The sequence below is a fragment of the Cedecea sp. AS113 genome, from assembly GCF_037152415.1.
Classification (GTDB): Bacteria; Pseudomonadota; Gammaproteobacteria; order Enterobacterales; family Enterobacteriaceae; genus Cedecea.
Genome location: NZ_JBBCMI010000003.1, coordinates 287,929 through 345,599, shown reverse-complemented (window position 1 = coordinate 345,599; position 57,671 = coordinate 287,929). Strand labels below are relative to the sequence as shown.

Annotated in this window: 53 protein-coding genes, 8 tRNA genes and 1 pseudogene (2 of these 62 only partly in view); 42 read left to right on the top strand and 20 right to left on the bottom strand. The window is 54.3% G+C overall.

Translation table 11 applies throughout. The features are described from left to right. From nagA to WFN87_RS05555, 11 genes are all read left to right on the top strand, one after another. Positions 1-554: the end of an N-acetylglucosamine-6-phosphate deacetylase gene (nagA, locus tag WFN87_RS05605; protein WP_336982232.1), read on the top strand. The gene continues 595 nt to the left of window position 1, outside the view; the window shows 554 of its 1,149 coding nt (coding positions 596-1,149); its start codon lies beyond the left edge, outside the window; its stop codon occupies positions 552-554. A 5-nt stretch (positions 555-559) separates the two neighbouring features. Continuing rightward, the gene (gene nagC, locus WFN87_RS05600) at positions 560-1,780 is read left to right on the top strand and encodes a DNA-binding transcriptional regulator NagC (RefSeq protein WP_008456092.1); all 1,221 of its coding nucleotides are present in this window, start codon (positions 560-562) and stop codon (positions 1,778-1,780) included. Positions 1,781-1,842: 62 nt separating this feature from the next. Then, the gene (locus WFN87_RS05595; protein WP_336982231.1) at positions 1,843-2,598 is read left to right on the top strand and encodes an HAD-IIA family hydrolase; all 756 of its coding nucleotides are present in this window, start codon (positions 1,843-1,845) and stop codon (positions 2,596-2,598) included. A 307-nt stretch (positions 2,599-2,905) separates the two neighbouring features. Next, complete coding sequence (asnB, locus tag WFN87_RS05590) at positions 2,906-4,567, top strand: asparagine synthase B (protein ID WP_166875832.1); 1,662 nt, start codon at positions 2,906-2,908, stop codon at positions 4,565-4,567. Positions 4,568-4,819: 252 nt separating this feature from the next. Then, a tRNA-Met gene (locus WFN87_RS05585) sits at positions 4,820-4,896 on the top strand. A 10-nt stretch (positions 4,897-4,906) separates the two neighbouring features. After that, positions 4,907-4,991: transfer RNA gene (locus WFN87_RS05580), tRNA-Leu, on the top strand. 22 nt (positions 4,992-5,013) lie between these two features. Next, positions 5,014-5,088: transfer RNA gene (locus WFN87_RS05575), tRNA-Gln, on the top strand. A gap of 37 nt (positions 5,089-5,125) precedes the next feature. Next, positions 5,126-5,200 (top strand) — tRNA-Gln (locus tag WFN87_RS05570). A gap of 21 nt (positions 5,201-5,221) precedes the next feature. Then, a tRNA-Met gene (locus tag WFN87_RS05565) sits at positions 5,222-5,298 on the top strand. A 45-nt stretch (positions 5,299-5,343) separates the two neighbouring features. Beyond that, positions 5,344-5,418: transfer RNA gene (locus tag WFN87_RS05560), tRNA-Gln, on the top strand. 36 nt (positions 5,419-5,454) lie between these two features. Next, positions 5,455-5,529: transfer RNA gene (locus WFN87_RS05555), tRNA-Gln, on the top strand. Positions 5,530-5,617: 88 nt separating this feature from the next. On the opposite strand, the gene ubiF is transcribed toward WFN87_RS05555, so the two are convergent. Then, complete coding sequence (gene ubiF / locus WFN87_RS05550; RefSeq protein WP_336982230.1) at positions 5,618-6,793, bottom strand: 3-demethoxyubiquinol 3-hydroxylase; 1,176 nt, start codon at positions 6,791-6,793, stop codon at positions 5,618-5,620. 123 nt (positions 6,794-6,916) lie between these two features. Between ubiF and miaB the strand changes: the two genes are divergently transcribed. The 5 genes from miaB to lnt all read left to right on the top strand — a co-directional run bounded on the left by miaB (position 6,917) and on the right by lnt (position 12,604). Then, a complete protein-coding gene (miaB, locus tag WFN87_RS05545) occupies positions 6,917-8,341 on the top strand; it encodes a tRNA (N6-isopentenyl adenosine(37)-C2)-methylthiotransferase MiaB (protein WP_008456083.1) in 1,425 nt (474 codons plus the stop codon). Positions 8,342-8,551: 210 nt separating this feature from the next. After that, entirely contained in the window at positions 8,552-9,613 is a 1,062-nt protein-coding gene (locus WFN87_RS05540; protein ID WP_336982229.1) for a PhoH family protein, read from the top strand. Next, positions 9,610-10,077 (top strand): rRNA maturation RNase YbeY, encoded by a 468-nt coding sequence (ybeY, locus tag WFN87_RS05535; RefSeq protein WP_336982228.1) that lies wholly within the window; start codon positions 9,610-9,612, stop codon positions 10,075-10,077. The genes WFN87_RS05540 and ybeY overlap by 4 nt, the downstream gene beginning before the upstream one ends. Positions 10,078-10,176: 99 nt before the next feature. Beyond that, positions 10,177-11,055: a CNNM family magnesium/cobalt transport protein CorC gene (corC, locus tag WFN87_RS05530; RefSeq protein ID WP_008456079.1), complete on the top strand. Its 879-nt coding sequence runs from the start codon at positions 10,177-10,179 to the stop codon at positions 11,053-11,055. A 7-nt stretch (positions 11,056-11,062) separates the two neighbouring features. Further along, complete coding sequence (lnt, locus tag WFN87_RS05525; protein ID WP_336982227.1) at positions 11,063-12,604, top strand: apolipoprotein N-acyltransferase; 1,542 nt, start codon at positions 11,063-11,065, stop codon at positions 12,602-12,604. 86 nt (positions 12,605-12,690) lie between these two features. Here lnt and WFN87_RS05520 read toward each other — a convergent pair whose 3' ends face one another. Next, positions 12,691-12,942 (bottom strand): hypothetical protein, encoded by a 252-nt coding sequence (locus WFN87_RS05520; RefSeq protein ID WP_336982226.1) that lies wholly within the window; start codon positions 12,940-12,942, stop codon positions 12,691-12,693. A gap of 46 nt (positions 12,943-12,988) precedes the next feature. Between WFN87_RS05520 and WFN87_RS05515 the strand changes: the two genes are divergently transcribed. The 4 genes from WFN87_RS05515 to WFN87_RS05500 all read left to right on the top strand — a co-directional run bounded on the left by WFN87_RS05515 (position 12,989) and on the right by WFN87_RS05500 (position 16,233). Beyond that, positions 12,989-13,894, top strand: coding sequence for an amino acid ABC transporter substrate-binding protein (locus WFN87_RS05515; RefSeq protein WP_008456075.1), 906 nt, complete (start codon positions 12,989-12,991; stop codon positions 13,892-13,894). A gap of 199 nt (positions 13,895-14,093) precedes the next feature. Continuing rightward, a complete protein-coding gene (locus tag WFN87_RS05510) occupies positions 14,094-14,834 on the top strand; it encodes an amino acid ABC transporter permease (protein WP_008456073.1) in 741 nt (246 codons plus the stop codon). Then, positions 14,834-15,508: a glutamate/aspartate ABC transporter permease GltK gene (gltK, locus tag WFN87_RS05505; protein WP_166994531.1), complete on the top strand. Its 675-nt coding sequence runs from the start codon at positions 14,834-14,836 to the stop codon at positions 15,506-15,508. Before WFN87_RS05510 ends, gltK begins: the two co-directional genes overlap by 1 nt. Continuing rightward, a complete protein-coding gene (locus WFN87_RS05500) occupies positions 15,508-16,233 on the top strand; it encodes an amino acid ABC transporter ATP-binding protein (RefSeq protein WP_008456069.1) in 726 nt (241 codons plus the stop codon). Before gltK ends, WFN87_RS05500 begins: the two co-directional genes overlap by 1 nt. A 208-nt stretch (positions 16,234-16,441) precedes the next feature. On the opposite strand, the gene WFN87_RS05495 is transcribed toward WFN87_RS05500, so the two are convergent. Then, complete coding sequence (locus WFN87_RS05495) at positions 16,442-16,924, bottom strand: zinc ribbon-containing protein (RefSeq protein ID WP_008456066.1); 483 nt, start codon at positions 16,922-16,924, stop codon at positions 16,442-16,444. Positions 16,925-17,188: 264 nt separating this feature from the next. Between WFN87_RS05495 and leuS the strand changes: the two genes are divergently transcribed. The 14 genes from leuS to lipA all read left to right on the top strand — a co-directional run bounded on the left by leuS (position 17,189) and on the right by lipA (position 32,313). Beyond that, positions 17,189-19,771 carry a leucine--tRNA ligase gene (leuS, locus tag WFN87_RS05490; RefSeq protein ID WP_336982225.1) on the top strand — a complete coding sequence of 861 codons (2,583 nt, stop codon included), beginning with the start codon at positions 17,189-17,191 and terminating at the stop codon, positions 19,769-19,771. Between the two features lie 14 nt (positions 19,772-19,785). After that, a complete protein-coding gene (gene lptE / locus WFN87_RS05485) occupies positions 19,786-20,397 on the top strand; it encodes an LPS assembly lipoprotein LptE (RefSeq protein WP_336982224.1) in 612 nt (203 codons plus the stop codon). Continuing rightward, positions 20,394-21,425: a DNA polymerase III subunit delta gene (gene holA / locus WFN87_RS05480; RefSeq protein ID WP_336982223.1), complete on the top strand. Its 1,032-nt coding sequence runs from the start codon at positions 20,394-20,396 to the stop codon at positions 21,423-21,425. Before lptE ends, holA begins: the two co-directional genes overlap by 4 nt. Then, positions 21,418-22,065, top strand: coding sequence for a nicotinate-nucleotide adenylyltransferase (gene nadD, locus WFN87_RS05475; RefSeq protein WP_166994529.1), 648 nt, complete (start codon positions 21,418-21,420; stop codon positions 22,063-22,065). Before holA ends, nadD begins: the two co-directional genes overlap by 8 nt. Before the next feature lie 312 nt (positions 22,066-22,377). Next, the gene (gene rsfS / locus WFN87_RS05470) at positions 22,378-22,695 is read left to right on the top strand and encodes a ribosome silencing factor (protein WP_008456058.1); all 318 of its coding nucleotides are present in this window, start codon (positions 22,378-22,380) and stop codon (positions 22,693-22,695) included. A gap of 3 nt (positions 22,696-22,698) precedes the next feature. Next, the gene (gene rlmH, locus WFN87_RS05465; RefSeq protein ID WP_008456055.1) at positions 22,699-23,169 is read left to right on the top strand and encodes a 23S rRNA (pseudouridine(1915)-N(3))-methyltransferase RlmH; all 471 of its coding nucleotides are present in this window, start codon (positions 22,699-22,701) and stop codon (positions 23,167-23,169) included. A 27-nt stretch (positions 23,170-23,196) separates the two neighbouring features. Then, positions 23,197-25,098, top strand: coding sequence for a peptidoglycan DD-transpeptidase MrdA (gene mrdA / locus WFN87_RS05460; RefSeq protein WP_008456052.1), 1,902 nt, complete (start codon positions 23,197-23,199; stop codon positions 25,096-25,098). A 2-nt stretch (positions 25,099-25,100) separates the two neighbouring features. Then, a complete protein-coding gene (gene mrdB, locus WFN87_RS05455; RefSeq protein WP_008456051.1) occupies positions 25,101-26,213 on the top strand; it encodes a peptidoglycan glycosyltransferase MrdB in 1,113 nt (370 codons plus the stop codon). Between the two features lie 16 nt (positions 26,214-26,229). Continuing rightward, positions 26,230-27,459, top strand: coding sequence for an endolytic peptidoglycan transglycosylase RlpA (gene rlpA / locus WFN87_RS05450; protein ID WP_336982222.1), 1,230 nt, complete (start codon positions 26,230-26,232; stop codon positions 27,457-27,459). 143 nt (positions 27,460-27,602) lie between these two features. After that, positions 27,603-28,814 (top strand): D-alanyl-D-alanine carboxypeptidase DacA, encoded by a 1,212-nt coding sequence (gene dacA / locus WFN87_RS05445; protein WP_008456045.1) that lies wholly within the window; start codon positions 27,603-27,605, stop codon positions 28,812-28,814. 109 nt (positions 28,815-28,923) lie between these two features. Then, positions 28,924-29,187 carry a DUF493 family protein YbeD gene (gene ybeD, locus WFN87_RS05440; RefSeq protein ID WP_008456041.1) on the top strand — a complete coding sequence of 88 codons (264 nt, stop codon included), beginning with the start codon at positions 28,924-28,926 and terminating at the stop codon, positions 29,185-29,187. Positions 29,188-29,261: 74 nt separating this feature from the next. Next, on the top strand, positions 29,262-29,906 hold the full coding sequence (lipB, locus tag WFN87_RS05435; RefSeq protein WP_008456039.1) for a lipoyl(octanoyl) transferase LipB: 645 nt from the start codon (positions 29,262-29,264) through the stop codon (positions 29,904-29,906). A gap of 245 nt (positions 29,907-30,151) precedes the next feature. Further along, positions 30,152-31,108: a YbeF family transcriptional regulator gene (locus tag WFN87_RS05430; protein ID WP_008456036.1), complete on the top strand. Its 957-nt coding sequence runs from the start codon at positions 30,152-30,154 to the stop codon at positions 31,106-31,108. Between the two features lie 239 nt (positions 31,109-31,347). Further along, entirely contained in the window at positions 31,348-32,313 is a 966-nt protein-coding gene (gene lipA / locus WFN87_RS05425; RefSeq protein WP_008456035.1) for a lipoyl synthase, read from the top strand. Between the two features lie 86 nt (positions 32,314-32,399). Here lipA and tatE read toward each other — a convergent pair whose 3' ends face one another. Both tatE and WFN87_RS05415 read right to left on the bottom strand, forming a co-directional pair. After that, entirely contained in the window at positions 32,400-32,606 is a 207-nt protein-coding gene (gene tatE, locus WFN87_RS05420) for a twin-arginine translocase subunit TatE (RefSeq protein ID WP_008456034.1), read from the bottom strand. A gap of 129 nt (positions 32,607-32,735) precedes the next feature. After that, positions 32,736-33,524, bottom strand: coding sequence for a deaminated glutathione amidase (locus WFN87_RS05415; RefSeq protein WP_008456033.1), 789 nt, complete (start codon positions 33,522-33,524; stop codon positions 32,736-32,738). Positions 33,525-33,627: 103 nt separating this feature from the next. On the opposite strand from WFN87_RS05415, the gene crcB reads away from it, so the two are divergent. Beyond that, positions 33,628-34,011 (top strand): fluoride efflux transporter CrcB, encoded by a 384-nt coding sequence (gene crcB, locus WFN87_RS05410; protein ID WP_166875870.1) that lies wholly within the window; start codon positions 33,628-33,630, stop codon positions 34,009-34,011. A gap of 215 nt (positions 34,012-34,226) precedes the next feature. On the opposite strand, the gene cspE is transcribed toward crcB, so the two are convergent. The 7 genes from cspE to WFN87_RS05375 form a co-directional block, all read right to left on the bottom strand. Next, complete coding sequence (gene cspE / locus WFN87_RS05405) at positions 34,227-34,436, bottom strand: transcription antiterminator/RNA stability regulator CspE (RefSeq protein ID WP_004100146.1); 210 nt, start codon at positions 34,434-34,436, stop codon at positions 34,227-34,229. Between the two features lie 195 nt (positions 34,437-34,631). Next, positions 34,632-35,201 carry a lipid IV(A) palmitoyltransferase PagP gene (pagP, locus tag WFN87_RS05400; protein WP_166994526.1) on the bottom strand — a complete coding sequence of 190 codons (570 nt, stop codon included), beginning with the start codon at positions 35,199-35,201 and terminating at the stop codon, positions 34,632-34,634. Positions 35,202-35,398: 197 nt separating this feature from the next. Continuing rightward, positions 35,399-38,518 (bottom strand): efflux RND transporter permease subunit, encoded by a 3,120-nt coding sequence (locus WFN87_RS05395; protein WP_336982221.1) that lies wholly within the window; start codon positions 38,516-38,518, stop codon positions 35,399-35,401. Next, positions 38,515-39,981: an efflux RND transporter periplasmic adaptor subunit gene (locus WFN87_RS05390; protein ID WP_336982220.1), complete on the bottom strand. Its 1,467-nt coding sequence runs from the start codon at positions 39,979-39,981 to the stop codon at positions 38,515-38,517. Before WFN87_RS05390 ends, WFN87_RS05395 begins: the two co-directional genes overlap by 4 nt. Continuing rightward, on the bottom strand, positions 39,978-41,234 hold the full coding sequence (locus WFN87_RS05385) for a TolC family protein (protein WP_008456017.1): 1,257 nt from the start codon (positions 41,232-41,234) through the stop codon (positions 39,978-39,980). Before WFN87_RS05385 ends, WFN87_RS05390 begins: the two co-directional genes overlap by 4 nt. A gap of 11 nt (positions 41,235-41,245) precedes the next feature. Next, positions 41,246-41,623: a copper-binding protein gene (locus WFN87_RS05380; protein WP_166994523.1), complete on the bottom strand. Its 378-nt coding sequence runs from the start codon at positions 41,621-41,623 to the stop codon at positions 41,246-41,248. A gap of 66 nt (positions 41,624-41,689) precedes the next feature. Continuing rightward, entirely contained in the window at positions 41,690-42,043 is a 354-nt protein-coding gene (locus tag WFN87_RS05375) for a hypothetical protein (RefSeq protein WP_336818632.1), read from the bottom strand. A 467-nt stretch (positions 42,044-42,510) separates the two neighbouring features. Here WFN87_RS05375 and dcuC point away from each other — a divergent pair, with 467 nt between their 5' ends. The 5 genes from dcuC to rnk all read left to right on the top strand — a co-directional run bounded on the left by dcuC (position 42,511) and on the right by rnk (position 47,261). After that, on the top strand, positions 42,511-43,887 hold the full coding sequence (gene dcuC, locus WFN87_RS05370) for an anaerobic C4-dicarboxylate transporter DcuC (RefSeq protein WP_008456010.1): 1,377 nt from the start codon (positions 42,511-42,513) through the stop codon (positions 43,885-43,887). Between the two features lie 87 nt (positions 43,888-43,974). Further along, entirely contained in the window at positions 43,975-44,781 is an 807-nt protein-coding gene (gene rna / locus WFN87_RS05365; RefSeq protein WP_336982219.1) for a ribonuclease I, read from the top strand. A gap of 91 nt (positions 44,782-44,872) precedes the next feature. Further along, entirely contained in the window at positions 44,873-45,031 is a 159-nt protein-coding gene (locus tag WFN87_RS05360; RefSeq protein ID WP_157141387.1) for a hypothetical protein, read from the top strand. A 281-nt stretch (positions 45,032-45,312) separates the two neighbouring features. Further along, on the top strand, positions 45,313-46,689 hold the full coding sequence (locus tag WFN87_RS05355) for a GntP family permease (RefSeq protein WP_008456007.1): 1,377 nt from the start codon (positions 45,313-45,315) through the stop codon (positions 46,687-46,689). A gap of 161 nt (positions 46,690-46,850) precedes the next feature. Further along, the gene (rnk, locus tag WFN87_RS05350) at positions 46,851-47,261 is read left to right on the top strand and encodes a nucleoside diphosphate kinase regulator (RefSeq protein WP_336708394.1); all 411 of its coding nucleotides are present in this window, start codon (positions 46,851-46,853) and stop codon (positions 47,259-47,261) included. 99 nt (positions 47,262-47,360) lie between these two features. Here the strand turns inward: rnk and WFN87_RS05345 are convergent, their stop codons facing one another. Further along, positions 47,361-48,197 carry an NlpC/P60 family protein gene (locus tag WFN87_RS05345; protein ID WP_166994522.1) on the bottom strand — a complete coding sequence of 279 codons (837 nt, stop codon included), beginning with the start codon at positions 48,195-48,197 and terminating at the stop codon, positions 47,361-47,363. Positions 48,198-48,214: 17 nt separating this feature from the next. Further along, a complete protein-coding gene (locus WFN87_RS05340; protein WP_336982216.1) occupies positions 48,215-49,018 on the bottom strand; it encodes an OmpA family protein in 804 nt (267 codons plus the stop codon). Between WFN87_RS05340 and WFN87_RS05335 the strand changes: the two are divergent. Continuing rightward, a pseudogene (locus WFN87_RS05335) lies at positions 49,017-50,726 on the top strand (flagellar biosynthesis protein FlhA); the annotation flags it as partial. The gene WFN87_RS05340 and the pseudogene WFN87_RS05335 sit on opposite strands and share 2 nt — an antisense overlap. A 91-nt stretch (positions 50,727-50,817) precedes the next feature. Here WFN87_RS05335 and WFN87_RS05330 read toward each other — a convergent pair. The 5 genes from WFN87_RS05330 to folD all read right to left on the bottom strand — a co-directional run bounded on the left by WFN87_RS05330 (position 50,818) and on the right by folD (position 55,959). Next, the gene (locus WFN87_RS05330) at positions 50,818-51,810 is read right to left on the bottom strand and encodes a hypothetical protein (RefSeq protein WP_166994521.1); all 993 of its coding nucleotides are present in this window, start codon (positions 51,808-51,810) and stop codon (positions 50,818-50,820) included. Between the two features lie 182 nt (positions 51,811-51,992). Beyond that, the gene (gene malI / locus WFN87_RS05325; RefSeq protein ID WP_039291003.1) at positions 51,993-53,009 is read right to left on the bottom strand and encodes a Mal regulon transcriptional regulator MalI; all 1,017 of its coding nucleotides are present in this window, start codon (positions 53,007-53,009) and stop codon (positions 51,993-51,995) included. 70 nt (positions 53,010-53,079) lie between these two features. After that, complete coding sequence (locus WFN87_RS05320; protein ID WP_008455993.1) at positions 53,080-54,579, bottom strand: PTS transporter subunit EIIC; 1,500 nt, start codon at positions 54,577-54,579, stop codon at positions 53,080-53,082. 298 nt (positions 54,580-54,877) lie between these two features. Beyond that, complete coding sequence (ybcJ, locus tag WFN87_RS05315; RefSeq protein WP_008455991.1) at positions 54,878-55,090, bottom strand: ribosome-associated protein YbcJ; 213 nt, start codon at positions 55,088-55,090, stop codon at positions 54,878-54,880. Positions 55,091-55,092: 2 nt separating this feature from the next. Further along, complete coding sequence (gene folD / locus WFN87_RS05310; RefSeq protein WP_008455989.1) at positions 55,093-55,959, bottom strand: bifunctional methylenetetrahydrofolate dehydrogenase/methenyltetrahydrofolate cyclohydrolase FolD; 867 nt, start codon at positions 55,957-55,959, stop codon at positions 55,093-55,095. Between the two features lie 196 nt (positions 55,960-56,155). Between folD and WFN87_RS05305 the strand changes: the two genes are divergently transcribed. Then, positions 56,156-56,232 (top strand) — tRNA-Arg (locus tag WFN87_RS05305). Between the two features lie 601 nt (positions 56,233-56,833). Here the strand turns inward: WFN87_RS05305 and WFN87_RS05300 are convergent. After that, a protein-coding gene (locus WFN87_RS05300; RefSeq protein WP_336982213.1) for an amino acid permease crosses the window boundary here: on the bottom strand, positions 56,834-57,671 show its 3' portion. The gene runs 596 nt beyond the window's last position; only the last 838 of its 1,434 coding nucleotides appear in the window; the start codon falls outside the window, past its right edge — the gene reads right to left on this strand; the stop codon is at positions 56,834-56,836.

Below are 57,671 nucleotides of genomic sequence, written 5' to 3'. Positions count from 1 at the left end.
CGATTAAAGAAGCCAAAATTGGCTTCCGCGCAGGGATCACCTTCGCAACCCACCTTTTCAACGCGATGCCTTATATTACCGGCCGTGAACCTGGCCTTGCGGGCGCAATTTTTGATGAAGCCGACGTTTACTGTGGCATCATTGCTGATGGTTTACATGTGGATTATGCGAACATCCGCACCGCAAAACGTGTGAAGGGCGATAAACTGTGCCTGGTTACCGACGCAACCGCGCCGGCAGGTGCCAACATCGATCAGTTCATTTTTGCTGGCAAAACAATATACTACCGTGACGGTCTGTGCGTAGATGAGAACGGTACGCTGAGTGGGTCTGCATTGACCATGATTCAAGGCGTTCGCAATTTGGTGGAGCACGCGGCCATCGCACTGGATGAAGTTCTGCGAATGGCAACCCTCTACCCTGCTCGCGCCATGGGCGTGGATAAACACCTGGGCGCAATCGAAGCCGGTAAAGTGGCCAACCTCACCGTGTTTAACCGCGACTATAAAATTATCAAGACCATCGTTAATGGTAACGAGGTCGTAACTGAGTAAATAGCATGACGACTGGCGGACAAGCCCAAATTGGTAACGTTGACCTGGTAAAACAGCTGAATAGCGCGGCGGTCTACCGCCTGATTGATCAGCACGGTCCCATCTCGCGCATCCAGATTGCCGAACAAAGCCAGCTTGCGCCCGCCAGCGTCACAAAAATTACTCGCCAGCTTATTGAGCGCGGCCTGATAAAAGAAGTCGATCAGCAGGCCTCCACCGGCGGCCGCCGCGCTATCTCTATTACGACCGAAACACGTAACTTTCACGCTATTGGCGTGCGCCTCGGGCGCCACGACGCCACTATCACCCTGTTCGACCTGAGCGCGAAATCCATCGCCGAAGAGCACTATCCGCTGCCGGAACGCACGCAGGAAACGCTCGAGCATGCGCTGCTTAACGCCATTAGCCACTTCATCGAAACCTGGCAGCGTAAAACCCGCGAACTTATCGCTATTTCCGTCATCCTGCCAGGGCTGGTTGACCCCGAAAGCGGCGTGATCCGCTACATGCCGCACATCGCCGTCAACAACTGGGCGCTGGTCGACAGCCTGGAAAAACGTTTCAAGGTGACCTGTTTTGTCGGCCATGATATTCGCAGCCTGGCGCTGGCCGAGCACTACTTCGGTGCAACCCACGACTGCGAAGACTCTATTTTGGTGCGAGTCCACCGCGGCACCGGGGCGGGAATTCTGTCAAACGGGCGGATTTTTATCGGCCGTAATGGGAACGTGGGTGAGATTGGCCACATTCAGGTCGATCCGCTGGGCGAGCGCTGCCACTGCGGTAATTTTGGCTGCCTGGAAACCATTGCCGCGAACGCCGCCATTGAAAAACGCGTCCGCCATTTGCTGGAGCAAGGCTACAACAGCCGCCTGACGCTGGATGATTGTAGTATTCAGGCCATCTGCAAAGCGGCCAATAAAGGAGATGCGCTGGCCTGTGAAGTGCTGGAACACGTTGGCCGCCATCTGGGGAAAGCCATCTCCATCGCCATTAACCTGTTTAACCCGCAAAAAGTCGTCCTTGCCGGCGAGATAATCGAAGCCGAAAAAGTGCTGCTGCCTGCCATCGAAGGCTGCATCAACACCCAGGTATTGAATGCCTTCCGTAAAAACTTGCCCATCGTCTGCTCAAAGCTGGACGACCGCTCGGCAATTGGCGCCTTTGCGCTGGTTAAGCGCTCAATGCTAAACGGCGTCTTGCTTCAGCATTTGCTGGAAAGTTAATGCTGCCCAGGCAGCATTTTACGCTATAGTTACCGACTTCATTCCGTGAGCCAGAGTTGTTAATGACCACCATCCAGAACGTAATTTGTGATATCGACGGCGTGCTGATGCACGACAACGTCGCCGTGCCGGGCGCTAATGAATTTCTGGCACGTATTCTTGAAAAAGAAATGCCGCTGGTGCTGCTGACCAACTACCCTTCCCAGACCAGTCAGGATCTTGCCAACCGCTTTGCCTCCGCGGGCATCAACGTGCCGGAGAGCGTGTTTTACACCTCGGCCATGGCCACGGCCGATTTCCTCCGTCGTCAGGAAGGTAAGAAAGCCTACGTCGTCGGTGAAGGGGCGCTGATTCACGAGCTCTATAAAGCTGGATTTACCATTACCGACATCAATCCCGACTTTGTTATCGTCGGTGAAACCCGCTCTTTTAACTGGGAGATGATGCATAAAGCCGCTTACTTTGTGGCGAACGGGGCGCGTTTTATTGCCACCAACCCTGACAGCCACGGCCACGGATTTAGCCCGGCCTGCGGAGCGCTTTGCGCTGGTATTGAGAAAATCTCCGGGCGCGAGCCGTTTTATGTCGGCAAACCAAGCCCGTGGATTATCCGCGCGGCGCTTAACAAAATGCAGGCGCATTCCGAGCAAACCGTTATCGTCGGCGATAACCTGCGGACGGATATTCTCGCGGGCTTCCAGGCCGGCCTTGAAACCATCCTTGTGCTGTCTGGCGTCTCCAGCCTGAACAACGTTGACGATATGCCCTTCAGGCCGAGCTGGATTTACCCCTCTGTGGCTGAAATCGATATCTTCTGATTCAGAATGCCGGCCCAAAGCCGGCATTTTTATATCGATAAAAAATCGTCGCGTAGCAGAAGCAAACCTCAGTGCAAATTGTTAAAAATTGACGATCCGTTAATTTTAACGCCAAAAACATCATCATTTTTCATCAATCAGCAATCCTCACTGCACTATTTATTAGCTGAAAGCTAAAAGCCTTGCATTCCCTTCAGCGATTGAGCATTTTCATTACTAAGCAACGCACCAAAGCCGCAGTAAAAGCAAAAATCGGCAACGCAGCACCACAACTCAAATCGCTCAGGCAAGTGTACGGAGAAGTTATATGTGTTCTATCTTTGGCGTTCTGGATATCAAAACTGATGCAGTTGAATTGCGCAAAAAAGCGCTGGAATTATCGCGCCTGATGCGCCACCGTGGCCCGGACTGGTCAGGTGTTTACGCCAGCGATAAAGCCATTCTTGTGCACGAACGTCTGTCCATCGTTGACGTCAACGCGGGCGCTCAGCCGCTGTACAACACCGAAAAAACTCACGCCCTGGCGGTTAACGGCGAAATCTACAACCACCAGGCTCTGCGCGCCGAATACGGCGACCGCTATACCTTCCAGACCGGTTCAGACTGTGAAGTCATCCTGGCGCTGTATCAGGAAAAAGGCCCTGACTTCCTTGATGAGCTGCAGGGGATGTTCGCCTTCGCACTTTACGACAGCGAAAAAGACGCTTACCTGATTGGCCGTGACCACATTGGTATTATCCCGCTGTATATGGGCCACGATGAACACGGCAACCTGTACGTCGCTTCAGAAATGAAAGCCCTTGTGCCTGTTTGCCGCACCATCAAAGAGTTCCCGGCGGGCAGCTACCTGTGGAGCAAAGACGGCGAAATTCGCAGCTACTACCAGCGCGACTGGTTCAGCTACGAAGAAGTAAAAGACAACGTCACGGACAAAAACGCGCTGCGCCAGGCGCTGGAAGATTCCGTGAAGAGCCACCTGATGTCAGACGTGCCTTATGGTGTTCTGCTGTCCGGCGGACTGGACTCTTCCGTGATTTCCGCTATTACCAAGAAATTTGCCGCGCGTCGCGTAGAAGATGAAGAGCGCAGCGAAGCCTGGTGGCCGCAGTTGCACTCCTTCGCCGTCGGTCTGGAAGGTTCTCCTGACCTGAAAGCCGCGCAGGAAGTTGCTAACCACCTGGGCACGGTTCACCACGAGATCCACTTCACCGTGCAGGAAGGCCTGGATGCGATCCGGGATGTTATCTATCACATCGAAACTTACGATGTGACAACGATCCGCGCTTCAACACCGATGTACCTGATGTCGCGTAAGATTAAAGCGATGGGCATCAAAATGGTGTTGTCCGGGGAAGGCTCTGATGAGGTATTCGGCGGTTACCTGTACTTCCACAAAGCGCCAAATGCCAAAGAACTGCATGAAGAAACCGTGCGTAAACTGCAGGCTCTGCACATGTTTGACTGTGCCCGTGCGAACAAGGCGATGTCTGCCTGGGGCGTTGAAGCCCGCGTCCCGTTCCTGGATAAAAAATTCCTCGACGTGGCAATGCGCATCAACCCGCAGGACAAAATGTGCGGCAACGGCAAAATGGAGAAGCATGTCCTGCGCGAGTGCTTCGAATCCTACCTACCTGCAAGCGTGGCGTGGCGCCAGAAAGAGCAGTTCTCTGACGGCGTGGGCTACAGCTGGATTGATACTCTGAAAGAAGTTGCCGCTGAGCAGATTAGCGACCAGCAGTTGGCTACCGCCGCCTACCGCTTCCCGTACAACACACCGGGCTCGAAAGAAGCCTATTTGTACCGCGAAATCTTTGAAGAGCTATTCCCGCTGCAAAGCGCGGCAGAATGCGTACCTGGCGGCCCGTCAGTGGCCTGTTCTTCCGCAAAAGCAATCGAATGGGATGAGTCGTTCAAAACCATGAACGATCCATCAGGACGCGCGGTAGGTGTGCACCAGGCCGCCTATTAATCGCTGATTTAGCTTAAAACAACGGGCCTTATGGCCCGTTGTCGTTTCTGTATTCCTGTCGAGGCTTTATCCCTGTTTTTAAGCGGAATTAAAAACAAAAACGTGCGTTATTGTCGATATTTCAAGCAAGCTGTTCGCAAGTCATTCAAACGAGCATTCTGAGCGGGTTTTCGGGAAAAAACTAGTTGACGCTGTAGAGTCAACTCAGCATAATGCGCCCCGCAACGCCGATAAGGTAGCGCGTAAAAAGATGGCTACGTAGCTCAGCTGGTTAGAGCACATCACTCATAATGATGGGGTCACAGGTTCGAATCCCGTCGTAGCCACCATCTTTTTTATGCGGGAGTGGCGAAATTGGTAGACGCACCAGATTTAGGTTCTGGCGCCGCAAGGTGTGCGAGTTCAAGTCTCGCCTCCCGCACCATTTATCTCTCGCGTTGCACGGATGGGGTATCGCCAAGCGGTAAGGCACCGGTTTTTGATACCGGCATTCCCTGGTTCGAATCCAGGTACCCCAGCCATTATTTTTCGATACATGCGGTTCACCGCGACGGTTATTGGGGTATCGCCAAGCGGTAAGGCACCGGTTTTTGATACCGGCATTCCCTGGTTCGAATCCAGGTACCCCAGCCATCGAAAAATATGATAGAGTTTGGCTACGTAGCTCAGCTGGTTAGAGCACATCACTCATAATGATGGGGTCACAGGTTCGAATCCCGTCGTAGCCACCATACAAAGGAATTATTGATTAACTTCGATAAATCCAAAAAAATTGTTGGGGTATCGCCAAGCGGTAAGGCTCTGGTTTCTGATACCAGCATTCCGAGGTTCGAATCCTCGTACCCCAGCCAATTTCAAAAGTCGTTCACTTTGTGAGCGCACCCTGTTGGGGTATCGCCAAGCGGTAAGGCTCTGGTTTCTGATACCAGCATTCCGAGGTTCGAATCCTCGTACCCCAGCCACACACTGAAAAGCCCGCGCAAGCGGGCTTTTTGCTATCTGGAATGTGGTCCTCATAAGCAGAGCGGGAAACCGCCCTGCTCGTCTTCATTATAATCCCAGGGCGTATTTCAGCGCTTTACGCTTCAGGCCACCGGCTCTTTCCGCCGCCATCAGCCCAATATTTCGCACCACGCGCAGCGGCCCCAGGTTATTGCTGAATCCCGCATAGAACAGATCCATTCCACTCTGCATCAGGAAATTATCCGCCTGACGCCGCCTCTGATAACGTTTCAGGATAGCCTCGCTCGCCCAGGCTTCCGCATGGCTACGGGCACCGATCAGGACATCAAGCAAAGCATCCACGTCACGATATCCCAGATTAACGCCCTGCCCGGCCAAAGGATGAATCGTATGCGCTGCGTCCCCTATCAGCGCCAGCCCTGGCTGGACGTACTGCAAAGCGTGTCGACGAGTCAGCGGAAATGCCCCACTGGCAACCGGCGTAACCGCCCCGAGTCGCTGAGGGAAAGCGGCCGTAATCGCTTTTTGCAGCTGGGGCATGTTCATTCCCTGCAGCTGCCGAATACGTGCCGGGGTGTCATACCAAACCAGAGAGGCCCAGTTATCGAACAGCGGCAGGAAAGCGTGCGGCCCTGTCGGCGTGAAATGCTGCCAGGTGCTGTCCCCCGGCTCAAACTCGCATTTAACGGTAATCAGCATACAGGCCTGGCGATACTGCCAGGCATGTACGCCAATCCCCGCCCATTTTCTGATCTGGGAATTCGCGCCATCCGCGCCAATCACCATTTCAGCATTGAGTGAAGCGCCGTCATCAAACTCGAGCGCCCAATCTGCTGCCTGGCGATGGATTTGCCGCAGTCTCGCCGGGCAGCGTAAAGAGATATTCGGATGCGCCTCAAGCGCTTGCCAAAGCACGCGCTGCAGCACGTTATTCTCGACCATGAAGCCCAGCTCGGGTAAGCCCAGTTCTTCGGCATCAAAACCAACGTGCGCGCTTTCCCATTCCCAGGTTTCCAGCCGGCGATAAGGATGCGTCCGCATCGCTAAAACGCTGTCCCAGACGCCAAGAGACTTGAGCAGGCCAACCGATGCGCTGCTGATGGCCGAAATACGGACATCCGGCTGGCTGTCAGGAACAAAAGCCTCAGGTGCATGATGTTCAATCACCGCCACACGGAAACCGTGCTGTGCCAGCCCCAGCGCTGCCGCTGCGCCGACCATACCGCCGCCGACAACGGCTACTTCAATTGGTTGATTTACCATAAGTCTCTTTCCTTCATTCATCTTTGCTGATTCTACTGGCTTTTCCCAGGCTGGTCACATCCATAGCAAAGCATTACACTATCCGGCTTAATTCCTGACTTCACCTTGAGCAATGGCAAGTCGATGACAAAAAAACTCCATATAAAAACCTGGGGCTGCCAGATGAACGAATACGATTCATCGAAGATGGCCGACCTGCTGGACAGCACCCACGGCTTTACGCTGACCGATAACGCGAATGAAGCGGACGTTCTGCTGCTGAACACTTGTTCTATTCGCGAAAAAGCCCAGGAAAAGGTGTTTCACCTGCTGGGGCGCTGGAAGCATATCAAAGCCAAACGTCCGGACGTGATCATTGGCGTCGGCGGCTGCGTTGCCTCTCAGGAAGGAAAAAAAATTCGCCAGCGGGCGCACTATGTAGATATCGTCTTTGGGCCACAAACCCTGCACCGCCTGCCGGAAATGATCAACCAGGTTCGCGGCACCCGCAGCCCGGTGGTGGACGTAAGCTTCCCGGAAATCGAAAAATTTGACCGCCTGCCTGAGCCAAAGGCCGACGGCCCGACCGCCTACGTCTCCATCATGGAAGGCTGCAACAAATATTGCACCTATTGCGTGGTGCCTTATACCCGTGGCGAAGAAGTGAGCCGCCCTTGCGACGATATTCTGTTTGAAATCGCTCAACTGGCGGAACAGGGTGTGCGTGAAGTTAACCTGCTGGGTCAAAACGTTAACGCATACCGCGGCGCAGCTTACGACGGCGGCATCTGCTCGTTTGCCGAGCTCCTGCGTCTGGTTGCCGCGATTGACGGTATCGACCGCATTCGCTTCACCACCAGCCACCCGATTGAATTTACCGATGACATTATCGAAGTCTACCGCGACACGCCGGAGCTGGTGAGTTTCCTGCACCTGCCGATTCAAAGCGGCGCCGACCGTGTGCTGAATATGATGGGGCGCACGCATACCGCGCTGGAGTATAAATCGACTATCCGCAAGCTGCGCGCAGCGCGCCCGGACATCCAGATCAGCTCAGACTTTATCGTCGGCTTCCCAGGCGAAACCAGCCAGGACTTCGAGCAAACCATGAAGCTGATTGCTGACGTCAACTTTGACACCAGCTTTAGCTTTATTTTCTCCGCTCGTCCGGGCACCCCGGCGGCCGACCTGGTTGATGACGTGCCGGAAGAAGAGAAAAAACAGCGCCTTTATATCCTGCAGGATCGTATTAACCAGCAGGTAATGGAATGGAGCCGTAAAATGCTGGGTACGGTACAGCGTATTCTGGTGGAAGGGACTTCGCGTAAAAGCATTATGCAGCTGTCCGGCCGTACCGAAAATAACCGTGTGGTGAACTTCGAAGGGACGCCGGATATGGTAGGGAAATTCGTGGATGTCGAAATCACCGAAGTCCTGACTAACTCCCTGCGCGCGAAGCTGGTGCGCACAGAAAGCGAAATGGGCCTGCGTATTGCTGAAACCCCGGCTTCCGTTATCGCTCGTACCCGCAAAGAGAATGACATTGGCGTTGGGACTTACCAGCCTTAATTCTCTCCACGGCCTGCCGGAACGCTAATTCCACGTCCAGGCAGGCTGTCTCATTGTTTGCACTTGCATTCTGAAGGCATCACCCAAATATCAATTGTGACGCTTGCGCCATCACGCTGCGGGATAAATAATTTCCCTGTAGCCGAACCGTATTTTCGGCTACGCGAGACCGTTTACTCTAACTGGCCCCGAGTGACCCAGAGGATAAGTTTGAATATCGAAACACGTGAATTAACGCTGGAACCGGCGGATAACACCCGTCTGCTTAGTCTGTGCGGCCCTTTTGATGACAACATCAAACAGCTGGAACGCCGACTGGGGATTGAAATCAACCGCCGTGACAATCACTTCAGGCTCACCGGTCGTGAGCTTTCCGTTAACGCCGCGGCGGATATTCTGCGACATCTGTACGTAGACACCGCGCCAATGCGCGGGCAAAGCCAAGATATCGACCCGGAACAAATTCATCTGGCTATTAAAGAAAGCCGGGTGCTGGAGCAAACGGCCGACAGCGTGCCGGATTACGGTAAAGCTATCCATATTAAAACTAAGCGTGGCGTCATTAAGCCGCGTACGCCTAATCAGGCGCAGTACATCGCGAATATTCTCGACCACGACATCACATTCGGCATAGGGCCGGCAGGGACAGGGAAAACCTATCTTGCCGTTGCCGCCGCGGTTGATGCGCTGGAGCGCCAGGAGATCCGCCGCATTCTGCTGACCCGCCCGGCGGTTGAAGCGGGTGAAAAACTGGGCTTCCTGCCCGGCGATTTAAGCCAGAAGGTTGACCCATACCTGCGCCCGCTGTACGACGCGCTGTTTGAAATGCTGGGCTTCGAGAAAGTCGAAAAGCTGATTGAGCGCAACGTTATCGAAGTGGCCCCGCTCGCCTACATGCGTGGCCGTACCCTGAACGATGCCTTTGTCATTCTCGATGAAAGTCAGAACACCACCACCGAACAGATGAAAATGTTCCTGACCCGTATAGGCTTCAACTCCAAGGCGGTGATTACCGGCGATGTGACGCAGATAGACCTGCCACGTAACCTCAAGTCCGGCTTACGTCATGCTATCGACGTCCTGTCCGAGGTGGATGAAATCAGCTTCAACTTCCTTAACAGCGAAGACGTGGTACGCCACCCGGTTGTGGCCCGCATTGTTAACGCCTATGAAGCCTGGGAAGCCGCCGATCAAAAACGCAAAGACGAGCTTGCCGCCGAGCGCAAACGCGAAGCCCTTGCCCTGCAGGCTACCGCTCAGGAGAGCAAATGAGTCAGGTTATTTTAGATTTACAGGTTGCCTGCGAAACAGAAAGCGGCCTGCCGGATGAAGCACAAATTCAGCGCTGGCTGGATGCGGTTATTCCTCAGTTTCAGACAGAGTCTGAGGTCACCGTTCGTCTGGTAGACGAAGCCGAAAGCCACGACCTGAACCTGACCTATCGCGGGAAAGATAAGTCCACCAACGTGCTTTCTTTTCCGTTTGAAGCCCCGCCAGGGATCGAGCTTCCGCTGCTCGGCGATCTGATCATCTGCCGTCAGGTGGTTGAGCAGGAAGCCAAAGAACAAGAGAAGCCGCTGGAGGCCCACTGGGCACATATGGTTGTACACGGCAGCCTGCATCTGCTCGGTTACGACCACATCGAAGACGATGAAGCCGAAGAGATGGAAGCGCTGGAAACAGAGATAATGCTTGCTCTTGGGTATGCCGATCCGTACATTGCCGAGAAAGAGTAGTCGGCTCAGGGCTTTCCCTTTGCCGCCGTCACGCGCAGGCAGTGCACCATCAGGCTGCCTGTTAGTTTTTGATTTATATGAGGCCTAAAACCTAACGCCATGAGCGACGACAATTCACAGAATAGTGACACGCCGGAAGCCAAAAAGGGATTCTTCTCCCTCATTCTCAACCAGCTGTTTCACGGTGAACCGAAAAACCGTGACGATCTGCTGACGCTTATTCGTGATTCTGAGCAAAACTCTCTGATAGACCAGGACACCCGCGACATGCTCGAAGGGGTGATGGATATCGCCGACCAGCGCGTCCGCGATATCATGATCCCGCGTTCGCAGATGGTGACGCTCAAACACAACCAGACGCTGGACGAGTGCCTCGATGTCATTATCGATTCCGCTCACTCCCGTTTCCCGGTGATAAGCGAAGACAAAGATCACATCGAAGGGATTCTGATGGCGAAAGATCTGCTGCCGTTCATGCGCAGCGACTCTGAGCCTTTCAGCATGGAAAAAGTGTTACGTCAGGTGGTTGTCGTGCCTGAAAGCAAGCGGGTTGACCGCATGCTGAAAGAGTTTCGTCAGCAGCGCTATCATATGGCGATTGTCATTGATGAATTTGGCGGCGTTTCAGGTCTCGTGACGATCGAAGATATTCTCGAACTGATTGTCGGGGAAATTGAAGATGAGTACGACGACGAGGAAGACGGTGATTTCCGTCAGCTGAGCCGCCATACGTGGACGGTGCGCGCCCTCGCCTCTATTGAAGACTTCAACGAAACCTTCGACACGCACTTTAGCGATGAAGAAGTCGACACCATCGGTGGTCTGGTGATGCAAGCCTTTGGACACCTGCCAGCCCGTGGCGAAACCATTGAAATAGATGGTTACCAGTTCAAAGTCGCCATGGCCGATAGCCGTCGTATTATTCAGGTTCATGTCAGAATTCCGGACGACTCGCCGCAACCTAAACTGGACGAATAACTCAGCTATGGCTATAGCTCAACTTCTTCAACGCCAGCGCGTTCGCCTGCTGCTGGCGCTTTTCTTTGGGGCCTGCGGAACGCTGGCTTTTTCCCCTTATGATTTCTGGCCTGCAGCTATTGTTTCTCTTGCTGGCTTGCAGGGCCTGACGCTTAACCGTCGCCCGGTACAAAGCGCCGCGATTGGCTTCTTCTGGGGGCTTGGGCTGTTCGGCAGCGGGGTCAACTGGGTCTATGTCAGCATCGCACAGTTTGGCGGCATGCCGGGCCCGGTGAACGTGTTCCTGGTGGTTCTGCTGGCCGCTTATTTGTCGCTCTACACAGGTTTGTTCGCCGGTATTCTCAGCAGGTTGTGGCCAAAAACAACGTGGTGGCGCGTAGCTATTGCCGCGCCGGTCGTCTGGCAAATTACCGAATTCCTGCGTGGCTGGGTGCTGACCGGCTTCCCCTGGCTGCAGTTTGGCTACAGCCAGATCGATGGCCCACTAAAAGGCATCGCGCCGATTTTGGGCGTCGACACCATTACCTTCCTGCTGATGATTATCAGTGGCCTTCTGGTGTACGCCCTGCAGGCACGGAAATGGGCTCCTGCGGTGGTTTCTGCGGCTTTACTGTTATTACCCTGGCCACTGCGCAACATTCAATGGTTCCAGCCTCTGCCAGAGCGTTCCGTTGACGTAGCGATGGTACAAGGCAACATTCCCCAGTCTCTGAAGTGGAATGAAAGCCAGCTGCTGGACACGCTGAAAATTTATCTGGATAAAACAGAGCCGGAGATGGGCAAAGCCAAGCTTATCATCTGGCCGGAATCGGCTATCTCCGATCTGGAAATTAATCAGCAGCAGTTCCTCGCCATGATGGATGACCTGCTGCGGGCAAAACACAGCTCATTAATTACCGGTATCGTCGATGCGCGTCTGAATAAGCAAAACAGGTACGATACCTACAACACCATTATCACGCTCGGTGAAGGTAGCCCTTACAGCTACACCAGCAGTAATCGCTACAACAAAAACCACCTTGTGCCATTCGGTGAGTTTGTGCCGCTTGAATCGATTCTGCGCCCACTGGCCCCGTTCTTCGATCTGCCCATGTCATCGTTCAGCCGTGGGCCCTATGTTCAGCCGCAATTGCTCTCTAACGGCGTCAAGCTGACGGCGGCAATCTGCTACGAAATTATCCTGGGTGAACAAGTTCGGGACAATTTCCGGCCAGACACTGACTTCCTGCTGACTATCTCCAACGATGCCTGGTTCGGTAAATCCATCGGCCCATGGCAGCACCTGCAAATGGCGCGTATGCGCTCGCTGGAGCTGGGGCGGCCTTTGCTGCGCAGCACTAACAATGGCGTAACTGCCGTGGTCAACGCCGAAGGTGAGATCACTAACATCATCCCGCAGTTCACTCGCGAAGTGCTGGAAGCGAAAGTCACACCGACCACTGGCTTAACGCCTTATGCACGCTTCGGCTTCTGGCCGCTGTGGGTGGTGACCGCTTTATTCGGTTTCACCGCACTGGTGATAAGCCTGCGTAACCGCAGCAAAAAGTAGCACACCCTTCTCGCTCATAGAGGCCGGCAAATTTGCTGGCCTTTTTCATTTCTGGCACAACCTTTGCTAGATATAAACAGTTGAAATCAAATAGCTGGCGCAAAGACGCCCTGTGGCCTGGCTGTATCGGGCAGTGAAAAATGCATGCACCAAAAAGCGACATCGCAAGCACCGTTATAGTGCGCTGGCATATCTTTGCCTTTAAATGGTGCGGCGCGCTTCGCAAAAATAAACATCTTATTAGCAATTTCTTTACATTCAGCTAGGTTAGATGCTAACAAAAGGGCATTGCATGACGCTTTTAGCAGCATGAAAAAACAACAAAACACAACACTCACATCGGATACCGGTGCCTCCTCTGGCACTAAGATTAAGGAGTTGGATATGCAACTACGTAAACTGGCCACGGCAATGCTGGTGATGGGCATGAGCGCCACAATGGTTCATGCAGAAGACGCGACGCCTCAGCAGTCAACGCTGGATAAAATCAAAGCCAACGGCGTTATCGTGGTCGGCCACCGTGAATCATCTGTACCTTTCTCTTACTACGACAATCAGCAAAAAGTGGTTGGCTACTCTCAGGACTACTCTAATGCCATCGTAGAAGCGGTGAAAAAGCAGCTGAATAAGCCCGATCTGCAGGTAAAACTCATTCCTATCACCTCTCAGAACCGTATTCCGCTGCTGCAAAACGGCACTTTCGATTTTGAATGTGGTTCCACTACCAACAACGTAGAACGTCAAAAGCAAGCCGCATTCTCCGACACCATCTTCGTTGTCGGCACCCGTTTGCTGGTGAAAAAAGGCGGCCCAATTAAAGACTTCCCTGACCTGAAAGGGAAAACCGTTGTTGTGACCTCTGGCACCACTTCCGAAATCCTGCTCAACAAGCTGAACGACGAGCAGAAAATGGGCATGCGTATTATCAGCGCCAAAGACCACGGTGACTCCTTCCGTACCCTGGAAAGCGGCCGTGCCGTTGCCTTTATGATGGATGATGCCCTGCTGGCCGGCGAACGTGCGAAAGCTAAACAGCCGGATAACTGGGAGATCGTCGGCAAGCCACAGTCCCAGGAAGCCTACGGCTGTATGCTGCGTAAAAATGACCCAGAGTTTAAAAAGCTGATGGATACCACCATTGCGCAGGCACAAACCTCCGGTGAAGCCGCGAAATGGTTCGACAAATGGTTTAAACAGCCAATTCCACCGAAAAACCTCAACATGAACTTCGACCTTTCTGACGAAATGAAAGCGCTGTTCAAGGAACCAAACGACAAAGCTCTCAACTAATTAGAAACACAGGGGCCGGAAAAATCCGCCCTCCCGATTGACGAACTGAAGCCAGGACAGACTATGCGTTGGTGGGTCGTTCCCCCACCAGCGTGAAGGTGCCCAAAAATGCAGACAAAGATCTGCTTCAGGGCACCGGCTTCTCATCAATCTTCGAGGGTAGCCTACGCTACCCTCTTTTTTTATCTCGGAGTAAGTTATGTCTATAGACTGGAACTGGGGAATCTTTTTACAGCCCGCCCCGTTCGGCAACACAACCTATCTGGGCTGGATTTGGAATGGCTTCCAGGTCACCGTCGCCCTGTCAATAACCGCATGGATCATTGCTTTCCTGGTGGGGTCTCTGTTTGGTATTTTGCGTACGGTCCCTAACAAATTCCTGTCCGGGCTAGGTACGCTCTACGTTGAACTCTTTCGCAACGTTCCCCTGATCGTCCAATTCTTTACCTGGTATCTGGTGGTGCCTGAACTGCTGCCGGAAAACATTGGCATGTGGTTTAAGTCCGAGCTGGATCCCAATATTCAGTTCTTCCTCTCGTCAATGATTTGCCTCGGGCTGTTTACCGCCGCTCGCGTTTGTGAACAGGTACGAGCCGCTATTCAATCCCTGCCTCGCGGCCAGAAGAACGCGGCTCTGGCAATGGGACTGACGCTGCCTCAGGCCTATCGCTACGTGCTGTTGCCTAATGCCTATCGCGTTATTGTGCCGCCGATGACCTCCGAAATGATGAACCTGGTGAAGAACTCGGCCATCGCTTCAACCATTGGTCTGGTGGATATGGCGGCGCAGGCTGGCAAGCTGCTGGATTACTCGGCACACGCCTATGAATCCTTTACGGCGATTACCCTTGCCTATGTACTGATCAACGCCGTCATCATGGGCGTGATGTATGTGGTAGAACGTAAAATTCGCCTGCCTGGCAATATGGGGGGCAAATAATGCTCAATCTTGACTGGAGTTCTATTCTTCCTGCCCTGCCTTACTTAATGCAGGGGCTGGTCATTACGCTCAAAATCACCGTTACCGCCGTGGTGATCGGTATTGTCTGGGGCACGCTGCTGGCCGTCATGCGCCTGTCGAGCTTCAAGCCGATCGCGTGGTTTGCTACCGCTTACGTGAACGTTTTCCGCTCCGTGCCGCTGGTGATGGTACTGCTGTGGTTCTATCTGGTGGTGCCTGGCTTCCTGCAGTCGGTGCTTGGCCTGTCGCCAAAAACCGATATCCGCCTGATTTCCGCGATGGTCGCCTTCTCCATGTTTGAAGCCGCCTACTATTCGGAAATTATTCGCGCCGGTATTCAGAGTATTTCCAGAGGGCAGTCAAATGCCGCCCTGGCGCTGGGTATGACCCACTGGCAGTCGATGAAACTCATCATCCTGCCGCAGGCCTTCCGCGCGATGGTGCCGCTGCTGTTAACCCAGGGCATCGTTTTGTTCCAGGATACCTCGCTGGTGTACGTTTTAAGCCTGGCAGACTTCTTCCGCACCGCCTCCACCATTGGCGAGCGTGACGGTACACAGGTCGAGATGATCCTGTTTGCCGGCCTGGTCTATTTTGTGATTAGCCTCAGTGCATCGCTGTTGGTCAGCTACTTGAAGAAAAGGACTGTGTAATGATTACCCTGAAAAATGTTTCTAAATGGTATGGTCACTTTCAGGTGCTGACCGAGTGCTCCACCGAAGTGAAGAAAGGCGAAGTTGTCGTCGTGTGCGGGCCTTCTGGTTCTGGCAAATCCACGCTGATTAAAACCGTCAACGGCCTTGAGCCCGTACAGAAAGGCGAAATCCTGGTGAACGGCACCCAGGTGAACGACAAGAAAACCAATCTGGCGCAGCTCCGCTCCCACGTTGGCATGGTGTTCCAGCACTTCGAGCTGTTCCCTCACCTGTCGATTATCGAAAACCTGACGCTTGCCCAGGTCAAAGTGCTGAAACGTGATAAAGCCGCTTCCCGCGCCAAAGGGTTAAAATTACTCGAGCGCGTAGGGCTGGCCGCACACGCCGATAAATATCCGGCGCAGCTTTCCGGCGGCCAGCAGCAGCGTGTGGCGATTGCCCGCGCCCTGTGCATGGATCCGATTGCAATGCTGTTTGACGAACCAACCTCAGCGCTCGATCCGGAAATGATCAACGAAGTACTGGACGTTATGGTTGAGCTGGCCAATGAGGGCATGACCATGATGGTGGTGACCCACGAAATGGGCTTTGCCCGCAAAGTGGCAAACCGCGTGATCTTTATGGATGAGGGGAAAATTGTCGAAGACTCAAACAAAGACGACTTCTTCAATAACCCTCAGTCTGAACGTGCCAAAGACTTCCTGGCGAAAATCCTGCACTAAACGTAACGCACCACAGTAAAAAGCCTTCCTTGCGGAAGGCTTTCATGTTGATGACAAAGAGGAAAAAAGCGTGGTTTTTCCCTCTTTGTGGTTATCAGCCGAAAATCAATGAATTGATTTTCCAGTTGGTTAACGAGCCGCCGGGCTTTTCTTTTCTCGCCAGAGGTTTGCTATCCGTCTGAAAGCCTTCCCTGCGGAAGGCTTTTTTTTAAGGCTCAAACGGCCGACGATGAAACTGATTATGGCCGCATTTCGGGCAAACCGGCAGCACATCAGGCGTGTAAATCGCAATGTGATGATGACAGTTTTCACACACCAGATTGCCTAACCCAACAACTTCCCCGCTGTGATACACCCCGTGATGGCTGAGATCTTTAAACACTTCCCGCCACTCAAGCTGCGTTTTGTCGGTAATGTCCGCCAGCTCCTGCCATAAACTCTCTTTAATCACCCGCATAAAAACGCTGTCGGTGAACTCTTCCTGACTTTCCCCGTAGCTACGAGCAAACTCTTCAAGGTCACGGCGCACCGCACGCGTTACCTCTTCTATCTCCGTTCGGGTCAGTTCGCCTGTATCATTCATCTGCTTACGGGCGCTGGCAACCAGCGCATCAATATCGCGCTCACCCTTGCGTAGCCGTTCACTTAGCGATTCGACCAGTTCCCGATAAAATTGAGCAACCTTGTTCATCGTTAGCCTGCCTCCTTGAAGGATTCCCGCGTTTGCGGCGTGGTAACTGACTCTAATAGTAGACGTTAATCCGGCAACGCTTTGTTAGATTAGCCACACCCCGGGTAAAAAACTGCAAGCGTTACGGAACGGTGAAATGGTTACTGAGGGCGTTGAAAGGCTGTTTTGCCGCTGTCGAATCGGCTATGCTATGGCGATCTAAACTCGAATTCATTAAAGGCTACGTTTCGTAGCCGTCTTTCATACACAGGACTACTGGCTGCCATGCAAGAGCAATACCGCCCGGAAGAGATAGAATCCAATGTCCAGCAACACTGGCAAGAGAACCGTACTTTTGAAGTGACCGAAGACGAAGGCAAAGAGAAATACTACTGCCTCTCCATGTTGCCCTATCCTTCCGGCCGACTACATATGGGCCATGTCCGTAACTACACCATCGGCGACGTTATCGCACGCTACCAGCGTATGCTGGGTAAAAACGTCCTGCAGCCGATCGGCTGGGATGCCTTCGGCCTGCCGGCTGAAGGCGCCGCGGTAAAAAACAACACCGCGCCAGCCCCGTGGACCTACGACAACATCAATTACATGAAGAACCAGCTGAAAACGCTGGGCTTCGGTTACGACTGGAGCCGTGAACTGGCTACCTGTACGCCTGAATACTATCGCTGGGAACAACAGTTCTTCACTCAGCTGTACAACAAAGGTCTGGTTTACAAAAAAACCTCCGCGGTTAACTGGTGCCCGAACGATCAGACCGTGCTGGCGAATGAGCAGGTTATCGACGGCTGCTGCTGGCGCTGCGACACCAAAGTTGAGCGCAAAGAGATCCCGCAGTGGTTCATCAAAATCACCGCCTACGCCGACGAACTGCTGAACGACCTGGATACCCTGGATCACTGGCCGGATCAGGTTAAAACCATGCAGCGCAACTGGATTGGCCGTTCCGAAGGCGTGGAAATCACCTTCGACGTACAAAACAGCGCCGAGAAGCTGACCGTTTACACAACTCGCCCTGATACCTTTATGGGTGTGACTTATCTGGCCGTTGCCGCCGGTCACCCTCTGGCGCAGCAGGCTGCAGTCAATAACCCTACCCTTACCGAATTCATTGAAGAATGCCGTAACACCAAAGTGGCCGAAGCCGACATGGCGACCATGGAGAAGAAAGGCGTCGCCACCGGCATTAACGCCATTCATCCGCTGACCGGCGAAAGCGTTCCGGTTTGGGTGGCCAACTTCGTGCTGATGGAATATGGCACAGGTGCCGTGATGGCCGTTCCAGGCCACGATCAGCGTGACTGGGAATTCGCCACAAAATACAGCCTGCCAATCAAGCCGGTAATTCTGAATGCCGACGGCAGCGAGCCGGATCTTTCCGCCTCCGCAATGACCGAAAAAGGCGCGCTGTTTAACTCTGGCGAGTTCGACGGTCTGGACTTCCAGCAGGCGTTTAACGCCATTGCCGATAAGCTGGCCGCTAAAGGCGTGGGCGAGCGTAAAGTGAACTTCCGTCTGCGCGACTGGGGCGTTTCCCGTCAGCGTTACTGGGGCGCCCCCATCCCAATGGTCACCCTGGAAAACGGCACAGTGATGCCAACCCCGGAAGATCAGCTGCCGGTTATTCTGCCGGAAGATGTGGTCATGGACGGTATCACCAGTCCGATTAAAGCCGATCCTGAGTGGGCGAAAACCACCGTCAACGGCATGCCTGCGCTGCGTGAAACCGACACCTTCGACACCTTTATGGAGTCCTCCTGGTACTACGCGCGCTACACCTGCCCTCAGTACGACAAAGGCATGCTGGATTCCAAAGCTGCTAACTACTGGCTGCCGGTGGATATCTACATCGGCGGGATTGAACACGCCATCATGCACCTGCTTTACTTCCGCTTCTTCCACAAGCTGATGCGCGATGCGGGCATGGTGACGTCCAACGAACCAGCCAAACAGCTGCTTTGCCAGGGCATGGTGCTGGCGGACGCCTTCTATTACACCGGCGTTAACGGCGAGCGTAACTGGGTTTCCCCGGTCGACGCTATCGTTGAGCGCGATGATAAAGGCCGCATTGTCAAAGCCCGTGACGCAGAAGGCCGTGAACTGGTCTATGCTGGCATGAGCAAAATGTCGAAGTCGAAAAACAACGGCATCGACCCACAGGTCATGGTTGAACGCTACGGCGCGGATACCGTGCGTCTGTTTATGATGTTTGCTTCACCTGCAGACATGACGCTTGAGTGGCAAGAATCCGGCGTTGAAGGCGCCAACCGCTTCCTGAAACGCGTCTGGAAACTGGTCTACGAACACACCAACCGTGGTGCTGCGCCAGCGCTGGACATTGCTGCCCTGGGCAAAGATCAAAAAGCCCTGCGTCGCGATGTGCATAAAACCATTGCTAAAGTGACCGACGATATCGGCCGCCGTCAGACCTTCAACACCGCCATCGCTGCCATCATGGAGCTGATGAACAAACTGGCAAAAGCACCGCAGGACGGCGAACAGGATCGTGCGTTGCTGAACGAAGCGCTGCTGGCCGTTGTACGTATGCTGTATCCGTTCACCCCGCACGTTTGTTTCGATATGTGGCAGTCGCTGGGCGGTGAAGGTGATGTGGATAACGCACCGTGGCCGCAGGCTGACGAAAAGGCAATGGTCGAAGACTCTCGCCTGGTGGTCGTTCAGGTTAACGGTAAAGTACGCGGTAAAGTCACCGTGCCTGCCGATGCCACTGAAGAACAAGTGCGCGAGCGCGCCGGTCAGGAACATCTGGTCGCGAAATATCTTGAGGGTGTAACCGTACGTAAAGTGATTTACGTTCCGGGTAAACTGCTCAACCTGGTTGTGGGCTAAGCGCAGGAGGAAGCGTGCGACATCCCTTTATCACCCTGTTAGTAACCCTGGCGGTGCTGGTCACCGCTGGATGTGGTTTTCACCTGCGTGGCAACACGCAGGTCCCTTCAGAGATGAAGACGCTGATCCTCAACTCTGGCGATCCTAACGGTCCGCTAACGCGTGAAATTCGTAAACAGTTGCGCTTAAACGGCGTCACGATTGTTGACGATACCGGCACTGGCGTGCGTAAGGATATTCCGTCCCTGCGCGTGGGCGCCTACGGTCTTAGCCAGGACACCGCTTCAGTATTCCAGAACGGCCAGACCGCGGAATACCAGATGGTGATGGTTGTTAATGCTCAGGTCCTGATCCCAGGGCACGACATTTATCCGATCAGCGCGAAGACCTACCGTTCGTTCTTTGATAACCCACTGACTGCCCTGGCAAAAGACGCCGAGCAGGATTTGATTATCAAAGAGATGTACACCAACGTTGCCCAACAGCTGATCCGTAAACTGATGGCAGTACACGCGGCCGATCTTGCAGCAACGAAAGACGAAGTAAAGCCCGTTAGCGCAGAGAAACCAGCCGTAGCTGCAGGCCGGGTGTCCACCACTCTGCCGGCAACCTCTGGTAGCAAATGATCCGAGTGTATCCGGAACAACTCCACGCGCAGCTCAATGAAGGGCTGCGCGCGGCGTATCTGCTGTTAGGTAACGATCCTCTCTTATTACAGGAAAGCCAGGATGCGGTGCGCAAACACGCCCAGCAAAATGGCTTTGAAGAACATCACGCCGTTCAGATAGATGCCTCCACTGACTGGCAGGCTCTGTTTGCTATTTGCCAGGCGCTCAGTCTGTTTGCCAGCCGCCAGACGCTGCTCTTATTGCTGCCGGAAAACGGCCCAAATGCCGCCATTAACGCTCAGCTAGAAACGCTGGTGAGCCTGCTCCACGACGATATTTTGCTCCTGGTTCGCGGCAACAAACTGACCAAAGCGCAGGAAAATGCCGCCTGGTTTACCCAACTGGCAAACCGCTCCGTGCTGGTGACCTGCCAGACGCCAGAACAGGCCAATCTGCCCCGCTGGGTATCTCAGCGCGCAAAACAGATGAATCTGACGCTGGACGAGGCTGCTAATCAGCTGCTCTGCTACTGCTATGAGGGCAATTTGCTGGCGCTTTCTCAGGCATTAGAGAGGCTGTCGCTCATCTGGACAGACGGTAAATTGACGCTACCGCGCGTTGAGCAAGCCGTAAACGATGCAGCCCATTTCACGCCTTTTCACTGGGTAGATGCGCTGCTTGCCGGAAAGAGCAAACGAGCGCTGCATATATTGCAGCAGCTTCGTCTTGAAGCCAGCGAGCCGGTCATTCTGCTGCGAACCCTGCAGCGGGAACTGCTGCAACTGGTCAATCTCAAACGTCAGTCGGCAACGACGCCCTTACGGACGCTGTTCGATCAGCAACGCGTGTGGCAAAACCGCCGCCAGTTGGTTACTGAAGCGCTCAATCGCGTTTCTTCGGAACAGCTTTATCAGGCCGTTCGTTTACTGACGCATATCGAACTGACGCTGAAGCAGGACTACGGGCAGTCAGTCTGGGACGAACTCGAAGGCCTTTCTCTGCTGATCTGCCATAAAGCCTTACCGGAAATCTTTATTGATGCCTGATTCATCTCTTCTGGCGCTGTATGGCGGCACCTTTGATCCTATCCACTACGGTCATCTGAAATCCGTTGAAGCCCTTGCCAGGCTGGTGAAGCTGAAAAGCGTCACCATCATGCCCAATAATGTGCCGCCGCATCGCCCACAGCCGGAAGCGAGCAGCGCCCAGCGCAAAGAGATGATTGAGCTAGCAATAGCAGGCAACCCGCTTTTCACGCTGGATGACCGGGAGCTGAGCCGGTCGACACCGTCATGGACCGTGGAAACGCTGGAGCAGCTTCGCGCCGAGCTGGGGCCAAAACAGCCGCTGGCCTTTATTATTGGCCAGGACTCATTGCTCAGCCTGCACCGCTGGCACCGCTGGGAAACGCTGCTCACGCTGTGCCACCTGTTGGTCACCCAGCGGCCCGGCTATCCGCTAACCATGGAAACACCCGAACAGCAAACGTGGCTCGCGCAAAACGTCACTGATTCAGTCGTAACGCTGCACCAGCAGCCCGCCGGGAAAGTCTTTCTAGCCCCAACCCCGCTCTACGATATCTCCGCAACCACCATTCGCCATCGGCTTGAGAGCAATCAGCCCTGCGACGATCTGCTCCCGCCTGATGTACTGGCTTTTATTCTCCAGCACGGGCTTTATCGCTAAGCGTTGGGGCTCGTCTAAATTACGGGAGGAGAACAGTGAAGCGCACTGGATTACGCTATTATGATTCACCGGGAAAGCCAGCCATTGACACCACTTCTCAGGCTGTTATGCTCCGCTGCCATAATTTCCTGCCCGTAATCCGGCTTTTCTGAAATAGTTTTACAAAAATGGCAATGCAAACTCCGGCGCGCAATGGGATGATAGCCCGCGATTCACGCTGGTCGGCCAATTTTTCAGCCAAAGCCGCCTGCCCTGCTGGTCCAGGGTTATTACGGGCTAAACCAAACACTCTCATTCTCTCAGGGGGAACACTTGCAGGGTAAAGCACTTCAGGATTTCATTGTCGATAAAATCGACGACCTCAAAGCCCAGGACATCATCGCAATCGATGTTAAAGGCAAATCCAGCATCACCGATTGCATGGTTATCTGCACCGGGACATCTAACCGCCACGTCATGTCAATTGCTGAACACGTTGTGCAGTCCTCCCGCGAAGTTGGCCTGTCGCCGATGGGCGTGAAAGGCATCAACGCTTCCGACTGGGTTGTTGTCGATCTGGGCGAAATTATCGTTCACGTTATGCAGGAAGAGAGCCGTCAGCTGTACGAACTGGAAAAACTCTGGAGCTAACGGGTGAAGCTGCAACTGGTGGCCGTTGGAACCAAAATGCCTGACTGGGTGCAGACAGGCTTTACCGAGTACCTGCGTCGCTTCCCGAAAGATATGCCTTTTGAGCTGGTAGAAATTCCGGCTGGAAAACGCGGCAAAAATGCCGATATCAAACGTATCCTCGAAAAAGAGGGTGAAATGATGCTGGCCGCCGCGGGCAAAGGTAATCGAATCGTGACGCTGGATATTCCCGGTCAACCGTGGGATACCCCCCAGCTTGCCACGCAGCTCGAGCGCTGGAAGCAGGATGGCCGCGATGTCAGCCTGTTAATCGGTGGCCCCGAAGGATTAGCACCAGCCTGTAAGGCCGCTGCCGAGCAAAGCTGGTCGCTCTCCACGCTAACCATGCCTCATCCGCTGGTCAGAGTGCTGGTGGCGGAAAGTCTCTATCGGGCGTGGAGCATTACCACCAACCACCCTTACCATCGTGAGTAAACCTGAGCGGGTAATACTAAGCAGCGAATGAAATTACAGAATTCTTTTCGCGACTATACTGCTGAGTCTGCGCTCTTTGTGCGCCGGGCGCTGGTCGCTTTTATCGGCATTTTGCTGCTTACCGGCGTGCTGATCGCCAACCTTTATAATCTGCAAATCGTTCGCTTTAACGACTATCAGACGCGATCCAATGAAAACCGCATCAAGCTGGTGCCCATCCCGCCCAGCCGCGGCATTATTTACGATCGTAACGGCACCCCGCTGGCGCTAAACCGCACCATCTATCAAATCGAGATGATGCCGGAGAAAGTCGATAACGTTCAGGATACGCTGGAGGCGCTGCGCCCGGTGGTTGACCTGACCGATGACGACATCGCGAATTTCAAGAAAGAGCGTGCCCGCTCGCACCGCTTCACCTCCATTGCGGTCAAAACTAACCTGACGGAAGTTCAGGTTGCCCGCTTTGCCGTAAACCAGTACCGCTTCCCGGGTGTGGAAGTGAAAGGCTACAAACGCCGCTTCTATCCTTATGGCTCCGCGCTAACCCACGTCATTGGCTATGTTTCTAAAATCAACGACAAAGACGTTGAGCGCCTGGATAAAGAAGGCAAGCTGGCCAACTACGCCTCGACCCACGACATCGGCAAGCTCGGTATCGAGCGCTATTACGAAGATGTCCTGCACGGGCAAACGGGCTACGAAGAGGTTGAGGTTAACAACCGTGGCCGCGTCATCCGCCAGCTTAAAGAAGTGCCGCCTCAGGCCGGGCATGACATTTATCTGACCCTCGATCTGAAGCTGCAAACCTACATCGAAACCCTGCTCGCAGGGAGTCGTGCTGCGGTGGTCGTTACCGATCCGCGTACGGGCGGCATTCTGGCGCTGGTTTCTATGCCAAGCTATAACCCGAACCTGTTCGTCGACGGTATCTCCAGCAAAGACTACTCTGGCCTGCTAAACGACCCGAACACGCCGTTAATTAACCGTGCGACTCAGGGTGTGTATCCACCGGCCTCTACCGTGAAGCCTTATATGGCAGTTTCTGCATTGAGCGCCGGAGTGATCACCCGCAACACCTCGCTGTTTGACCCCGGCTGGTGGCAACTGCCCGGCTCGGAAAAACGCTACCGCGACTGGAAAAAATGGGGCCACGGCCGCCTGAACGTCACAAAATCCCTGGAAGAATCGGCGGATACCTTCTTCTACCAGGTCGCCTATGACATGGGGATCGACCGCATTGGCGAATGGATGAGTAAGTTTGGCTACGGTCACCTGACGGGCATCGACCTTTCAGAAGAGCGCGCGGGCAACATGCCGACGCGCGAGTGGAAGCTGAAGCGCTTTAAAAAACCGTGGTATCAGGGTGACACCATTCCGGTCGGTATCGGCCAGGGTTACTGGACGGCCACGCCAATCCAGATGAGCAAGGCGATGATGATCCTGATCAACGACGGCATCGTTCGCGTTCCGCACCTGCTGATGAGCACCACCGAAAACGGTAAACAGGTTCCCTGGCAGCAGCCGACTGAAGCGCCGGTGGGCGACATCCACTCGGGCTATTGGGAAATTGCCAAAGACGGGATGTATGGCGTAGCCAACAGGCCTAACGGTACTGCGCATAAATACTTCGCGAATGCGCCTTATAAAGTGGCAGCAAAATCAGGTACTGCGCAGGTCTTTGGCCTGAAAGCCAACGAAACGTATAACGCGCATAAAATTGCCGAACGCCTACGTGACCACAAGCTGATGACAGCATTTGCGCCGTATGACAACCCACAGTACGCCGTGACCATGATTCTGGAGAACGGCGGCGCAGGCCCGGCCGTCGGGAGCATCATGCGTCAGATCCTCGACCACGTCATGTTAGGGGATAACAACACGGTACTGCCGTCGGAAGCACCGGCCGCCTCGGCCGCAGAGGATCAATAAGCATGACTGACAATCCTAATAAAAAAACAATTTGGGATAAGGTTCACCTCGACCCGACCTTCCTGGTGACCATCCTCGCGCTGCTGGTGTTCAGCGCCCTGGTGGTATGGAGCGCCAGCGGCCAGGATATGGGCATGATGGAGCGTAAAATCGGCCAGATCCTGATGGGGCTGGTGATCATGGTCGTCATGGCGCAAATTCCGCCTCGCGTCTACGAAGGCTGGGCGCCCTATCTCTATATCTTCTGTATTATTCTGCTGGTGGCGGTTGATGCCTTCGGGGCCATTTCAAAAGGGGCCCAGCGCTGGCTCGATCTGGGCTTCGTGCGTTTCCAGCCTTCGGAAATCGCCAAGATTGCCGTTCCGCTAATGGTTGCCCGCTTTATTAACCGCGACGTTTGCCCGCCCACGCTGAAAAACACCGGCATTGCGCTCGTCCTGATCTTCATGCCGACCCTGCTGGTCGCCGCCCAGCCGGACCTGGGCACCTCCATTCTGGTCGCCGCATCGGGCCTGTTTGTGCTGTTCCTTTCCGGCATGAGCTGGCGACTTATTCTGGTTGCCGTTCTGCTGGTAGCCGCCTTCGTGCCGATCCTGTGGTTCTTCCTGATGCATGACTACCAGCGCGCGCGCGTGATGATGCTGTTAGATCCAGAAAGCGATCCGCTCGGCGCGGGCTATCATATAATTCAGTCCAAAATCGCCATCGGCTCCGGGGGCCTGCGCGGCAAGGGCTGGCTGCACGGCACGCAGTCGCAGCTAGAGTTCTTGCCCGAACGTCATACGGACTTTATCTTCGCGGTGCTTGCGGAAGAGCTAGGCTTAGTCGGCATTCTGGTGCTGCTGGCGCTCTATCTGCTGCTGATCATGCGCGGCCTGTTTATTGCCGCTCGGGCACAGACCACCTTTGGCCGCGTAATGGCCGGCGGGCTGATGCTGATCCTGTTCGTCTATGTATTTGTAAATATTGGCATGGTTAGTGGTATCTTACCGGTGGTCGGCGTACCGCTGCCGCTCGTCAGCTACGGGGGGTCGGCGCTAATCGTGCTGATGGCCGGGTTTGGTATCGTCATGTCGATACATACTCACAGAAAAATGTTATCAAAAAGCGTGTAACTGGATGAGGTGCGCAATGGGTAAGCAAAAACGGTGGGCTGGCGTCTGCATCGCAGCAGCGTTACTGGCAGCATGTTCGTCAAATGATGAGAGTCAGCAGCCGGTTAATCAGGCGCCACAGCCGGCCGTGTGCAACGGTCCAGTCGTGGAAATCAGCGGCGCCGAGCCACGTTACGAGCCGCTGAATACGTCAGTTAACCAGGATTACCAGAACAACGGCAAAAGCTACAAAATTGTTCAGAATCCGGCAAACTTCAGCCAGGCAGGCTTCGCGGCTATCTACGACGCCGAACCGGGCAGCAACCTGACCGCCTCTGGCGAAGCGTTCGATCCTAATGCGCTGACCGCAGCACACCCAACGCTGCCTATTCCAAGCTATGCGCGAATCACTAACCTCGCGAATGGCCGCATGATTGTGGTTCGCATCAACGATCGCGGCCCTTACGGCAACGATCGGGTGATCTCGCTGTCTCGCGCGGCAGCAGACAGGCTGAACACCTCAAACAATACTAAAGTCCGTATCGACCCTATTATCGTTGCACAGGATGGCACCATGTCCGGTCCAGGTACGGCCTGTACGACTATCGCCAAACAGACCTATGCGCTGCCGGCCCGTCCGGATCTTAGCGGCGGCATGGGAAGCGCCTCCTCCCCTGCTCAGCCAGCGGCACCACAGGGCGATGTGCGCGCCATCAGCAACTCGACGCTGCAAAGCGCAGATACCACCGGCGCACCTGTTCAGAGCAGCGGTTTTCTCGGTGCTCCTACGCCACTTGCGGCAGGCGTGATAGAAACACCTGATGCTCCGGCCACGGCTGCAGCAGCCCCCGCGACGCAGCAACCTGTCGCAGCAACAGCGGCACCAGCCGTGGCGCCTACTCCGCCAGTAGCCCCACAGCCAGCGCCGATCGTTGAGCAGCCAGCGCCAGCCGTTTCTGCGCCAGTCACCGCACCAGGTTCAACTCAAGGTCACGTTCAGCGCAGTGCAGCTACAGCAAGCGTACCCGCCAGCAGCGGCCGTTACGTTGTTCAGGTCGGTGCCGTGAGCGACGGCGCACGCGCCAGCCAGTGGCAGCAAAAGTTAAGCCAGCAGTTTGGCGTGCCGGGCGCTGTGTCTCATAACGGCACCGTGTATCGCGTTCAGCTTGGCCCGTTCAGCAGCCGCACTGAAGCCACCGCCCTGCAGCAGCGCCTGATGTCGGAAGCGCAACAGCAGTCATTTGTGACCAACGCTCCCGCTATGTAAAGCTATGACTGGCCTGTTTCTTGCCCGTAAATTTGTGTAAAGACCATTAACAAACTCACGCGCAAAGTCAGATGCCAGTCAAAAATGCTTTTGCTATAGTAAGGCACTTTTTTTAATTCCATCACGGACGTCGTAGTTCCATCATGAATACAGCTCCTTCTGCACGTTTTGTTAAGCGCCTGGCGCTCACCTCGGCTTTCGCTCTTGCGACTATGGCCTCTGCTCAAGCTGACGACCTCAACATTAAAACTATGATCCCGGGCGTCCCGCAGATTGATGCAGAAGCGTATATCCTGATTGACTACAACTCAGGCAAAGTGCTGGCCGAATCAAATGCTGACGCACGCCGCGACCCGGCCAGCCTCACCAAGATGATGACCAGCTATGTCATTGGCCAGGCGATGAAAGCCGGTAAATTCGACGACAATGCGATGGTCACCATCGGCAAAGATGCCTGGGCCACCGGTAACCCGGTGTTTAAAGGCTCCTCGCTGATGTTCCTGCAGCCGGGTATGCAGGTGCCGGTCAACAAACTGGTTCGCGGTATTAACCTGCAGTCAGGTAACGACGCCTGTGTGGCGATGGCCGACTTCGTCGCCGGCAGCCAGGATGCCTTCGTAAGCCTGATGAACGGCTACGTTTCTGCCCTGGGCCTGAAAAACACCCACTTCCAGACCGTGCACGGCCTGGACGCTGAAGGTCAGTACAGCTCCGCGCGTGATATGGCGCTGATCGGCCAGGCGCTGATCCGCGATGTGCCGAACGAATACGCTATCTACAAAGAAAAAGAGTTCACCTTCAACAACATTCGTCAGACCAACCGTAACGGTCTGCTGTGGGATACCAGCCTCAACGTTGACGGCATTAAAACCGGCCACACCGATGCCGCAGGCTATAACCTCGTGGCTTCCGCTACCGAAGGCCAGATGCGCCTGATCTCCGCGGTTCTTGGCGGGCACACTTACAAAGGCCGTGAAACAGAAAGCAAAAAGCTGCTGACCTGGGGCTTCCGCTTCTTTGAAACGGTTTCTCCGCTGAAAGCCGGCAAAGAGTTTGCTTCTGAGCCAGCCTGGTTTGGCGATAACGACCGTGTTTCTCTCGGCGTGGATAAAGATGTTTACCTGACCATTCCTCGCGGCCGCATGAAAGATCTGAAAGCCAGCTACGTGCTGACCACCACTGAACTGCATGCCCCGCTGCAGAAAAACCAGGTTGTGGGCACCATCAACTTCCAGTTGGACGGTAAAACCATCGAGCAGCGTCCGTTAGTTGTGCTGCAGGAGATGCCGGAAGGGAATTTCTTCAGCCGAATCATTGATTACATCAAGCTGATGTTCCACCACTGGTTCGGTTAATTATTGAACACTTGAAAGTGTCGAACCTGACCCCATATACTTAGCATCAAAGCAACTCCCGCCCGCCGGCGGGAGTTATTATTTTTATTGCCGTAACGCTGGAGCTACCATGAAAACCAAACTGAACGAACTGCTCGAATTCCCCACCTCTTTTACTTACAAAGTAATGGGCCTGGCGAAACCGGAGCTGGTTGATCTGGTCGTTGAGGTGGTGCAGCGCCACGCCCCTGGTGACTACACGCCGCAGGTTAAACCAAGCAGCAAAGGGAACTACCACTCAGTTTCTATTACCATCAATGCCACCCACATTGAGCAGGTTGAAACCCTGTATGAAGAATTAGGCAACATCGAAATCGTTCGTATGGTGCTGTAATCTGATAACCCGGCTCAGGCCGGGTTTTAGCTGTGATATACTTCCCGCCACCCTTTTCTCCCGGAGACGTTGTTTTGTCTCAAGACACTATCCTGATCCGCACCCTTGGCCTGCAGCCTTATGAACCTGTCTCGCAGGCAATGCATGACTTTACCGACACCCGTGATGAGACGACGGCCGACGAGATCTGGCTGGTTGAGCATCCTCAGGTTTTCACCCAGGGCCAGGCCGGTAAAGCCGAGCACGTCCTGATGCCGGGCGATATTCCCGTTGTGCAAAGCGATCGCGGCGGCCAGGTGACCTTTCACGGCCCTGGCCAGCAGGTTATGTATTTCCTGCTGAACTTAAAACGACGCAAGTTGGGCGTACGGGAACTGGTCACCATGCTGGAACAGACCGTGGTGAACACGCTGGCAGAATATGATATTGAGGCTTACCCCCGCGCCGACGCGCCGGGCGTGTATGTCGACGGACGCAAAATTTGCTCTCTGGGGCTTCGTATTCGGAGGGGATGTTCCTTCCACGGTCTGGCGTTAAACATCAACATGGATTTATCCCCTTTTCTGCGGATTAACCCCTGCGGCTACGCCGGGCTGGAGATGACCCAGGTCAGCCATTTTGCAGAAGGCATCACCGTAGCGGATATCCAGCCCCGGCTGGTAGAAAACTTTATCTCCCTGCTAAACCATCCGCCATACGAATACCGCGAAGTGGAGTAAACGTCAGGCCTGCCTCCCGCAGGCCTGATATTGTCTTTTTATCACTTTTTCACCCATCGGTTATAATCACTAATTGGATAATTCAGCAACGTCATTATTTAAATAATATGACAGCTGGGAATAGCTTCTGAGGCTTAATTTTTCTCATTCGTGCTTGGGTTGGCAAAATAACTATGCTAATTCCCCCAAACGGTCTATTTGTATCTATAAATATAATATTCTTTATTTTTTAGCGGAGACCTGACATGGGGCAAAACCCACTGTCTGAGAAAAAAATCGTGGATCGCGATGGTGAAAACAACTATCCCGTATTCAAGACATTACGCAACATAGATTTAAACTTGCTGACCATTTTTGAAGCTGTCTACATTCATAAAGGCATCGTCAATGCAGCCAGAGTGCTAAATCTCACGCCCTCGGCTATCAGCCAGTCTATCCAAAAGTTGCGCTATATTTTTCCCGATCCTTTATTCATTCGCAAAGGACAGGGCGTCACGCCGACGGCGTATGCGGCACACCTGCACGAATATATCAGCCAGGGCCTGGAATCCATTCTCGGCGCGTTGGATTTCAACAACAGCAATGACCAGCAGCGCACCATCACCATTGCCACCCAGCCGTCTATTGGGGCTTTAGTTATCCCTAAAGTCTATTCGGCGATCCGCAAGGTCAATCCAAATTTGCTTATTCGCAATGTGCCCATTAACGATGGTGAGTCCCAGCTCAGCCAGTTTCAAACCGATTTGATTATTGACACCAGTCGCCACTATGCACGCACCATCACCAGCGTGCCGCTGTATCAGGAAAGTATCGCCGTGGTCTGCCGGGAAGGTCATCCCTGTCTTGAACAGCGGCTCACTCGCGAAGATCTGCAAAATATGGAGCACACCTTCCTGATCATGCAGGATGATTTGCTGCGCGACCTACGCCAGGAGATCAGCGAGCGGCTGCCCAACAGGCAGATAGCGTTTAGCAGCTACAACTATGTCACCCTGTCTTCATTACTTGGCAGCAGCGATTTGCTGGGCTTCATGCCCTGGCGGCTGTACGAAATGTTCAAAGAGACCTGGAACCTGCGAGCCGTTGACTGCGATCTGTTTGCTGATAAAACAATGGAAACCAGCATGCATTTTAACAAGCTAAGCATCCGGGACACGGTTCTGCAGGAGATAATCAAAGCCATTCACACCGAGTTCGCTTGATCCTCAGTGGTTTTCACCTCTTGCCGGACGTTTCAGAGGTGAACACCATGCCCGTTAACCTTGTATTTAGCACAAAACAACAACCCATTTACAATTCTTTCTCCATTTCACGTTGGGGTATACTGATTCTCCCTGGCCGTGATGATATACTTCCGGCCATTAATTCAAAAATAGTTGATAGATCCTAACTTAGCTTGAATTAGCCTGACTTCATTATCCGCAACTGGAACACGCACCCTATGAGCAAACCCATTGTGATGGAACGCGGCGTTAAATACCGCGACGCCGATAAAATGGCTCTGATCCCGGTTAAAAACGTGGCGACAGAGCGCCAGGAGCTGTTGAGAAAACCAGAATGGATGAAAATCAAACTCCCGTCTGACTCAACCCGTATCCAGGGCATTAAAGCGGCGATGCGCAAAAATGGTCTGCACTCCGTTTGCGAAGAAGCTTCCTGCCCTAACCTCGCTGAATGTTTTAACCACGGCACCGCGACCTTCATGATTCTGGGCGCCATTTGTACCCGCCGCTGCCCATTCTGCGACGTCGCACACGGTCGCCCTGTTGCGCCAGATGCTAACGAGCCCGAAAAACTGGCACAGACCATCGCCGATATGGGTCTGCGTTACGTCGTAATTACCTCCGTTGACCGGGACGATCTTCGCGACGGCGGTGCCCAGCACTTTGCTGACTGCATCCGCGCTATTCGCGAAAAGAACCCGACCATCAAAATCGAGACGCTGGTGCCTGACTTCCGTGGGCGTATGGACCGTGCGCTGGATATTCTGACCGCAACGCCGCCGGACGTGTTCAACCACAACCTGGAAAACGTACCGCGCGTCTACCGCAACGTCCGCCCAGGTGCTGACTACAACTGGTCTCTGAAGCTGCTTGAGCGCTTTAAAGAAGCTCATCCGAATATTCCAACCAAGTCCGGCCTGATGGTGGGCCTGGGTGAAACGAACGAAGAGATCATCGAAGTGATGCGCGACCTGCGTCGTCACGGCGTAACCATGCTGACGCTGGGCCAGTATCTCCAGCCAAGTCGTCACCACTTGCCGGTACAGCGTTACGTTAGCCCGGATGAGTTTGAAGAGATGAAAGCCGAAGCGCTGGCAATGGGCTTCACCCACGCCGCCTGTGGCCCGTTTGTTCGCTCCTCTTACCATGCGGACCTGCAGGCAAAAGGGATGGAAGTGAAGTAATGCTGGTTACATCTTGTTACTTATAAACTGACATTCATAAAAAAACCGGCCATTCTGAGCCGGTTTTTTTATTTTGCCGTCGTCGTTCAGTCTTTATGAACGATGCGTTGCTCTGCAGCGGCTTCAGCTTCGGTATCGGGCTTTTTGCCATTGTCGTCTTCAGCCATCGCTTTCTTAAAGCCTTTGATGGCAGAACCGAGATCGCCGCCCAGCGTGCGCAGCTTCTTGGTACCAAACAGCAATACGATCAGCGCGCCGACAACCAGCAGCTTAGTAATACTAATCTCTCCCATACCTACCTTCTTTTGTGATGCGTGCCGTGGCAACGGCGAATAAAAGACCTGATTGCATTAACGGACATTTGTCCGCGCGACACAATAGCAATCTGTAACAAGGTGAATCAAGATTTGATTAAAAAAACATCATAACATTTGCGGTGGCGCAAACCGGCGGTTACGCAGCACCGGCAGCATTTGCCTTACGTCCAGCACTCGCTCTGCTGTCATCTCGGCAAAAATCAGCGCAGGCACCTCGGCTGCTGCCGCGACGGTCACGCCCAGCGGGTCAATGATTCGGCTCTGGCCGATATTTTTATTGCCGCACTCCCCGGAAGCAACCATGTAGCAGGTTGAATCCAGCGCGCGAGCGGCGAGCAGTGTCGCCCAGTGAGCCTCTTTATGCGGCCCTTTTAGCCACGCTGCAGGCAAAACCAGCACTTCTGCTCCGCTAAGCGCCAGGCTCAACGCCATGTCAGGAAAACGAAGATCGTAGCAGGTCATCAGCCCGACGTTCATGCCGGCAACCTTAATCAAGGGGGCCAGGCTTGCTCCGGCATCCACCTGCTTAGATTCCTGCACGCTGAAAGCGTCATACAGATGAACCTTCTGGTAGCTCGCCACAATCTCACCGCCACGAATGGCCAGCAAAGTGTTTGCCGCCCGTCCATCACGGGTAGGGACATGCAGCGTTAGCACCGTTGTCATCTCGTTCTTCCGGCTTTCAGCCCGCAGCTGTTGTACATAGCCGTCATCCAGCTTCTGCGCGGACTTGACTGACATATCCGGGTCAGTATCACTCCGGGCTAGCACCGCTTCGGGTAAGACTAACAAATCGGCCTCTTTGGCCGCCGCTTGCGCCATAAGACTGACACAGGTCGTCGCATTTTCCTGCCAGACTGGCCCCACCACAAACTGCCCGACCGCCACCTTCATATTCGCCTCGCCGTTCAAAGGATTAATTACAGCACATTGGGTATAAATCTCCCGACCTGAACGCTACACTTTTCCCATTGTTGATGTTTAATAAGGATTAACCGTGATTCAGATGCTATTCGCCGTCTTTATCGGCGGCGGGATGGGCAGCGTAGCACGCTGGTTTCTTAGTATGAAGTTCAATCCCCTGCATATGGGGATCCCCATCGGGACGCTAATCGCTAACCTGACCGGGGCGTTTATCATCGGCCTTGGGCTGGCGCTGTTCAGCCGCTTCAGCAACGTCGATCCGATGTGGAAGTTGCTGATAACCACCGGTTTCTGCGGCGGCCTGACCACGTTTTCGACGTTTTCTGCGGAAGTGGTTTTGCTGCTGCAGGATGGGCGATTGATGTGGGCCAGCATGAACGTCCTGCTCAACCTGGCCGGCTCGTTTATCATGACCGCGCTCGCATTTTGGCTGGTTTCTCTCTTCGTGACCCAATAAGCCCTGAAGCGTTAATGTTAGCTTAATTTTTCTCTGCCACTATCCCAGTCATATCTTTGGCGGAGCGGGCAATGAAAGAGCAAATAACCGGCTGGGCGAGCGTGCTGATAAGCGTCGTTATCGTTGGGCTGTTTTTGAAAACCTATCTGTTTGCCTAAAATCACAGGCAAAAAAAAACCCGCCTTGGCGGGTTTTTATATTCTACTGGTAATGACTTAGATAGGCATTACGTTTGCAGCAGAAGGGCCTTTGGCACCGTTAGTGATTTCAAACTCAACGCGCTGGCCTTCAGCCAGGGTTTTGAAACCATTGCTCTGGATTGCAGAGAAGTGTACGAACACGTCTTTGCTGCCATCTTCCGGAGTAATGAAGCCGAAGCCTTTGGATTCATTAAACCACTTAACGTTACCTTTAATCTTAGACATCAAAATTACCTTTACATGAAAAAACGACACAAATGCTGTGTCGGGCATCAGTACAACAATTGTGGTGGCTTTTGTCCAGTCCAGAATTGCTAAAAAGTGATAAAAGTCGCTAACTTTTTACTAGCTTGCGCATTACACCTTGTTTTTTAAGGGGTATAAAAACCCTCAATTTTCACCGGCTTCAGGCCGACAAAATCAGAACTGGAAACGCATCCACGCGAAGTAGACGTTACCGTTGTTATAGGTGCCTGGAATGTAGGTCATCTGGAAGGTTGCCGGGCCGTAGCCAATAGACGCCAGCGGCAGCACTACCGGGATTGGGATGTATTTCCAGTTGTCGCGAGCAGTAACCCCGACGGTGTACCCCAACCCTAAATGGAAATTATCATCGCTCAGCGGGCGCCAGGTTTTCTCCCAACCATAGCCGCCGATTGGCTCCCACTTATTGAAGGAGTCCTTGAACGCCATCAAATAGATGCCGTTCCAGTTACCATTTTCATCCCAGCGGGACTGGCCAAAACCTGCACCCCACGGCCGCTCGTTGTAGCGATCCGTTTTTTCTTTGTCATAGGCAAAGCGGGCGTGCCAGGTAATCGCCGGCACGTAAAGATCGTAGTGTTCTGGCTCACTCCAGGTTTCAGACACCTGGCCCGAGAAAGTTTCCCATGCATTGCTGAAAAAGCCGCCTTCCGCAGCAGCAGAAGCGCTCAACCCAAGCGTGCAAACAAAAATCAAAATTGAGAACAGTTTATTTGCGTAAGTCACGTCTTTATTACCATATTAAAATTCGACAGGTACCTTACTGAATTATATCTCAATGAAAGCTAAATCAGCACATGACTTGTAAAGAAAATTGTCCACTGCCTGTTGTCAATACGCTGAATTCCCAAACAGATGTCAGACAACGTTGAATAAAATTGCAAGCCGGAGCGCATAACTATATCCGCTCCGGCGAACAACACTTATTTCCGTTTTTTAATCAGCATATATACCGCAGGGATAACCAGCATCGACAGCAATGGCGCCGTCACCATCCCCCCAATCATCGGGGCGACAATACGTCGCATCACTTCCGATCCAGTCCCGTTGCCCCACATAATCGGCATTAAACCTGCCATAATAGTGGCCACCGTCATCACCTTTGGCCTGACGCGCAGGACAGCCCCCTCGTGAATGGCGCGCCGCAGCATACCGTCATCCTGTACCTCATCGGCTTTTTGATGCTTAGTCAGTGCCTGGTTTAAATAAAGTACCATGATCACGCCAAATTCAGCGGCAACTCCCGCCAGGGCAATAAAGCCTACGGCTCCGGCCACCGACAGGTTATATCCCAACAGGTAAAGCAGCCACACGCCGCCAATTAGCGAGAACGGTAAAGTCCCCATAATTAATAGCGCATCCTTCACTCGCGAGAAGGTGACATATAACAGTACAAATATGATTAACAAGGTAAAAGGCAGAACAACTTTTAATTTCGCCGTCGCACGTTCCAGGTATTCAAACTGCCCTGACCATGAAAGAGAAACGCCTTCAGGCAATTTCACCTGCTCGGCCACCGCACGCTGCATATCCTCCACGGCGGACTTCAAATCACGGCCACGCAGATCGACATAGATCCAGTTTGAAAGACGCGCATTTTCGCTTTTCAGCATCGGCGGCCCTTCTGTAATCGCAATATTTGCCAGCTCAGAAAGCGCCACCTGGCTGCCGTTGGAGGTAATAACCGGTAAATCACGCAGTTTCTGCAGGTTATCGCGCAGTTCACGCGGGTAGCGCACATTTATTGGGAAACGCTCACGCCCTTCGATAGTTTCACCCATGTTTTCCCCCCCGATAACCGTGGCAACCAGCGACTGCAGTTCTTTAACCGAAACGCCATAGCGCGCCGCTTTACGCCTGTCGATGTCAATGTCCACATAGCGCCCGCCGCCCAGGCGCTCAGCCAACGCGGACGTCACACCCGGCACCTGCTTGACCACATGTTCAATCTGCTCGGCAACCGACTCAATGGCGGCAATATTATTGCCGTTCACCTTTATCCCTACCGGACTTTTAATCCCGGTGGCCAGCATGTCCAGTCGGTTACGAATAGGCGGCACCCACACGTTGGCAATGCCCGGCACCTTCACCACGCTGTCCAGCTCATTCACCAGCTTGTCCATCGTCATTCCCGGCCGCCACTGGTCGCGTGGCTTAAAGCGAATGGTGGTTTCAATCATTGTTAGCGGCGCAGGGTCGGTGGCCGTTTCGGCGCGTCCCGCTTTGCCAAAAACGGTTTCAACTTCCGGCACCGTTTTGATCAGGCGATCGGTCTGCTGCAGCAATCGTCCTGCCTCACGGGCCGAAATACCTGGCAACGTGGAAGGCATATACAGTAAATCCCCCTCATCCAGCGGCGGCATAAATTCGCTGCCCAGTTTGCTCAGCGGCCAAAGCGTGGCGACCAGCAACACACCGGCTACCGCAAGCGTGGTTTTCGGCCTGTCGAGCACCTTTTCCAGTACAGGCTCGTAGGCCGCAATCAGCCAGCGGTTAATCGGGTTGGCCTTTTCATCGGGGATCTTGCCGCGAATAAAGCAGCCCATCAGCACCGGCACCAGCGTAATTCCCAGCCCCGCCGCCACCGCCATAGAATAAGTCTTGGTGAAGGCCAGCGGCGAAAACATCCTTCCCTCCTGCGCTTCAAGAGAGAACACCGGGATAAACGACAGGGTAATAATCAGCAGGCTGCAAAATAATGCCGGCCCCACTTCTACCGCCGCCTGCTGGGAAATTTGCCAGTAATCTTCGCTGCGCGGCTGCTCTCCCGGATGATCGTGCCGCCACTGCTCAAGCACTTTGTGCATGTTTTCAATCATCACTATCGCCGCGTCGACCATCGCGCCAATGGCAATTGCTATCCCGCCCAGCGACATGATATTGGCGTTCACGCCCTGGTAATGCATGACGATAAACGCCCCTAAAATCCCCAGCGGCAAAGTAATAATCGCCACCAGCGCAGAGCGGAAGTGGAACAGGAACAGCGAACAAATAATGGCGACCACGATAAACTCTTCCAGCAGCTTGTGGGAGAGCGTTTCAATCGCGCTTTCAATCAGGTGCGAGCGGTCGTACACCGGCACAATTTCAACGCCGGCGGGCAAACTCTTCTGCAGCTGAGCCAGCTTTGCTTTTACCGCGTTAATCGTTTCAAGGGCGTTTTTGCCGTAGCGCATCACGATAATGCCACCCGCGACTTCGCCTTCACCGTTAAACTCCGCCACGCCCCGACGAATTTCAGGCCCAAGCCTCACGGAAGCGACATCGGAAAGCAGCACCGGCACGCCGTCCCGGCTGGTGATAACCACCTGCTTGAAGTCATCCAGATTTTTGAGATAGCCAGAGGTCCGCACCATATACTCGGCTTCGCCCATCTCGATCACCGAACCGCCGCCTTCCTGGTTGGCGCTTTTCACCGCGTTAATGATCTGCTCATGGGTAATATTCAGCGCCTTCATGCGCTCCGGATCGAGCACAATCTGGTACTGACGCACCATGCCGCCGACGCTTGCCACCTCAGAGACGTTGGGCACGGTTTTCAACTCAAACTTCAGCGTCCAGTCCTGAAGAGCTCGCAGATCCGCCAGGCTGTGCTTGCCGGTTCTGTCCACCAACGCATATTCGTATACCCAGCCAACCCCGGTAGCATCTGGCCCCAGCGAGGCTTTAGCCTCCGGCGGCAGCTGAGACTGCACCTGACTCAGGTATTCAAGTACCCTGGAGCGCGCCCAGTAAGGATCGGTCCCATCGTCGAACAGAATGTAGACATAAGAATCGCCAAACATGGAGAAGCCACGCACCGTTTTGGCTCCCGGAACGGACAGCATGGTGGTGGTCAGCGGATAGGTGACCTGATCCTCCACGATTTGTGGCGCTTTGCCCGGGTAGCTGACCCGCACAATCACCTGCACGTCGGAGAGATCCGGCAGCGCATCCAGCGGCGCTCTCTGCAGCGACCAAAGCCCCCACGCCGCCATAATGATGGCGGCCAGCACCACCAGCAGACGATTTTTAAGCGACCAGCGAATAACGGCGGCAATCATTTGTGCGCCCCCGCCATCGGCATCAGGTGAGTAATAACGGCCCCTTTTTCATCGTCCATTGTAAAGCTGAACATGACTGCATCACCCGGTTTCAGGCTGGTCGGCGATGTCAGCGCGAAAGGCATCACCATAGCGCCCCAGTTCAGCGCGGGGATAGGATGATGGGCAATAGTAATAGCGTCCGCGCTCACCGCTTTGACCACGCCTTCGCCGTCGTAGGTCTTTGCTGCAGGCGGCGCTTTTGGCTGAGCGTCTGTTTCAGGCAACGCGCTGCGCAGGCTCGCCTCTGAGTCGATAAGGAACTGGCCGGAAGTGACCACTTTCTCGCCCTCATTCAGCCCGGAACGAATCTCCACCCAGCCCTTGTCGCTGATGCCCGGCACCACGTTCACCGGGCGGAAATGGCCGCCGTCTTCGGCAACCAGCACCCGGCTTTGGCTTCCGGTTTCAATCAGCGACTCCTCCGGCACGGCCAGAACCGCGGCGCGGGGCTGCTGATTTGCCAGATGCACACTGAGGTACATGCCGGGCTTGAGCTTCATTTGCGGATTATCCAGCACAATGCGCGCCTTCAGCGTGCGGGTGGTGGTTTCGAGGTTCGGCAGCAGTTCGCTTACTCGCCCGTGGAATACCTCTCCAGGCCAGCTGTCGGCGGTCGCCACAATCTCGCTTCCCGGCTGCAATGCCTGAGCCTGAGACTGCGGGTAATCCACCACAATCCAGACGGAATCAAGGCTTGCCACTTCGAACAGCGGGGCATTCGCGGTCACCTGCTGCCCTTCCCGCGCCTCCAGTTTATTTACATACCCGGCAAGCTTTGCGCGAATGGTAACGCGGGTTTGTGGCTTGCCGCTGCGCTCAACCTGGCGAATCACTTCCGTGGGCATAAACTGCAGCTGCAGCCGCTCTCTGGCCGCCGCGGTTAAAGCGCTGTCTCCCAGCTTGCGCACCGCCAGAAACTCCTGCTGTGCGGCGGTCCATTCCGGGAACCACAGCTGCGCCAACGGTTCCCCGGCTTTCACGTACTGCTGAGGGGCTTTGACATACAGCGTTTCCACAATACCGTTAGCGCTGGCCGGGATGATTTGTACGCTGCGTTCGTCCAGCGTTACGGTGGCAAAAGCGGCGAACGGCACGCTCAGAGCCTTGCGCTCAACGGCGGCAGTCTTAATGCCCAGGTTTTGCTGCTGGCGGTTGCTGACCGTCACGCCGCCATCGTTGGCCACTTCATCGGCATAGCGCGGGACCAGCGCCATATCCATAAACGGCGATTTCCCCGGCTTGTCGAACCGCTGACCGGGCACCATAGGATCGTACCAATACAGCACTTTGCGGCCGCTTTCCTGCTGGGGCTGAGCTTCGGCATGTTGGTGAAAGGTTGGCTGCTTCCCGGCGTAATATCCCGCGGCCAGCGCGGCAACAACCGCCCCTGCCAACAGGGAAAAAGTGAGTGATTTTTTCATTGGTTAACATCCTGAGGCGTAAGGTAGCGGATCGCCGCCCAGTTGGTGGCCACGGCTTTTTCCGCACTGCTGGCGGTCAGCTCGGTGTCCAGAAGATCCCGGCGAGCGGCCAGCAGCTCAGTCAGAGAGGATTGTCCGGCGCGGTACTGCGACGCCAGCAGAGACAGGCGTTGGCGCTGAAGCGGTAAAGCCTGATCCTGCTGCCGCTGCCAGACGCTTTGCGCAGCCTGGTAATTAGCCACCAGCGAGTGAACCAGCGCAACACGCTCCCGACGAGCCAGTGCCAGTTGATCGTTCGCTTCCATCGCACGGGAAACGTCGGCAGAGTAATCTTTATCCTGCCGCTGAGGCTTAAACAGAGGCAGATCGACGGTGAACATCACGCCCGCCATATCGTCATAACCTTCAGCGCGGCGTCCGTAATACACCTCAATCCCAACATCAGGTTTAGCGGCTACGGCGGACTGGGCTGATTTCGCACGAGCAACGTCGGCTTCACGGGCGGCTTCAATCACCTCCGGATGCTGCATCACGCCTTCTTCAAGCACTGCCGGATCGGCCGGTAACCGCTGGTAGCGGGGCAATGTCCCCACCACGCTATCGACCGTCTGCCCGGTCAGTTGCAGAAGCCGGGTCTGCGCCAGGGTGACATCCCGCTCGGCAAGCGTGACTTTGTCCTGCATGGAGAGCAGCGTCATACGAATATCTACCACGCCGGAAGCGGGCGAGCTGCCGCTGGCCACGGTGGCTTTCTGGACGCCAATCTGCCGCTCGGTTTCGCTCACCAGCTTACGGGCAGCCGTCAGCACTCGCTCAGATAAAGCAAGATCCAGCCACGCCTGCGCGGTATCGCGCTGAAGGTTGGCGCGAATCACCTCCGCTTTGGCCTGGCTGCTGGCCGACTGCGCCAGTATAGTGTCCGCTTTACGATCGCGTTTATCTTCGCTGACGTAGTCCTGCATGATGCCGATACGCTGCATGGTCATGCCGTCACGGCTAAAGCGATGGTTATTACTTCCCCCCACCGGCACGTTTTCGATACCAAACTTCAGCTTTGGATCGGGCAATTGCCGGGCAGAGTCAGCCATGGCGTTCAGCGCATCGCTCTGATTACGGTTGGCGGACAGCGCCGCAGAATAGTGCTCGGCGGCCAGCAGAGTCTGTTGCAGGCTGAGCTCCGCCGCCTGAGCGGCGGAGACAGACGTAGCCAACAGCACTCCACCAAGCCAGAGGCTCAGGGTGTGTTGTTTCATAGCAACCTCGGTTAGTTAAGCGGGGTTGCGGAAGCCAGCTGATACCCGGCCGCATGCTGGGTGAAAGAGAAGGCAATCTTCTCTCCCACCTTAAACGCCGGCAGCGAACCGTCTTTCGGCAAAGTGAACGTCATCGTCATGGCTGGCCAGCCAAGCTCGGCGACGGGATGATGGGCAATAGACACGCTGTCGGCGGTGATGGTCTTCACCACGCCTTCGGTTTTGTAGACCTTGATCGCCGAAGTCGCATCAGAAGACATCGTCATGCCAGGCATGTCAGACATCCCCTTCATAGAGGACATATCGTGGGAAGTTTCAGCGGAAAAAGCAGGGAAAGCGGCAACAACAAGCAGCGCACCGGCCGCAGCAGAACGAATAGCGTTAAACATGATTTCTCTCCAAAACACAGTCAAAAAGGGAATGGGCAAAGCCCCAAAACATTGACGGTGCTGGAGTTATTCTCTAAAGCGGCAAAAACGAATGGTTGCCGGAGGTCCTGTTGCGGGAGGGGTAACATAAGGGGCGGATTCAACGACCGTTGAACATTGAGGCTCAACCAGCGCAAGGGTATCTGCAACCGGTAACGCCACCAGCGAGCTGTGCCCGTTGTCTTTTTGCATTACGTCAGGCACGCAGTGTTTTTCACACAGCGGGTTACTGAGTTTCGCCTGCATCGCCTTGTCAGGCATCTGCATGGTGTCGGCATGCGGGGCTGCCATGGGGCCAGCGGTCATATCAACCGGGCAATCGTAGGACGCTATCGCCACCTGACTGTTGACAAAAAACCAGCCCAACGCCAACAGCAGCATCAAAAGATGCTTCCTGATAAAGCGCCAGCGGCTTGTCGACCAGAGGGAGGTGTGCAGCATAAAAACCCCGACATAAAAGAGATCGGCAGTATAGGCGGCAGCCTGTCGCGTTTTAAAGTTTTTTTTAACTGGTTTACGAAAAAGCCATTCGTTAACAATCAGGCAAAACAATCATTGTTTTTACATAACCGATCGTCGGTTATACCGCCAAAACTCGCACAATTTTTATGCCTTATTTTTTATCGACCACGTCGATAAATGTAATGCAGCCAACAAAAGCTTTGCCTAAAGTTGATCCGTTGCAACGAAAGTTGACGCTTATCAGAAACTCCAAACGGGTTCTGAGGCAAATTCTTAGCCCTTTACAGTCGCCTGTAAAAAATCACTATTTTAATTTCTGAGAGAAAACCACTTACAGCCGCAAGCGTAAGGACGCCGAAGAGCGCCTTAGCGTATCAGGGGATATCATGCTTACCATTCTGGAACTTATTATCGGGGTCGTGGTGATTGTGGGCGTTGCCCGCTACATCATCAAAGGCTATTCCGCCACCGGCGTGCTGTTCGTCGGCGGGTTATTGTTACTTATCGTCAGCGCGTTGATGGGGCATAAAGTGTTGCCCGCCAGCGCGGAAAGCACCGGCTACACCGCCACGGACATCTTTGAATACGTCAAAATCCTGCTGATGAGCCGTGGCGGCGATCTTGGCATGATGATCATGATGCTCTGCGGGTTTGCCGCCTACATGACCCATATCGGCGCCAACGATGTGGTGGTCAAACTGGCCTCTAAGCCGCTGAAATTCATCAACTCGCCTTACTTACTGATGATTGCCGCCTACTTCGTCGCCTGCCTGATGTCGCTGGCGGTCTCTTCCGCAACCGGGCTTGGGGTGCTGTTAATGGCTACGCTGTTCCCGGTCATGGTCAATGTCGGTATCAGCCGCGGAGCTGCCGCAGCCATTTGCGCTTCTCCGGCGGCGATTATTCTGGCTCCAACGTCCGGAGACGTGGTGCTGGCCGCTCAGGCTTCTGAAATGTCGCTGGTCGACTTTGCCTTTAAAACGACCATTCCTATCTCCATCGCCGCCATCATCAGCATGGCCATCGCGCATTTCTTCTGGCAGCGCTATCTCGACAAGAAAGAGCACATCAACCACGAAATGCTGGACGTGAGTGAAATTCAGACTTCCGCGCCCGCTTTCTACGCCATCCTGCCGTTTACGCCGATTGTCGGGGTACTGATTTTCGACGGCAAATGGGGCCCGCAGCTGCATATCATTACTATCCTGGTGATATGTATTCTGATTGCCGCGCTGATTGAGTTTTTCCGCAGCTTCAATACGCAGCACGTCTTCTCCGGGATGGAAGTTTGCTATCGCGGCATGGCGGACGCCTTTGCCAACGTGGTGATGCTGCTGGTTGCCGCCGGCGTTTTTGCCCAGGGCTTAAGTACCATCGGCTTTATTCAAAGCCTGATCTCTATTGCCACCTCGTTTGGTTCCGCAAGCATTATTCTGATGCTGGTGCTGGTGGTGCTGACTATGCTGGCGGCCATGACCACCGGCTCCGGTAACGCACCGTTCTATGCCTTCGTCGAAATGATCCCGAAACTGGCTCACTCTTCCGGGATTAACCCGGCATACCTGACCATTCCGATGCTGCAGGCTTCCAACCTGGGCCGCACCATTTCTCCAGTTTCCGGCGTGGTAGTGGCCGTTGCCGGGATGGCAAAAATCTCACCTTTCGAGGTGGTGAAGCGTACCTCTGTGCCGGTCGCCGTCGGTCTTATTGTGGTGATTATCGCCACGGAGATTCTGGTTCCTGCAGCAGCGATCGTTCACTAACCCGCAGCCATCATTGTTTCAAGCGCCTGCATCAGGCGCTTTTTTTATGCCTATAATAAGTCCGCCTCCAGGACAGATAAGAGAATAATGATGAATTTCACACCGCGACATTTACTGCTTTGCACGCCGCTTTTACTTAGTCCACTTGCGTTTGCCGACGCCCTGCAGCCCAGCCAGTACGGGGATTTTGATCGCTACGTGCTGGCGCTCTCCTGGCAAACCGGTTTCTGTCAGAGCATGCACGACCGCAATCGCAACGAACCCGCGGAGTGTAAAGCCCAGCAGGAACAGGCGGATAAAAGTGCCTTCCTGACCGTTCACGGCCTCTGGCCCGGTCTGCCAAAATCTGTCGCGTCACGCGGCGTCGATGAAAAACGCTGGATGCGCTACGGCTGCGCCACTCGCCCGGTGCCGAATATGGCCGAAGCCAGGGCTTCAAACAAATGCGCCGCGCCGGATACCGGGCTTTCCGTTGAAATGGCCTCAAAGCTGGCGGGCGTGATGCCCGGCGCCGGGGGGCAATCCTGCCTGGAGCGCTACGAATACGCCAAGCACGGCGTTTGCTTTGGCTTTAACCCCGACGATTACTTCGGCACGATGGTGCGCCTGAATGGAGAAGTGAAACACACCGCTTTTGGCCAGTTCCTGGCTCAGCACTACGGCCAGGTGGTGACGCGTAAGGCGTTTAACCAAGCCGTGAAGCAAACCTGGGGCAGCGATGCGGTGAATGCTATCAAGCTAACCTGTGACGGTAATCCCGCCTACCTCACGGAAATGCAGATCTCCCTGCTGGCAGACAAGATTAACCAACCGCTGCAAACTGCCTCCTTTGCCCCGCAAAAACACCCCGGCAACTGCGGGAAGAGCTTCCGCCTGGACGCAGTTGGCTACTGACAGAATAAATACTGAAGTCAAAAATTAATCGCATCACTATTTGTTCCGGTTTTTTGGTTATAGCCTTCAGGTAACGAACCTGGAGGTGACCATGAACAGAACAAAACGGTACTTACTGCAGCTGAGGGCGCAGTTCGAGCGTGAAGGCAGCCAGCAAAAACTGCTGGGGTTTATCTGGCTCTCGCCGCAGCAGCGCTATGAAATTCTCAAAGAGCTCTTGTTGCCGATAGCGGAACACCCTGCTCGTTAAAAGCAGCCGGGCCCCGTGCTACACGGTGGCCCCCGCAGTATTTCGCTCCCTGATGGTGTAAGTCAGGCGCGTGTCAGACTTTTCCCAGCCAAACAATTCCCCCGCTCACCTTTCGCACTGATTATTTTGATTGTTTGAACTTCGTCCCAGAATGTTAACAAACATTACAGAGTTCATTTACAGGCAACCGGATGTTACCGATATCATGTTACCGGTATCAGCATCACCCAATAACACGCTTTTGGTGCATTCATCTGAGAATTTGCCACTGGGGAAATAAAATGACCGAAATAACAACAAGTTTAGGCGCAGGAAGCCTGCTGGGTATTGCCGCCTGTTCCGTCGTGCTCCTGCTCGTATTGATCATGCGCTTTCGCGTACATGCCTTCCTGGCGCTGACCCTGGTCAGCGTCATTGTGGCACTCGTCACAGGCGTGCCGTTCGACAAAATTGTACCCACGATCCTGGGTGGCTTTGGCAGCACCCTGGCAGGCGTCGCTTTATTAGTTGGACTCGGCGCCATGATTGGCCGCCTGTTGGAAATTTCCGGCGGCGCAAAGGTGCTGGCGGACACCCTGGTTGGGACCTTTGGCGCTCACCGGGCACCTTTTGCCCTTGGCGTCGCGTCACTGCTTTTTGGCTTCCCGATCTTCTTTGACGCGGGTCTGGTGGTGATGCTGCCGATCATCTTCAGCGTCGCCAAGCAATTCGGCGGCTCAACGCTGAAATATGCGCTCCCGGCGGCCGGTGCTTTTGCGGTGATGCACGCGCTTCTGCCGCCGCATCCAGGCCCGGTGGCCGCCAGCGAACTGCTGGGGGCGAACATCGGCCTGCTGGTTGTGGTAGGGCTGATTATCGCCATCCCGACCTGGTATCTCGGGGCCTATCTCTTCGGGCTGTATGCCGGGAAGAAATTCGATATTCCTCTGCCGAGTTCTTTCCTCGGTAAAGTCGAAGTGGATCAGAATCACCAGCCGCCGTCATTCGGCATGGTCATGACAATTTTACTGATGCCGCTGGTGCTGATCTTCCTCGATACCGGCCTCAACACCGCCACTGTGCTCGGCTGGGTCAGCGCCGACAATACGCTGGTGAACTTCTTGCGCATGCTGGGCAAAACGCCTATTGCGCTGCTGATTACCGTCTTTTTTGCCCTGATGGTCTTCAGCGGCAAACATAGCCGCCAGCATCTTGAAAAGGTATGTGACGGCGCACTCGGCCCGATTTGCGGCATTATCCTGGTGACCGGAGCGGGCGGTATGTTCGGCGGCGTGCTACGCGCAAGCGGCATTGGTGACGCGCTGGCTGGCGTCCTCTCAGACACCGGCATGCCGGTTATCGTTGCCGCCTTTGTTATCTCGACTGCGCTTCGCGTTGCTCAAGGGTCAGCCACCGTTGCCCTGACTACTACCGCCGCGCTGGTCTCACCGATGGTCGAAGCCACCACGGGCCTGAGCCAGTTTGACCTGTGCTTTATCGTTATCGCGATTGCCGGGGGCGCTACCGTCCTGTCTCACGTGAATGACTCCGGCTTCTGGCTGGTGGGGCGTTTCCTGGAAATGGATGAGAAAACGACGCTGAAAACCTGGACCGTGATGGAAACGCTGATCGGCACCATCGCCTTCCTGCTGGCGGCGCTGGGGAGCGTGATTCTGTAAGGGACTCGGGGGAAGTCAAAATGTGACTGATCTCGCTTTCAACTCCGGGCTAAGCTCAGTATCATCGTTCCTACGTGAACAACCCTCGCCGGTTTCGGTGGGGGTTTTTCTTTGTACGATTTCAGCACATGAGTGCCCTGCTTTTTTACACGGAGAGAACTATGTCCAGACCTGCCATCATCATTAACGAACTAGACGCCGAACGCCTTGACCACCTGCTGGAACAGCCGCAGTACGCCAAAGCCCCGGTGGCAGAGGCGCTCAACGCCGAACTGGATCGCGCGGAGATGTGCAGCCCGGAGAAGATGCCATCGGATGTGGTGTCCATGAACAGCCGCGTAGAGTTTCGCGATTTAAGCACTCAGGAAGTCCACGTACGCACGCTGGTTTACCCGGCGAACCTGACCGACAGCGATAACCAGCTTTCTGTTATGGCTCCAGTCGGTGCCGCGCTGCTCGGCCTGCGGGTTGGCGATAGTATCAACTGGACGTTGCCAAACGGCAGTCAGACTCACCTTGAAGTGCTCGCTTTGCACTACCAGCCTGAATCTGCCGGTGAATTCCACCGCTAATTCAATTCGTGGCGGCGGCCTCTCTTTCGGGAGAGACGGCTTCTTACCCTCACCCTAACCCTCTCCCTCCGGGAGAGGGCCGGGGTGAGGGGTCTGACCTCACAGAACCGCCTCCTCGGTCAAAATACGCTTCGCCCCCAGGTAATGATCCTGCCAGTAATTGTCTGCCAGTTGGCTGATGCGGATATTCAGCCCGGTTCTGGGCGCCTCGATAAACTGCCCTTCTCCCAAATAAACCCCGACGTGATCGGCGCGATCCTGGCTTTTGATACTGAAAAACACCAGATCGCCACGCTGAAGCTGGCGCTGACTTATTCGCTTTAATCGCCGATCCTGAAACATACCGTTGGCGGTACGCGGCAGCTTTTGGCTAAGCAGCTTGTTATAGGCGTAATAGATTAGCCCGCTGCAGTCGAAGCCCTGCTCGGGCGTCTGTCCACCCCAGACATAGGGTTTGCCCAACTGTTGCTTGAGCCGCGCTATCACTTTGTGGAGAGTGGCTTCCACACGCGGGCTTACCATCTCAGCCATAAGCGCTTCGGTCGCCAACGGCCACAGACCTTCTGAGCCCCCCATCAGCCCAGGACGCCAGCGAGTGTGCATGGCGAGCTGCTCACGGTTCAGGGCACGAGCGACCAGTTTTTCAGCAGCCTGACGCTTTTTCTGTTCGGGCGTAGGCGGGACAACTGCAAGGCGATTTTTGGCACGGGTAAGCAGCCTTGCACGATTTTTCATCCGTTCACGGGCTTCTTTACTCTGCGGCTGCGCGATCTGTGTGCGCTTCACGCTTGCTTTAGACTTTTTCGCGGGTGAAGCCCAGGCCTGAGACGAAAACAGGACGAATAGCAGCAGAAAAAAAAATCCCGCCCTACGCCGGGAGAGTTCGGACGCAGGCGAAAAAGTGGAGACAATTGAGGTGGAAATAGACATAAGCAACACAAATACCTGAAAACTTAGCGTGCCGCGGAGGGCTGCTGCGCCACGCGCTCGGCCAGCGGCTTAAGCACTTTTTCGCCATGCTGACCAAAGAATTGATACAGCGAAGCGCTAGCGGAATGGGTCAACACCATGATTTCAATACGGCGGTTGGCCGAACCGAGCGGATGGTCAGGATCGAGCAACATCTGGTCAGCCATCCCGCTAACCTGCAGCACTTTTCCGGTATCCAGCCCGCCCTTCGCCAGCGCTTTGCGCGCCTGCATGGCACGCTCGCCGGAAAGGTTCCAGTTGTTGTAAAGCTCCTGGTCACGAAAACGCGTCGCATCGGTGTGTCCGGTAATAATAATTTTGTTGTCAATGGCGTTCAGCGCCGTAGCAAACTCCGTCAGCAGGCGGTTAAAAAAGGGAGTCAGAATGGCGCTGCTGCGCTGGAACATTTCTCGTTTTTGATCATCCTGCACCAGAATACGCAGCCCCTGCGGCACGATCTCGATTTGCAGATTAGACTGCGCCTCATAGGCTGAAGTGATCTTCATGATCACCCGGGCCAAATCTTCAATTTCCTGCTCTGAGCGGCGGTTCACGTCTTCCAGACTTTCCCCATGGCTTGCCGCATTGGTCAATGCCTGTAGCGCAGCAACATCCTGCTGAATAGCCTGGCTGGCATCATCCGGCTTTGGCTTCCCGGCCAGAACAGTAACGCTGCCTCCGGAGCCGTTTAGCTGGGTAATCGGCATCCCGGACATGCCGTCAAACAGCGAGTCGCTGTTAAGCAAAGAGACAATCTCTTTCCGCTCTTCTTCGGTGACCGCCCCCATAATTAACTTCGTGGTGGTCACCAAAGGCGCAGAGCGTATTTCTGAAGTGTCCGCCCGCTTTACCCTTGACGCCCTACCCGGCAAACAGATGGCGATCGATGCCGACCTGAATGCCGGATTAATCAATCAGCAACAGGCCAAAACCCGGCGTAAAGACGTTGCCAACGAAGCCGATTTCTACGGCGCGATGGACGGGGCCTCAAAGTTCGTGCGCGGCGACGCCATTGCCGGGATCATGGTGCTTATCATCAACGTGATCGGCGGGATTTGTATTGGTATTTTTAAATACGATCTTGATGCCAGCCACGCCTTCCAGCAGTACGTGTTGCTGACGATTGGTGATGGCCTGGTCGCGCAGATCCCATCCCTGCTGCTGGCGACTGCGGCCGCTATTATCGTGACCCGAGTAAGCGACGACGCCGACGTTAGCCACGAAATTAAAACGCAATTGCTCGCCCGCCCGAACGTACTTTATACCGCTGCGTTCGTGATGTTTATTCTGGCCATCGTGCCGGGTATGCCGCATATCGCCTTCCTGAGCTTTACCGCTCTGCTGCTGTTTGCCGCCTGGCGGCAGAGCAAAGTGGTACAGCCTGCGCAGCAGCAGGATGATGACATTCTGGCGATTCAGGAGGCGCTCAGCCCCGACACGGAACCTACCGTCAGTTGGGACAGCATTCCGCTGGTCGAGCCGATTGGTCTGAACCTTGGCTACAAGCTGGTTTCGCTGGTGGATACCGCCAAAGGCAGCCCGCTTTCGCAGCGTATTCGCGGGGCGCGACAGGTTATCTCTGAGACCTGCGGCGTGCTGTTGCCAGAGATCCGCATCCGTGAGAACTTCCGCCTCAAACCCGCCCAGTACGCCATCCACATCAATGGTATTCGAGTGGCGCTGGGGGAAGTGAACTCGGAAAAACTGATGGCGATCCCCGGCAGCGAACTGTACGGCGAGATTGACGGCGTGCTGGATACCGATCCGGCTTACGGCATGGCTATCGTCTGGATTGATCCCGACCAAAAAGCGCGGGCGTTAAATCTTGGCTATCAGGTGGTGGATTGCGCCAGCGTGGTGGCCACGCACGTCAACAAAGTGGCGCGCCAGCATTTGCCCGATCTGTTTAATTATGACGATATCACGCATCTCCATGCGCGCCTGGCGCTGCAGGCTCCCAAGCTTGCGGAAGACTTAAATGCTGCGCTGAATTTCAGCCAGTTGCTGAAAGTGTACCGGCAGCTTCTGCTGGAACAGGTGTCGCTGAAAGACATTGTCACCATTGCCGCCACGCTGCTGGAAAGCGCCGCGGTGACCAAAGATCCGCAGCTGCTGTGTGCCGATGTGCGTTACGCCCTGCGGCGCGCTATTTTGCATAACATCAACGGCGACCGCGGTCAGCTTGCCGCATACACCATGGATAACGAGCTGGAAAACCTGCTGCTGAACGCCCTGAATCAGGCCCAACAGGCCGGGAAAGTGGCACTGGACAGCTTCCCGGTTGACCCCAATATTCTGTCGCAGCTGCAAAATACCATGCCGATGATTTACGAGCAGATGAGGGCGAAAAGCCTGCCGCCTTTGCTGCTGGTTACCCCACAGCTTCGCCCGATTCTGGCGCGCTATGGCCGCCTGTTTAGCACCGGGCTGCATGTGTTGTCTTATAACGAGGTGCCGGACGAAAGTGATTTGAAGATTGTCGGGACATTGGCGTGATTTCCCCCTCACCCCGGCCCTCTCCCTTCCAGGGTGAGGGTAACGACCTGAAGCGACGTTAAGTTTGAAAGAAGTGGCGGCTTGAGCAAAGCTACTTATCTAAAAACCGCAGCTTCCAGCCCCGGATAGTGCGCGGCAGCGGGTCTGCCTCATTGCTCTTCGAGCGGTAAAACTTGGCTTCCTGCCCCCCTTTTTTACCCGGCGACGTTCGCGCCGCCCACATTTTACCTTCCGGGGTGTACATGATAATTGCCGTATGGCGATTGGCTTCACCCCGTACCCACATGGCAATCACCTTCGCGCCAATATTGTCTATATCATCCTGATAGATATAGACATTTGCGGCATCCACAAAATTCTGGTAGTCATTGCCCACCATCTCTCTGAAGCGATTGTCGGTTTCAACATCCGGGAATATACCAATGGACAGCAACGTGGCTTTCGGACGTGGGTCCTTGGCGCTTTTCACATAGCGTCCGTCAACAAATACCCCCACCGGCATCGACAATTTACAGCCCCATTCGCCATTACTGTGCACCTGGATTGAGCCATTCTGCCTCGGGATAAGCAGCAGTTTACAGTTACTGGTGCTTTGTACTTTCTCCACTATCACCATGCCGTATATTTTCTGGGCCTCTGCTGTGAAGTCGTCATGGTTTATGCCAGCCCAGGCTCTGATATCAAGGGTTAATGACCATTCTGCATTACGGCTAAAGGTTAATTTGCCCCCGCTTCGATTAGCTGCCGTGATGTTCCACCATGTACCCTGCCAGTCAAAGCCCTCTTTCACCCCGGAAATTCGGCTGATGCCTTCATAGTAGGCTCGTTCAATACAGCCGTCGGTGGTACAGTTTTCAAGCGATTTTTCCCACTCAAGATAGTCTTTATGCACCTGCGCGCCATTCCCCTTCACCAGCATAGAGCGATAAATGGCGCCCATCGTGCTGTCCAGCCAGTGCAGGGTGTCGTTATTGCAGATGGTGTTTTCCAGCGGCCTGGCCGCTCGCTGGCAATCAACCGCCAGCGCGTTTCCGGTATAAAAACCCAGCATTAATAATAGAGAGGGAATAATTCGCTTGAGCATATTTAAGAGAAAATTCTGAAAGAGAAGTGGCTATTCTGACCAGAACATATGCGGTTTGCAATCTCAGGCTGATTTCATGATTAATTGAAATAAAAATGAAAATAATGCGTTAATAATATGCCATTAATGTGAGTGGAAGGGTTTAATCGCATAATAATAACGGACGGGTAATACACTTCCCGTTATGCAGATTCGCGCGGCACCAGTTCACCAGAAATGATAATTCTCTGGGCGGGAAGTTCCGGCTGTTTGATTTTGCTGACAATTAATGCAGCAGCTTGTCGCCCGGTCTCTTCACTGGAGGCGGAAACATAGGTAAAGCTCGGCGAGGTCAGATTAATGTACATCATATCCTCGAAACCAATCAGCGAGACCTGCTGCGTTAAGAAAACGTCTTTCCCAACGGTGCGGCCAACCTGCTGAATGCCGGTAATTGCGCCGATAATGGCCGCCGGAGAATGACACAGCATGGCGGTAATCTGGTTGCTCTTTTCCAGCATCAGGCGCGTGGCAAAAGCCGAGGCCGATGTATCGTCTGCACATTCCGGCGCCCACTCTTCTCTGAACGGCAAGCCATACTGCTGCAGGGCGCTGCGGTAGCCAGACAGCCGCTCGGCGCGGATTAGGCAGCTTTTTGTTCCCCCCAGCCAGGCAATATTGCGATGCCCTCGTTCAATGAGAAAGCGCGTGGCCTGGTTACCGGCCTGGCGATTATCCCGCCCAATCACATCGCGCGTGCTGGTGATGGTTGATTCAGAGATAACCACCGTGGGCAGCGGGCAGTCGGTAATGGCCTGGGGAACGTCAGCGGAGTGGCAGTCGGCGGCCAGATAAATCACCCCGGCAACGCCCTGCTGGCTAAACGAGGTCAGGCAGTTGCGCAGCTGTTGCTCTCCGTCGCGCGGCTGGCCGAGAAACACCATATAGCCTTGTTTTTCGAGCTGCTGGACAACGCTCGCGGTGACGTTGACGGAGAAAGAGTTGTTGAAGTCACGAATAATCAGGCCGATCAGGTTAGAGGTGTTGGAGCGAAGGTTGGCGGCGGCAACGTTATGCACGTAGCCCAGCTCCTTGATAGCGGCATTGACCTTATCAATGGTCGCCTCAGAGATCTTGCCCTTCTGGCGCAGCACCAGCGAAACCGTCGAAACCGATACGCCCGCCAGCTCAGCGACATCAATGATGTTGACCTTTTTCATTCCACCCCTGTAACCGCACATCCATAAATTTCAGCCCCCTGAAACATACAGGAGGCCGAAAGGTATTACATTATTTACCGATCATCGTCGACATTGTCTGTGCAATAAATTGCGCTCTGGCACCAAATATGACCTGGATACCCGAATCGCCGACGAATACCACACCACGTGCGCCCAGACTGTTCAGGCCGTCTTTGTCGACCATCGAACTGTCGTCCACTTCCAGACGCAGGCGGGTGATGCAGGACCCCACGGAGTTGATGTTTGGTGCCCCGCCCAGCAGGCCGATGATATCGCCCGCCAGTTCGGTGTCGGTTTTGTCTCCCGCGTTAGCGGTCACTTCGGTGCGGCCCGGCGTTTTCACGTCGAAACGGCGAATCACGAAGCGGAAAGTGAAGTAGTAAATCAGCGCCATCGGCACGCCCACGACCACCGCCATCAGGAAGTTAGTCTGGTAGCCGTTGAACGACGGCAGGATCCCGAAGGAGATGTAGTCGATCATCCCGGCGGAGAACGATTTGGCGATATGGGCATGCAGCAGGTACATGCACATATAAGACAGGCCGGCCATCACCGCGTTGAACACATACAGAATCGGAGCCACGAAGATGAAGGTGAACTCAACCGGCTCGGTGATCCCGGTAAGGAAGCAGGTCAGCGCCGCGGAGAACAGAATACCGGAGGCAATTTTCTTATTCTTGGTGTTGGCTTCATGGTACATCGCCAGACAGGCGGCAGGCAGCGCGAACAGCATCAGCGGGAACTCGCCCTGCATGAATTTACCGGCATTCTGGTAGCTGTCGCTGCTGAAGGACTTCACGCCCTCTTCCAGCATTTTGAACCAAATCGTCTGGTCGCCGTGAATCACCTGCCCGGTATGGGTGGTGTATTCCCCGAAGGAGTACCAGAAGGACGGATACCAGATGTGGTGCAAGCCCAGCGGGATTAATGCGCGCTCAACCAGCCCAAAGATGAAGGTTGATGCGGCCTGATTATCCCCGTTAACCACCACGGACAGCGCATCAATGCCGGACTGAATGTATGACCACACCCACGGCAGCACCATCCCCAGCAGGAAGGAGAGAAACGCCGTCGCGATGGCGACAAAACGCTTGCCGGAGAAGAAGCCCAGGAATTCCGGCAGTTGCATGGTGTGGAATTTGTTGTAGCACCATGCAGCCAGGATACCAGAGATAAGCCCGCCAAAAACGCCCATTTGCAGCGTCGGGATACCGACCACCATGGCATATTTCCCGCCCGCAGAGGCCATTTCCGGCGTGATGTGCATCACCGTGCCAATGGTAATGTTGATGATAAACACCGACACCGCCGCGGACAGCGCGGCAATACCTGACTCAGCGGCCAGGCCAACAGCAGAACCGATGGCAAACAGCATTGGCAGGTTATCGAAGATAACGCCGCCCGCATTCATCATCAGCGGTAAGTGAAACTTATCGCCGAACGCCAGCAGTAAACCTGCGGCGGGCAGCAGAGAGATAGGCAGCATTAAGGCGCGGCCAATCATGGAAAGCTTTGATAACGATTTAACAACACTGGACAACAGACTCATGGACGTTTCCCCCGGTGCAGACGCAGTAACCGCGTTTTGTCTGTTCACGCGTTTTTATGGTAGGTAGAACGTTCTAGTAGAACGTTCTACCTAGAGTGCCGAAACGGTTTTTGCCCCGCAACTGAATTCTGCGCTGTTGCCATATTGTTATCGAATATTTGAAGTGACGCAGGTTTTTAAGCCTGGTTTTGATAAGGGTATTTGGATCTGAGGTGGGAAAGGCTCTGCAACTCTCCTTCCCCCGAACGGCAAGGAGAGTTGATGCCTGCCCTCTTCGTTCAGAAAAGGGCGCGCGCGATTAAGGCTGAACGGTAATGCTCAGGCTTTCAAAGACGACGGTCTGACCCGCCACAATTTTGCAGCGCTTGCGGGTTTCAACTTCACCGTCCACCTTCACGAGGCCTTCGGCAATCACCGCTTTCGCCTGCGCGCCGCTTTCACACCAGCCTTCCAGCTTGAGCAAGTCGCACAGTTCAACGTGGGGGTGTTTACCTAGTGAGAAGGTCGCCATTATTACTCTCCATCAACATCATGATATTCCTCGCAGGCCTGCAAGGTATTCTGAATTAGGGTGGCCACCGTCATTGGGCCTACGCCACCCGGAACCGGCGTAATATACGAGGCTTTGGCGGCGGCTTCATCATAAATTACGTCCCCGACCACTTTCCCGCTTTCCAGGCGGTTAATACCGACGTCCACCACGATAGCGCCTTCCTTAATCCATTCGCCCGGAATAAAGCCCGGTTTGCCCACGGCGACAATCACCAGGTCGGCGTTCTCAACGTGCTGACGAAGGTTTTTGGTGAAACGGTGCGTTACGGTGGTGGTGCAACCGGCCAGCAGCAGCTCCATGCTCATCGGGCGCCCCACAATGTTGGAGGCGCCAATGATGACCGCATTCAGGCCGTAAGTGTCGATGTTGTAGCGCTCAAGGAGCGTCACGATACCACGTGGAGTACACGGACGCAGGCGCGGCGCACGCTGGCACAGGCGGCCAATGTTGTACGGATGGAAGCCATCCACGTCTTTATCCGGGTCGATACGCTCGAGAACTTTGACGTTATCGATCCCGGCAGGCAGCGGCAGCTGTACCAGAATGCCGTCAATCTCGGCGTCCGCGTTTAGCGCATCGATCAGCCCTAACAGCTCCGCTTCGCTGGTGGTTTCCGGCAAATCATAAGAGCGGGAGACAAAACCAACCTCTTCGCAGGCTTTGCGTTTGTTCGCGACATAAATCTGGGACGCAGGGTTCGCTCCCACCAATACAACGGCCAGACCAGGGGCACGTTTTCCTGCGGCAACTCGGGCTTTTACTTTTTCAGCAACTTCAAGCCGGACCTGCTGCGCAATCGTTTTACCGTCAATAATCTTTGCTGCCATCAGAGAGAGAATTCCATCTGTAAACTTAAAGGAAGGGGGTTGCTGCTATTTTGTCAGATGCGCGGCCCGCTGTCAGGCACTGATGTAGGTTTATGCTCATTTGTCGCGCAGGTGGTTGAAAAGCCATTGACTCAAGAGGTGCTGACCGTATAATCCACCCCGCATCAAGCCGTAATGTTTCTCTGCATTACTCCGTGCGCCCTTAGCTCAGCTGGATAGAGCAACGGCCTTCTAAGCCGTAGGTCACAGGTTCGAACCCTGTAGGGCGTACCATTTTGACGTCAACACACCTCTACTGAATTCTTTTTTTCTCTGCCCCATTATCGTTCAGGCTCCCTTGTTGCAAGCCACTGTGAAACAACGCCACCACCGCATTGTCCATTCTTTTTTTGCCAGAACGTCCTGCTGCATGGCCTTGTTAAGGCTCAAGCCTGCCCCCCTATTTAAGGCGAAGATTTTCCTCTTAGAGCAACCTATATGTTTCCGTTCTGAAGGAGAGTGAGACGTTTCCATTCTTACCCACCCGGCATTGAATTAAAAAGCAAGAACCAGGGTTTTTATTGCACAACCCGAGTATTTACGGATAACCCGTTGAAATCACCCGGCGACACACATCAGGAAAATTAACAGAAAGATTCATATTGAGATTCAGAATTTCATGAATGAAATGGGGACCGTTGTGAAGTTACTTGCCGGTAAAGTCGTTGCTATTACTGAGCCTTCGGCCGGGCGGTTGCCGTTTTGTTTGCCCTGCCGGTTTGTCAGTTTTAATTAATGATGTTCAGACCCAGTATGTCAAACTGCCCCCGGCTATTCTGGCCGGGGGCATCCAGCCTTTATGGAAGCCAGCGTCTGCGATGACGTGCCGTTGAGATCAGACCGAATGCACCACCGGCCTGGCTTCCTTTACTTGCTCTTCTGTAGTTAATCCTTTGATGTATATGTTGTATTTCCACCATGCAAAGCCCAGGAAAATCACTATTCCCCCCACGTTATAGAAAACGATCGTCAATATATTGCCGCCGGTTGGGAACGTGGAGGCGATAAAACCGACGGTGAAAATCGCAATGAGCATTGAGACGATGGCCATGCCGGTTCTCTGCGATCCCATTTTAAAATCACGCGGCAGATGATCGTATTTACGGCGTAAATTGAGATACGCCAGCATGATGAACAGCGGGGGTAACATGGAAGCAGCGGCTGTCATGTTGATTATGGTGTTCATTAAATCCTGGACGGTGCTGGAGCCCAGCATGGGGATAATCATCAGCGGGATCACAATCAGGAACTGAATCCAGGCGGCACGCGCGGGCACGCCGTTTTTATTTAGCGCCACGGTTTTTTCACCAAAAATACCGCCGGGGATTTCCGAGAAGAAAATTTTCACCGGCGTTGCCGTCCACATCAGCAGCGACCCAAACATCGCGGTAAATGACACCAGGCCCACGAAGCGGTTGACCACGATTTCCGGGAGACCGAAATAGACCGCCATGCCGTGGAAAACCTGTACCGATCCCCCGGTAAATTTCAGCTCTTTACTGCTGATAAAAACATTAATCAGCACCGAGGAGACGGAATACAGTACGCCGATAAATATTCCGGCCAGGATTATCACTTTCACAAAGGATTTAGACCCGCCTTTCACGTCGTTGACGTACACGGCCACCGATTCGGCCCCGCCCGCCGCCATAAATATCCAGGTTGTGATCCCA

Excerpts from the sequence above, each read along its gene's own strand:
- nagC (WP_008456092.1), top strand. The coding sequence starts at position 560 with ATGACGACTGGCGGACAAGCCCAAATTGGTAACGTTGACCTGGTAAAA.
- WFN87_RS05595 (WP_336982231.1), top strand. The coding sequence starts at position 1,843 with ATGACCACCATCCAGAACGTAATTTGTGATATCGACGGCGTGCTGATG.
- asnB (WP_166875832.1), top strand. The coding sequence starts at position 2,906 with ATGTGTTCTATCTTTGGCGTTCTGGATATCAAAACTGATGCAGTTGAA.
- ubiF (WP_336982230.1), bottom strand. The coding sequence starts at position 6,793 with ATGGTAAATCAACCAATTGAAGTAGCCGTTGTCGGCGGCGGTATGGTC.
- miaB (WP_008456083.1), top strand. The coding sequence starts at position 6,917 with ATGACAAAAAAACTCCATATAAAAACCTGGGGCTGCCAGATGAACGAA.
- ybeY (WP_336982228.1), top strand. The coding sequence starts at position 9,610 with ATGAGTCAGGTTATTTTAGATTTACAGGTTGCCTGCGAAACAGAAAGC.
- corC (WP_008456079.1), top strand. The coding sequence starts at position 10,177 with ATGAGCGACGACAATTCACAGAATAGTGACACGCCGGAAGCCAAAAAG.
- lnt (WP_336982227.1), top strand. The coding sequence starts at position 11,063 with ATGGCTATAGCTCAACTTCTTCAACGCCAGCGCGTTCGCCTGCTGCTG.
- WFN87_RS05515 (WP_008456075.1), top strand. The coding sequence starts at position 12,989 with ATGCAACTACGTAAACTGGCCACGGCAATGCTGGTGATGGGCATGAGC.
- WFN87_RS05510 (WP_008456073.1), top strand. The coding sequence starts at position 14,094 with ATGTCTATAGACTGGAACTGGGGAATCTTTTTACAGCCCGCCCCGTTC.
- gltK (WP_166994531.1), top strand. The coding sequence starts at position 14,834 with ATGCTCAATCTTGACTGGAGTTCTATTCTTCCTGCCCTGCCTTACTTA.
- WFN87_RS05500 (WP_008456069.1), top strand. The coding sequence starts at position 15,508 with ATGATTACCCTGAAAAATGTTTCTAAATGGTATGGTCACTTTCAGGTG.
- WFN87_RS05495 (WP_008456066.1), bottom strand. The coding sequence starts at position 16,924 with ATGAACAAGGTTGCTCAATTTTATCGGGAACTGGTCGAATCGCTAAGT.
- leuS (WP_336982225.1), top strand. The coding sequence starts at position 17,189 with ATGCAAGAGCAATACCGCCCGGAAGAGATAGAATCCAATGTCCAGCAA.
- holA (WP_336982223.1), top strand. The coding sequence starts at position 20,394 with ATGATCCGAGTGTATCCGGAACAACTCCACGCGCAGCTCAATGAAGGG.
- nadD (WP_166994529.1), top strand. The coding sequence starts at position 21,418 with ATGCCTGATTCATCTCTTCTGGCGCTGTATGGCGGCACCTTTGATCCT.
- mrdA (WP_008456052.1), top strand. The coding sequence starts at position 23,197 with ATGAAATTACAGAATTCTTTTCGCGACTATACTGCTGAGTCTGCGCTC.
- mrdB (WP_008456051.1), top strand. The coding sequence starts at position 25,101 with ATGACTGACAATCCTAATAAAAAAACAATTTGGGATAAGGTTCACCTC.
- rlpA (WP_336982222.1), top strand. The coding sequence starts at position 26,230 with ATGGGTAAGCAAAAACGGTGGGCTGGCGTCTGCATCGCAGCAGCGTTA.
- dacA (WP_008456045.1), top strand. The coding sequence starts at position 27,603 with ATGAATACAGCTCCTTCTGCACGTTTTGTTAAGCGCCTGGCGCTCACC.
- ybeD (WP_008456041.1), top strand. The coding sequence starts at position 28,924 with ATGAAAACCAAACTGAACGAACTGCTCGAATTCCCCACCTCTTTTACT.
- WFN87_RS05430 (WP_008456036.1), top strand. The coding sequence starts at position 30,152 with ATGGGGCAAAACCCACTGTCTGAGAAAAAAATCGTGGATCGCGATGGT.
- lipA (WP_008456035.1), top strand. The coding sequence starts at position 31,348 with ATGAGCAAACCCATTGTGATGGAACGCGGCGTTAAATACCGCGACGCC.
- tatE (WP_008456034.1), bottom strand. The coding sequence starts at position 32,606 with ATGGGAGAGATTAGTATTACTAAGCTGCTGGTTGTCGGCGCGCTGATC.
- WFN87_RS05415 (WP_008456033.1), bottom strand. The coding sequence starts at position 33,524 with ATGAAGGTGGCGGTCGGGCAGTTTGTGGTGGGGCCAGTCTGGCAGGAA.
- cspE (WP_004100146.1), bottom strand. The coding sequence starts at position 34,436 with ATGTCTAAGATTAAAGGTAACGTTAAGTGGTTTAATGAATCCAAAGGC.
- WFN87_RS05395 (WP_336982221.1), bottom strand. The coding sequence starts at position 38,518 with ATGATTGCCGCCGTTATTCGCTGGTCGCTTAAAAATCGTCTGCTGGTG.
- WFN87_RS05390 (WP_336982220.1), bottom strand. The coding sequence starts at position 39,981 with ATGAAAAAATCACTCACTTTTTCCCTGTTGGCAGGGGCGGTTGTTGCC.
- WFN87_RS05385 (WP_008456017.1), bottom strand. The coding sequence starts at position 41,234 with ATGAAACAACACACCCTGAGCCTCTGGCTTGGTGGAGTGCTGTTGGCT.
- WFN87_RS05380 (WP_166994523.1), bottom strand. The coding sequence starts at position 41,623 with ATGTTTAACGCTATTCGTTCTGCTGCGGCCGGTGCGCTGCTTGTTGTT.
- WFN87_RS05375 (WP_336818632.1), bottom strand. The coding sequence starts at position 42,043 with ATGCTGCTGTTGGCGTTGGGCTGGTTTTTTGTCAACAGTCAGGTGGCG.
- dcuC (WP_008456010.1), top strand. The coding sequence starts at position 42,511 with ATGCTTACCATTCTGGAACTTATTATCGGGGTCGTGGTGATTGTGGGC.
- rna (WP_336982219.1), top strand. The coding sequence starts at position 43,975 with ATGATGAATTTCACACCGCGACATTTACTGCTTTGCACGCCGCTTTTA.
- WFN87_RS05360 (WP_157141387.1), top strand. The coding sequence starts at position 44,873 with ATGAACAGAACAAAACGGTACTTACTGCAGCTGAGGGCGCAGTTCGAG.
- WFN87_RS05355 (WP_008456007.1), top strand. The coding sequence starts at position 45,313 with ATGACCGAAATAACAACAAGTTTAGGCGCAGGAAGCCTGCTGGGTATT.
- rnk (WP_336708394.1), top strand. The coding sequence starts at position 46,851 with ATGTCCAGACCTGCCATCATCATTAACGAACTAGACGCCGAACGCCTT.
- WFN87_RS05340 (WP_336982216.1), bottom strand. The coding sequence starts at position 49,018 with ATGGGGGCGGTCACCGAAGAAGAGCGGAAAGAGATTGTCTCTTTGCTT.
- WFN87_RS05330 (WP_166994521.1), bottom strand. The coding sequence starts at position 51,810 with ATGCTCAAGCGAATTATTCCCTCTCTATTATTAATGCTGGGTTTTTAT.
- malI (WP_039291003.1), bottom strand. The coding sequence starts at position 53,009 with ATGAAAAAGGTCAACATCATTGATGTCGCTGAGCTGGCGGGCGTATCG.
- WFN87_RS05320 (WP_008455993.1), bottom strand. The coding sequence starts at position 54,579 with ATGAGTCTGTTGTCCAGTGTTGTTAAATCGTTATCAAAGCTTTCCATG.
- ybcJ (WP_008455991.1), bottom strand. The coding sequence starts at position 55,090 with ATGGCGACCTTCTCACTAGGTAAACACCCCCACGTTGAACTGTGCGAC.
- folD (WP_008455989.1), bottom strand. The coding sequence starts at position 55,959 with ATGGCAGCAAAGATTATTGACGGTAAAACGATTGCGCAGCAGGTCCGG.